This window comes from Cohnella sp. SGD-V74 (genome assembly GCF_003001675.1).
GTDB lineage: Bacteria > Bacillota > Bacilli > Paenibacillales > Paenibacillaceae > Cohnella.
Genome location: NZ_PVYW01000016.1, coordinates 115,344 through 173,014 on the forward strand (window position 1 = coordinate 115,344; position 57,671 = coordinate 173,014).

The window sequence follows — 57,671 nt, forward strand, 5'->3', positions numbered from 1 at the left end:
TTGTCTATACAATACTACAAAATTGAAATATAATGAACACAAAGTCATCAGATGACCTGACTAATCTTATCGTTCCAAGGGGGATTCCCGAATGTTGGATGCCGCTATAACCCAACGTCTGAGGCAGATCGTAGGGGACCGCAATTTCAAAGACGACCGGCAGTCGCTCGTCGCCCATTCCTATGACGGTACGCCGATGCTGCAAAGCTTGCCCGACGGCGTTATTTATCCCGAGAGCACGGAGCAGGTTTCCGAGATTATGAAAGTGCTGGCCGAGCACCGTATTCCCGTCGTCTCCCGGGGTTCCGGCTCGAACCTGTGCGGAGGCACCGTTCCCGTGCAAGGCGGCATCGTCATGGTGATGCACCGGATGAACCGGATCGTGGAAGTCGATATGGAAAATTTGACGGCGACGGTGCAGACGGGCATTATTACGGCGGAATTCACCGCGCATATCGAATCGCTCGGCCTGTTCTATCCGCCCGATCCGAGCAGCATGAAAATTTCGACGATCGGCGGCAATATCGCCGAATGCTCGGGAGGACTGCGCGGGCTGAAGTACGGAACGACCAAGGACTATGTCATCGGACTGGAAGCGGTGCTGGCGAGCGGCGAGATTGTCCGCACCGGAGGCAAACTGATGAAGGACGTCGCCGGCTACGACTTGACGAAGCTGCTCGTCGGTTCCGAAGGCACGCTGGCGATCATTACGGAAGCGACGCTGAAGCTCGTGCCGCCGCCGAAGAGCAAGAAGACGATGCTGGCGATGTACAAGGATCTGTACGGAGCGGCGAGGACGGTGTCCCGGATCATCGAGGCGAAGATCATTCCCGCGACGCTGGAGTTTATGGACAACCCGACGATCCGCGTCGTTGACGACTTCGCCAATCTGGGGCTGCCGAGGGATATGGAAGCGATCTTGCTGATCGAGCAGGACGGAGATCCGGAGGCGGTGGAACGCGACATCGAGCGGATTCGGGCAATTTGCGAGGCTGAGCAAGCCGACCGGATCGATGTGGCGGAAAACCGGGAGCAGGCGGAGAAGCTGCTGACGGCGCGCCGCAGCGCCTTTACCGCGCTCGCCCGGCTGCGCCCGACGACGATTCTGGAGGATGCGACCGTTCCGCGCTCGCGGATCGCCGACATGGTGCTGCGCATCAACGAGATCGCGCGCAAATACGACGTCTCGATCGCGACGTTCGGCCATGCCGGAGACGGCAATCTTCATCCTACAGCGACGACGGACGCGCGAGATCTTGAAGAGGTGCACCGCGTGGAGCAGGCGTTCGAGGAAATTTTCGAGGCGGCGATCGAGCTCGGAGGCACGATTACGGGAGAGCATGGCGTCGGGCTGGTCAAGGCGCCGTTCCTGGAGTGGAAGGTCGGCAGCGCCGGAATCGGGCTGATGAAGGGGATCAAGCAAGCGTTCGATCCGAACAACCTGCTGAACCCGGGCAAGATTTTCGCCAAAGAAACGAGAAAAAGGGTGGTCATCAACCGTGGCTAACGCGAACGCTCCTGCGGCCATTCAGAAGAAACCGGCCATCGAGCATACGAACCCGATGGCGAAGACGCTGCTGGCCAAGCTGGATTACGACCAATTGACGAACTGCATGCGCTGCGGCTTCTGCCTGCCCGCCTGTCCGACGTTCCGCGAGACCGGACTGGAGCCGGAATCGCCGCGCGGCCGCATCGCGCTCATGAAGGCGGTGGCCGACGGACTGATGGACCCCGATCAGGCGTTCCAGGACCAGATGAACCACTGCCTCGGCTGTCGGGCTTGCGAGCCGGCTTGTCCCGCCGACGTGAAGTACGGTCAACTGATCGAGCAAGCCCGCGACGCGATCGAGGATCATGCGGAGCACAGCGCGCCGATCAGAGGCGTTCGCAAGCTGATGTTCAAGGGCGTGTTCCCGCATCGCAACCGGCTCAAGTGGCTTGGCCGCTCGCTTGCTCTCTATCAGAAGTCCGGTCTTCGGGCAATCGCCAGAGGCGCCGGGATCATGAAGCTGTTTCCGAAGCATTTGCGCGAGATGGAGCAGATTTTGCCCGACGCGTCCGGCAAAGGCGTCGTCGAGCGGCTCGGCGCGGTCTACCCGGCCAAGGGCGAGAAGATCGCCCGTGTCGCGCTGTTCCGCGGCTGCATTATGGACGTCATGTTCGCGGACACGAACGTCAACACGGTGAAGCTGCTGTCCGAAGCCGGCTTCGAAGTCGTTATCCCGGAGACTCAGGTGTGCTGCGGCGCGCTTCACGCCCATAGCGGAGAGATGGACCAGGCGCGGGATCTGGCCCGCGTCAACGTCAAGGCGTTCCGCGATGCGGGTATCGAGTACATCGTCTCCAACGCCGGCGGCTGCGGCGCGCTGCTCGTCGAGTACGATCATCTGCTGCACGGGGACCCGGAATACCGCGAGCTCGGCGAATGGTTCGCCCCGCGCGTCGTGGACGTCAGCAAGCTGCTCGTGGAGAAGGGGCGCATCCCCGATTTCGCGGAGCCGGCTGCCGCCGCGGCCTCCGAACCGGTCACGATCACTTACCAGGATTCGTGCCACCTTCGCAACGTGATGAAAAGCTCGACCGCGCCGAGGGAATTGATGAACCAGGTGTCGGGAGCCCATTTCTGCGAAATGAAGGATTCGGATCGCTGCTGCGGCTCGGCGGGCATCTATAACGTCACCCAGCCCGAGATGGCGGGACAGATTCTCGAGCACAAGATGGAGCACGCCAACGCGACGAACGCTCGCTACCTGCTGACGAGCAATCCGGGCTGCCTGCTGCAGATGAAGCACGGGATCGAGAAGCACGGCGCGAAAGACAGGATGGAAGCGATGCATATCGTGGACTATTTGTATGAGAGGATTGGGGAAAAGGACGGCCGTTAGGCCGCACCCGATACGAAGCTAATCATGACCGACGCCTATTTCATTTTCGGAATCATTGTGGGGCGTGACTAGTACGAGGACTTGCGGAACAGCGCCGAACCGAATCTTCGCACAGCTCCCGGCGCACGATGCTTGGCGTCATGAGAACGATTCGAAGGATGCGGCCCCTAGCGGTATGAACGTCTGAATTCCGAAGGAGTCATTCCGAACTGGCAGGCGAACAGTCTGCCGAAATACGTGTTGCTGCCGTATCCGACCCGCTCGGCGATGCTTTCTATCGAGCCGTCGGTTACCATTAACAGCCTTTTGGCATGGCGAAGCCTGACCTGCTTGACGTAGTCGAGAGGGGTCAGGCCGTACGTCGTTTTCATGCATCTGGCAATGTAGGCGGGGTGAAAATTAAGCGCCTTGCCGATCTCGTCGGCGGTCAGCGGGAGCGCGTAATGCTCTTCGATCCAATGCGCGGCGTCGGCGGCAACCCGGTGCGGCTGCAGCGCGGCCCCGTCCTCGGCTTCGGCCGCTCCCATGGACGTCAGCATTTCCTGGAACGCATGCTGTCTTCGCAAAGCTCTGCGCAGCCGCTCCCCCCGATTTTGCAATCCGTCGATTTCGGTCAGCGCTTCGAGACTTTGCTGAACGCCGCGAATCGCTCCGCATTGGGGAAGGCCCAGCACGCTGCCGCCATCGGCGGGCAGCGTCTTCGGCATTCCGTCGTGCCACTGTCCGGTTGCGGCTCTTCTTCGGGAACGGGCATCGGGCTGACCGATGTCAAGGAGCGGTTGCGAATGGCATACCCGGCTGGGGAGTTCACCGTTTATTCCGGCAAGGGCAGAGGCACGACGGTCGTTCTGACCGTCCCTTGGGAAGGGGATAGAGGATGAAAATCGTCATCGCGACGACGAATATTTGGTACGCAAATCGTTGGAGAGCATGATTGAGGAATTGAACGGAGAATGGACTGGCCGCCAGCTAGTCCAGCTCGTCGAGAAGGTCCGGCCGGACCTCGCGTTCGTGAACATTCAGACGCCGCTATTGAGCGGGCTGGACGGCATTCGCGCGGCCAAGGAAATCGCTCCGTCGACATCATGGGTCGTCTTGACCAGATTTTCGGAAATCGAGTACGCTAAGAAAGCGATCGAACGCGGCATCTCCGATTACATGCTCAAACCGATCAAGCTGAAGGAGACGCTCGCCCGGATCTCCGAGGCCCGCGCGCACGCCTGCTTGCTGGAGAACAAAGCTTTCGAGCGGAATTTGGCGGCGGCGTACCAGGGGGCTCGCGCTTCGATAGGGCTGGACGTCAAGCCCGATGAGGACACGCTGCAGCAATTGAAGAACCACGGTCAAGCACTGCTGAACGCTTCGTCCATGAAGCGAACGATTCCGGAAGAGTACATGAACGTTCTCGGCATCGGCAAGCTGGTGAAACGGCTGGAAGTAACACCGAACTATTTAAGCGCGAAGTTCCTTAAGCAGACGGGCACGACGTTCGTCAAACATTTGACAAGAATTCGGATCATTAAGGCGCAGGAGCTCCTGACGGAGACGGAGCTGCAAATTCATCAGGTCGCGGAGAAGGTCGGGTATTTCAGCGCCCGCCATTTTACGAAGCAGTTCGCGGACCTGGCCGGCGTCAGTCCTTCCGAGTATCGCAAGCGCTACGTGGCCGCCCTGCACGATAACGATGACAAAGGATGAGGTGATTCAGCGATGAGCAACGCAAATTCAGCTGGCCGTTCCGACGCTAATAGACAGCTGATTCGGGAAATCGAGGAGACGAAGGTGCCGTACGGCATGCTGGCCGTGTGGAGTCTCGGACAGGCGAGCTTTATCGTCAAGGGCGGGTCGACGGTCGTCTACGTCGATCCGTTCGCGCTGTCCGACGAGGAGGTGGAGCGCCGGTACGACTTGAAGCGCCTGTTTCCGTCGCCTATGCGGCCGGAGGAGATCGTCAACGCGGATTGCTGCCTGATTACGCACGAACATGCCGACCATCTCGACCCGGATACGATCAGGGCGATGGCCGCCGCCAATCTGCGCACGCTTTTCGCGGCTCCCAACTGCTGTCTGGAAGAGATGCGGCAATGCGGCGTTTCTCCAGATCGGCTGTACCGCGCGGAGACGGACAAGGCCGTCATCGAAGAAGAGCGGCTCTCCGTCAAGCCGATCGCGGCGGCGCACGAGCAGCTGGACAAGGACGACGAAGGTTTCTATCGATATGTGGGATACGTCGTTCGTCTCAACGGGGTGACCTGGTACCACGCCGGCGATACGGTGATCTACGACGGACTGGTCGAGAGGCTGTTGGAAGAACGCATCGATCTGGCGCTGCTGCCGATTAACGGACGCGACGCTTTCCGGACGGGGCGGGGCATCATCGGCAACATGGACTATCGCGAGGCGGCGGAGCTGGCTCATCGGGCCGGTTTCGGACTGACCGTGCCGATGCATTACGACTTGTTCGCCGGCAATACCGAACGCCCCGGCTATTTCGTCGACTACGTCTGCGACAACTTTCCGAAGCTGCGCACGCACGTCATGGCCAGGGGAGAGCGGTTCGTCTTCGTGTCCGACTCCGTGCTGTGATATGGCTTCGAACCGGATGGTCCGATTATTCGGCGAGAACGACTCCGGCTCTGCCAGCTACACGAGCCGGGCGAATCTGCGGTACTGCTGAGCGGACATGCCTTCCCACTTCTAGAATTGACGCCTGAAGCAGTGAATGTCGTCGTAGCGGACCTGCGAGACGATCGCTTCGATCTACTTGGCGGCGAGACATTCCGGGAATGTCGCGGAGCTCTGGCGGTTTCGTATCAGGAAGACGGCCTGCAGTAATGGACTCATTCTCCAGCGAATAACGAATGCAAGCCAGGCGTCCTTGAGGGGGCGTCTTTTTTGGCGTGGAGAGTACCGGGTTCACGAGTATGAACGGGCAAGCGGTCATTTTTTAGGCGAACTTCCCCGGTTATTCTCTTCCATCTGACGGGTTAACGGGCGGCCGCAGCGTTTCTACACTTAGAGTAGATCGCCGAAGCTCGAAGACGAAGGAGAGACTGACATGGACGAGAACCGTCGTTGGACGGCTTGTTGGATATGGGCGGAACCAAGCGGAGAGGCGCTGACGGAGCCGGTGGAAAGCGTCCTGTTCCGCAGAAGCTTTCGAGTCGCCGACCCGGAAGCGGCGAGAGTGCGCGTCTCCGTGTCGGCGGACAGCAGGTACCGGCTGTTCCTGAACGGGCGGCCCGTCTGCGCGGGGCCGTGCAAGGGAGACGCCTTCACACATTATTACGAAACGATCGAGCTCGCGGGGGACACGCTTCAGGAGGGCGTTAACGTGCTGGCCGCACAAGTCGTCCATTATCCGAACCGCCCGATCCGCGGCAAATGGACCGGCCCCGCTTCCGTATGGCGTTCGGATCAGGGCGGATGGCTGCTGGAAGGCAATGTAGAGGACGCCGAGGGACGCGTTCTGGAGACGCTGAACACTGGAAGCTCGTGGAAGTGCCGGCGCGTTCCCGCAGCGGGTTTGACGCTGGCGGGCGAGACGTTCACGCTGTTCGTCGGCGGGGGAGAACGGGCGGACGGAAGCTTCGTCCCCCGGGATTGGGCGAGCCCGGATGCTGAAGACGCCGCGTGGCGCGATGCCGTCGTCGTGTCGGAAGCTTACGATCCGATGTACGGAGGGCTGCCGCGCTGGCTGCTCGCGCCCCGGCCGATTCCGCTCATGCGGGAGGAGCCGGCTGCGTTCGTCCGCGTCGTACGGGGCAGCGATCCCGGCCGCGCGCTCGAGGCGGGCCAAGCCCGCCCGATTACGGTGCGCCCCGGCGAACGGCTCTGGCTGGAATATGATGCCGGGGAACTGGTCGCCGGGCATCCGAGGCTGGAATTGCGCGGGGGCAAGGGGGCCGTCGTTCGCCTGCTTCATTCCGAGTGCTATGAATATCCGCCCGGCCCTGGCGGCAAGCGCAATAAAGGCGTGCGGGACGATCCGGAAGGGAAGTCTCTGTACGGCTTGGAGGACGAGTACAGGGTGCGGGGAGACGGCAGCGAAGCGGATGCGGAAGTCTATGAGCCGTTTCACCGCCGGGCGTTTCGCTTCGTGCAGCTGACCGTAGAAGCCGCCGAGGAACCGCTGACGATCGTCCGGTTCGATTACCGCAGGACGGGCTACCCGCTGGACGCTCTGGCCGAATTCGCCTGTTCTGACGACTCGTTAAACCCGCTGTGGAAGATCAGCTTGAATACGCTGCGCAACTGCATGCACGAAACTTACGAAGACACGCCTTACTACGAGCAGATGGGCTACGAGATGGACAGTCGGCTGCAGGCTTTGTTCACATACAGCGTAAGCGGGGACGATCGTCTGGCGAGAAAAATCATGTACGACTTCCACGGCTCGCTGATGCCGACCGGCATGCTGCAAAGCCGCTACCCGTCCGTCGACCGGCAGATCATTCCCGGCTTCGCGCTTTACTGGATTCAAATGGTGCACGATCATTACGTCTACTTCGCGGACGAACGGCTCGTCAGGACGTACCTGCCGACGATGGACGCGATTCTCGGCTGGTTCGACCGGAAGCGGGACGAGACCGGCCTGGTAGGAGCGATGCCGGAAGCGTACTGGTCGTTCGTCGACTGGACCGAGGAATGGAGAGCGAGCGCGGGCGCGCCGCCCGCCGTCAAGCGGGGGCCGCTCACCGTCTACAATCTCATGTACGCCGACGCTCTGGAGAAAGCCGCGGAGCTGAACGGGGGGCTGGGAAGAAACGATACGGCGGCGGAATACCGGGAACGGGCGGAGCGAATCCGCCAAGCGGCGAGAAGGGAGTGCTGGTCGGAGCGCAGAGGGCTGTTTCGCGACGGTCCGGGCGCGGAGGAGTACAGCCGGCATGCGCAAATCTGGGCGGTGCTCAGCGGGACGGCGACAGGTCCGGATGCCAGGGAGCTCATGGAGCGCATGCTCGAAGAGCCGGATCTGGCCCGAACCTCGTTCGCGATGAGCTACTACCTGTTCCGGGCGCTGGAGGCGACCGGCCTGTATTCCCGCACTTCCGCGCTGTGGCAGCCGTGGAAGGAGCAGGTCGGGCTGCATCTGACCGCGTGGGTGGAAGATCCGGTGTCCGAGCGCAGCGATTGTCACGCCTGGGGGGCGCTGCCGCTGTACGAGTTCACGGCGGAGCTGCTGGGCGTGAAGCCGGGAGCGGCGGGGTATGCCAAGGCGCTCGTCGAGCCCCGTCTCCTCGGGCTCCGGTGGGTTCGCGGGACGGCGGCCACTCCGCGCGGATCGGTTCACGTGGAATGGTTCGCCGAAGGAGACGAATTTACGCTTAAGCTGGACGGCCCGGACGATCTGTCGGCCGTCGTCCAGCTTCCCGACGGCTCTAAGACGGAGCTGGCAGGACTGAGGAACGTTCGGCTGTCATGCAAGATCATCAACGAAACGAGGCGGGAATCATGAAGCTGGGCGTTGCCTACTATCCGGAGCATCACAAGCCGGAGCAATGGCCGATCGACTACAGGAAAATCAAAGAAGCGGGCATCGAGCGAATCCGTATCGCGGAATTCGCCTGGGCTTGCCTGGAGCCGGAAGAAGGCCGCTACGAATGGCGTTGGCTGGACGAGGCGATCGCGCTTGCGACCGACTTCGGCCTTCAGGTTGTGCTGTGCACGCCGACGGCCTGCCCGCCGATCTGGCTGGTCGAGCAACATCCGGAGGTGCTTCCGGTTCATCGATCGGGGAAGACGGTCGGCTTCGGCGCGAGGCAGCACCGCTCCTACTCTTCTCCGAAATATATCGAATATTCCATGCGCATCGTCGAGCGGATGGCCGAGAGATACGGGCAGCATCCGAACGTCGTCGCCTGGCAGCTCGACAACGAATTCGGCGGGGAGACGAAGTTCGATTACGGGGAGTGCTCCCGCAGGGCGTTTCATCTCTATCTGGAACAAAAATACGGCACGATCGACGAGCTTAACGAGCGATGGGGCACCGTATTCTGGTCGCAGACGTACCGCCGCTTCGAGCAAATTCCGCTTCCGGCGCCGATCGAGAGCGACGTGATGATGTGGCAGCACCCGAGCCTGGAGCTGGAGTTCGCCCGCTTCTCGTCCGACGTCATCGTCCGTTACGCCAATAGGCAGACAGATGCTCTGCGCCGGCATATCGGAGACAGGCCGATCACGACGAACGCGTTTATGTTCAAGTACGGCGACAGCGTCGACTGGATCCGTCTGTTCGAGAAGCTCGACGTAGTCGGCATGGACATCTACAGCGATCGTCCCCATGAGATCGCGTTCTATTGCGACGCCAGCCGCGGTGTTCTCGCCAAGCCGTTCTGGATGATGGAGTACGGGGCGGGAACGTCCGAGCTGGAGCGGGATATCGGCATCGTCCGGGAACGCGGCTGCGAGCATTTCTACTTGTTCAAAATGAAGCCGTTCCCCTGGGGGCAGGAGCAAGGCGCCGGAGGCGACGAGATGCTCACCTTGACCGGGGAGCCTTCGGCCAACTACGGCGTCGTTCAGCGCTATTCCCGGGAGGGCGCGGCTCTGCCGGCGAGCTCTGGGCAAGCGCGCGTCGCGCTCTTCTATCATTTCGAGAGCTCGTGGAGCTATCGCATCTCCGTGGCGGATCGTCTGCCATATCCGGAAAAGATCGTCGATAACGTCTACCGTGCGCTGTACGAGAGCGGGGAACCGGTCGACGTGCTCTATACCCCTGGGCAGATCGCCGATCACGAAGCGCTCCTCGTCCCTTATCACGTGCTGTACGATCCGGAGCTGGAGGAGCGTCTGATCGCCTACGTCAGAGCCGGAGGCAAGCTGATCGTCACGTCGGATCTGTTCCGCAAGAACGCGGACAACGTCTTCCTGACGGAAGTTCCCCGCCTGTTTGCGGAGCTGCTGGATTGGCAAGAAAACAACTTCGTTCAGGGCCGCGGCCATGCGGAGTTCGTCATTCGCTCGCATGGCGGAGAGCGCGGGGGACGCGCCTGGATCGTCGCGAGGGACGGCGGGCTTGAGGATTGGCGGATGCTGTTGAGCGAAGTTCTGGCGGTTGAATAGGAAGGAGAGAGACGCATGCTGTTCGGAGCTTGTTATTATCCCGAGCATTGGCCCAGAGAGAGATGGGATGCCGACGCGAAAATGATGCGGGAAGCGAACTTCAACGTCGTTCGCATGGCGGAGTTCGCCTGGATCAAGATGGAGCCGGAGGAAGGGAGGTTCGATTTCGCCTGGCTGGACGACGCCGTTGCGCTGTTCGCGAGCCGCGGCATCCAGACGATACTGGGAACCCCTACGGCAGGGCCGCCCAAGTGGCTGCTGGACAAATACCCGGACATCTACCAACGGGATTTCCAGGGTCACGCGCTCGGCTTCGGCACGCGGCGCAGCTACTGCGCCAACAACCCGGTCTATCGCGAATATACGCGCCGCATCGTCGCGGAGATGGCCGGGCGCTACGCCTCCCGTCCGGAGGTGATCGGCTGGCAGATCGACAACGAGCTTGGCGCGATCGATACGGCGCGGTGCTATTGCGAGCACTGCCGGAAGGCGTTCATCGCGTGGCTGCAGGAGAAGTACGCTTCGCTCGGCCGTCTGAACGAAGAGTGGGGGACAATCTTCTCCAGCCAGCTCTATACCGATTGGGAGCAGCTGCATCTGCCGGCCTACTCGGTCCATCAAGGGCATAATCCGGGCATGGCGCTTGACTTCAGGCGCTTCTCTTCGGATTCGTTCGTCGGCTATCAGAAGCTGCAGATCGACGTTCTGCGCGAGCATGGCGTCGACCGGCCGATCACCTCGAACCTGATGGGCAGCTTTAACGATCTCGACTATTACGATCTCGCCCAAGACATGGATCTCGTCTCGCTCGACATCTATCCGATCATGAAGAAGGTTCCGGAGGAGCGGCCGTTCCGAACCGGGCTGAATCACGACTCGATGCGCGGCTTGAAGGGCCGCAACTACTGGGTGCTGGAGCATCAGAGCGGCACTCCGTGCACCCACGCGTTCTCCCAGACGCCGAAGCCGGGGGAGCTGCGGCGCTGGACGTACCAATCGGTCGCGCGCGGAGCGGACGCGATCGTCTATTTCCGCTGGCGCACGCTCCCCTACGGGCTGGAGGAATTTTGGCACGGCATCCTGCAGCATCATGGCAAGCCCGGCAGGAAGTACGCGGAAGTCCGGCAAGTCGGAGCCGAGCTGGCGCGTCTGGCGGACAAGCTGCGGGGAACAACCGTCAAGGCGAAGGCTGCGATCGTCAAATGCTTCCACAACGAGTGGGCGTTCGAGCTGCAGCCCCACGCTCCCGGCTTCGTCTACAAGGATCATCTTGCCGACTACTATCGCTATTTCTTCGATCGCCATATTCCCGTCGACATCGTCTCGCCGGATACGGACGATTTTTCCGGTTACGACCTGGTCGTTCTCCCGAACCTGATGATGGCCCGAGATTCCGTTATTCGGCGCATTCACGAATACGTCCGCAAGGGCGGCACCGTCGTCATGGATTTCCGCGCCGGGGCCAAGGAGTGGAACAACCGGATGCGGGAGGAGCTGCTTCCCGGGCCTTATGCGGAGCTGCTGGGCATCGAGATTGACGACTACGGCATCATCGAAGAGGAGAACCCGAACGGCCTTGCCTGGAACGACGCGCCGCCTTCCGGCCGGGCCCGCACTTGGTACGAAGTCATCGAGCCGAAGGGAGCGGAGACGGTCGTCCGGTTTACAGACGATTATTTCGCCGGCGGCCCGGCCGTCACGCGTCATCGTTACGGGGCGGGCAGCGCCTACTATATCGGCACGGAGCCCGATGCCGCGACGTTGAATGCGCTATTCGGCCGCATCGCCGGGGAGATCGGCCTAAGCCCCGCGCTGCCCGAACTGCCCCAAGGCGTCGAAGCGGTCGTCCGCTCCGGAGAAGCGGAAGACGGGCGCGTCAGGGAGTTCGTGTTCCTGATCAACCACCTGAACGGTCCGGTCTCGTTCCGGCTGTCCGGTCGACATGTCGATCTTCTGTCCGGAGAGGCGGTCGAAGGTGCGGCGAGTCTCGAGCCGAACGGAGTCATGGTACTGGAGAAGTTGGGTTAAGGCCGGAAGGCCGGCGCCGCAGAGCAGCATCAACAGCACCTTTTTCTAAGGTGACGAGGTGGAGTTTGTCGGGTGGCCGGTCTCCGTCTGGCCTACCATAATGGAAGTATAGCCGGACGCGCAAAACTCGGAATTTAAGAACCTGCACTAACAGAAAGGTGTGTACCGCATCATGGCAGAGACCGTACTCGGGAGAGAAACTGTACCCGTGAAGCGAAGAGGAAAGTTCTTCGGCAAGCTGGCCAAGCAATGGCAGCTCGCGCTCATGTCCGTGCCGTTCGTGCTGATCGGCATGCTGTTCTCGTACGGTCCGCTCTGGGGATGGATTATGGCGTTCCAGGACTACTCGATCGCCAAGGGAGTGACGGGAAGTCCGTTCGTCGGCTTCGACAACTTCGCCCGGATCTTCGAGGACGATCAGTTTTTCCGCGTGTTGCGCAATACGCTTGCCATGAGCTTGATGAACATGGCGACGGGGTTCGTCGGAGCGATCGTGCTCGCGCTGCTGCTGAACGAAGTGAGGAAGACGTTGTTCAAACGCGCGATTCAGACGATCACCTACATTCCCCACTTCGTATCCTGGGTCGTCATCGCGAACATCTTCTCGTTTCTGCTGTCTCCGGACGGGGGCATCGTGAACGTTGTGCTGATGAAGCTGAATCTGATCAGCGAACCGATCTACTTCCAAGGGAAGCCGGAATGGTTCTGGTACATTCAGACGCTCGCGAATCTCTGGAAGGAGATCGGATGGAGCACCATCATCTACTTGGCTGTACTCGTGGGACTCAATCCGGAGCACTACGAGGCGGCAGAGGTAGACGGGGCGAGCCGATTTCAGAAAATGTGGCATATCTCCGTCCCCGGCTTGATGCCGACCGCGATTTTGCTGCTGACGATGTCGATCGGCTGGCTGATCAACAGCGGCTTCGAATCCCAGTTCGTGCTCGGCAACGACGTCGTCGTGGAATACTCGGACGTCATCGACTTGTACGCGCTGCGGTATTCCATCCAATTAAGCGATTACGCCTACGGCATGGCCATCAACATGTTCAAGACGGTCGTCAGCATCGTTCTCGTGCTTGGGGTTACGTTCCTGGCCAAGAAAACGAATCAAAGCCGGCTGTTCTAACGAATATCGGGCCATAGGGCGGAAAGGAACCGAAGATGAGAACGACAACCTGGAAAGACCGCTTGTTCAGTACCTTCAACTATACGTTACTGTCCTTGCTCGGGTTCGCGACGCTGTACCCGTTCGTTAATCTGATGGCCATCTCGTTGAACGACGCGCTGGATTCGCTCAGGGGGGGGATCTACTTCTGGCCGCGAAAATTTACGCTGCTGAACTACGAGATTATTTTCGAGCAGGACAGTCTGCTGAGGGCGGCGATCATGTCCGTCGTCAGAACGGCGGTCGGAACCGTGCTCGGCGTCGCCGTCACGATTATGATCGCTTTCGCCTTGAGCCGCAGAGAGTTTCTGCTGCGTAAGCCGCTGAACGTCATTCTCGTGTTCACGCTGTTCGTCAACGCAGGGCTGCTGCCCGCGTACCTGCTGAACGTCAACCTGAACCTGATGAACAGCTTTGCGGTTTACATTTTGCCGATGCTCGTCAGCGCGTACAACGTCATCATCGTTCGAAGCTACTTCGAGCAGCTGCCGGAAGGTCTGACCGAATCGGCGAAAATCGACGGAGCGACCGACTTCCAGGTGCTGCTGCGGATCGTCGCGCCGGTCAGCCTGCCGGTGCTCGCCACGGTGACGCTGTTCGTCGCCGTCGTCCACTGGAATTCCTGGTACGACAACTATTTGTACACGAGCGGGACCCCCAGCCTTAACCTGCTGCAATTCGAGCTGATGAAAATATTGATCAATACGGTGAACGAGGTAGCCAACTCGAGCGGTTCCTCCTCGAACAGCAACGCGCTTAACACGAATCCGGACGCGATCCGCGCCGCCATGACGATCATCGTCACGCTGCCGATTCTGTTCGTCTATCCGTTCCTGCAAAAATATTTCGTCAAAGGCATCATGGTCGCTTCGATGAAAGAGTAGGACGAATCGGAAACTTTTTGCACCGGTATCAATCGGAACTCGCGTTCCGATGATATAATAACTTTACTGAATGAGAGGGAGTCCAGAATGAGCATTCGCAAATTCAAGCAAGGTTGGATTGCAAGCTTGGCTTTGATCATGATCGCAGTCTTGTTCGTCGGATGCAGCAACAACGAAGGAAACGGAACTCCGGAGGCTTCTGCCCCGCCTTCGGCGTCTGCCTCTGAAAGCGCCTCCGCGCCGGAAGCTTCCGCGCCGGATCTGTCCCCGATCGAATTTTCGATCAACACGAGCGATGACAAGCTGAAGTGGGATACGCCAATTAATAAAGTCATTACGGAGAAAACCGGAGTGTCGCTGAAATACGATCTGACGGTGGGCGACCAGTTCCAGAGATGGGATCTGTGGCTGGCCAGCAAAGATTATCCGGACATCGTCGTGCTCGACGCGAAGTATACGCTGCGCTACAAAGAAGCCGGCGCGATCGTTCCGCTTAACGATCTCATCGATCAGTACGGTCCGAACATTAAAGAGAAATACGGCGAATACTACAATCTGCTGAAGGACGAGAACGGAGACATCTATTCTCTCTATTCCGTCCAGAAGAGCAAAGAAGCTTCCCCGGATACGATGGCCAATTTCATCGTGCAGTACGACGTGCTGAAGGAGGCCGGCTATCCGGAAATCAAGACGTTGGACCAACTGTACGAAGTCATTAAAGCGTACAAGGACAAGCATCCGCAGATCGACGGCAAGGATACGATCGGATTCGGCGCCTACATGGCCGGCTGGACGATGAAGCATGCGTTCAACAATCCCATCATTTTCGGCAACGGCTGGGCCGACCACGGCAACTTCCAAATCTCGGACGCTGACGACGTGACTTACAATCCGATCTCCGAGCAGACGAAAACGTATTATCAATTCCTGAACCGTTTGCTGAACGAGGGGCTGTTCGATAAAGAAGCGTTCTCGATGGACGAGAAGGCGTTCCAGGCGAAAGTTGCCCAAGGCCGCGTTCTCGCCGCTTACGCGCCGGGCTGGCTCGTAGGGGATTCGGAGAAGGCGCTGCGGGCGGCCGGCATGCCGGAACGCGCGTACGCTCATATCCCGATCTACTTCGACGCGAACGTCGTCGACCATTCCAACGCGACGACGCCGACGAGCGCCGGCAACTATCAATGGAACATTTCCAGCAAAGCCAAAAATCCGGAAAGAATTATCCAGTTCATCGACTACCTGTTCTCCGACGAGGCGCAAGTGCTGACCCAGTGGGGAATCGAAGGCGAGGATTATACGATCGAAGGCGGCAACCGGACGATCAATCCCGATCTCGTGGCCAAGCGCATGACGGACATCAACATTGACTACGACCGCGGCTTCAAGAGCGTCGGCACAGGCAATACGTACTGGTTCGGCATCGGCAACGGAGCCAAGCTGGCGGACGGCGACTACGCGACTCCGCTCACGAAGGACGTCATCAGCAGCGGATACGACGACATGACCAAAGAGGTGCTGGCGAAATACGGCAAGCAAGTATGGGCGGATTTCCTCGCTCCGGTCGAGTATATTCCGGGTTTCCTGTGGCAGCTCACGCCTCCCGAAGAGACAAAGGCCGAAGAGCAGAAGATCGACGATACTTGGAGGAAGAACATTCCGAAGGTGATTATGGCCAAGGATGCCGACGGCTTCGAGAAAGCATGGAATACGATGAAGAGCGAGATCGAGAAGGCGGGCGTGGAGAAGGTCAACGCTGCTTACACGTCGCTGTGGAAAAACTTCTCCGACAATTACGACAAGATGTTGGGACAATAAAGCCGGCTTGCCGGCAAACGAATAACGAACCTTGTTGCCCTACTCCATGCCTGAGCGATCAGGCACGGAGTATTGGCGTATTCGGGCAAGCTCGGCAAGGCGACTACGATAATGACGGCGGGGTATGGTCATGAAGATCCGAACGAAGCTCATCCTGGCGAATTTGTTCATCGTGCTGTTTCTGCTCGGGTCGCTGACCTACGTGTTCATGAAGAGAAGCACCGACATCGTCTTCGAGGCGATAACGGAGAACAACCGACTTTCTCTCTCGCAGGTGAGCTCCAATCTGGACAACAAGCTGACCTCGTACGAGGAAATCGCCAATACGCTTTTTTTAAATCGTTCCCTGGACGAGATTACGGAGAAGAGATTCGATGATCCGCTCGCAGCTTACGAGGAATATTTCGACTACTATCAGCCCTTCGTGTCTGCGGTGCAGACGACGAAGGACATTCATTATTTTTATTTGTACAGCGACAATCCGACGTTCTTGTTTTCCAACGTCTTTCTGATTACGGACGAAATCCGCCAATCGGGCTGGTACCAAGAAGCCTACGGCAGCCAGATCGGCGGCTACTGGACAGAGCCCTACTTGTCCCGAGTCGACAACCAGATGCTCTTCAGCTACAAGAAGAGGCTGAACAACTTCGTGGCCGAGTCTCCCAAAGTCGTCTCGATCGAGATCAAGCAGAAGGTGCTGTACGATCTGGTCAGCGAGGAGAGCAAGAGTCGCCGGTACTTGTTCACGCTCGCCGACGGGGACGTGCTTGTCGATACCGACAAGGCGAACGCGGCAGGCAATCTGCGAGATTTGCCGTTCGGAGACAGGGTGCTTCGGGAGGAGAGCGGCAGCTTCATCCATCATGACGAGAGCAGCGGGGAATCGTTCCAAATTTTGTTCAAGACGCTCGATTCGCACAACTCGGTCAGAGGCATGAAGGTCGTATCCTACACTCCGATTGACGATCTGATGCCGAAGGTCGAGCAGTTGCAGACGCTGGCCGTCGTCCTGTTCGTATTGGCGTTCGCGATCTCCGGGCTGCTCATCTTCACGATCACCGTAGGCATGACAAGGAGGCTGTCGGAATTGTCCGCGAAGATGAAACGGGTTCACAAGGACAATTTTCAGAGCTTCGTCGTTGTAAAAGGCAAGGACGAGGTTGCCCAGCTCGGAGAGATGTTTAATGTGATGGTGCGGCGTTTGGGCCAACTGATCAGCGAAGTGTATCAATCCGAGATCGACCGCCGCGAGCAGGCTTATCGGACGAAGGAAGTGGAGCTGTACGCCCTTCAGACGCAGATCAATCCGCATTTCCTGTTCAACGTGCTGAACATGATCCGCGGCAAGCTGCTCGTCGCCGGAGAGCGGGAGACGGCGAAGGTGGTCGGCTTGCTCGCCAAGTCGTTCCGGACGATGCTGAGAAGCGGCGGGCAGATGATCCGGCTCAACGAGGAGATCGAATTCGTCGACAATTATTTGCAGATCCAGCAGTACCGGTTCGGACACAAATTCACGTACGAGATCGACCTGCCGCCGCAGAGCTTGGACGTGTTCATTCCGAAGCTGCTGATCCAGCCGCTCGTGGAAAACGCGATTTCCCATGCGATCGAGCTGAATCCGGACCCGTCGCGAATATGGATTGCGGGGGAGCTGTTGCCGGAAAAGCTCGTGCTGACCGTCGGCGACGACGGATTGGGCATGTCCGCGGACAGATTGTCCGAAGTCGAGAGGCGGATGAGCGAGGATACGCTGTCCGCGGACGCGAACATCGGGCTGCGCAACGTGAATGCGAGGCTCAGAAATCTGTATGGAGAAACGTTCGGCCTGCGAATCGACAGCGCCGAAGGGCAAGGGACGACGGTGACGATAAGAATTCCCTTGGGACAGCGCGATGCTAACGAGGACAACGGAGGGGATGGCGATGTATAACGCGTTGATCGTCGACGACGAGCCGTCGGCCAGAGATTCGCTGAAATATTTGATCGATTGGGAGGAGCACGGCTTTCGCATCGCGGCGGAGGCCGAAGACGGCAAGCAGGCTTTGGAGCTGGCGCGTAGCCGGCACTTCGCGCTCATTCTGACCGATATCCGCATGCCGAAGATGAACGGGCTTGAACTGATCGAGAAGCTGAAGGAGTTTTCCGAGGCGCATGTCGTTATCCTGAGCGGCTACGAGGATTTCGAATACGCGAGGCAGGGCATGAAGCTCGGGGTGAACGACTACTTGCTGAAACCCGCGGACGAGGACGATCTGATCGGCGTGCTGCATCGCATCCGTACCGCGATCGAAGAGGAGCGGCTGCATCGGAGGCAGCAGCAGCTCGGCTTGTCCGCGCTGCAAGACCAGTTCCTGCGCAAGCTGGCGCACGGACAGGCGGGACGCGGGGACATCGAAGAGCACGAGCGGCTGCTCGGCCTGCCGCTGGGCGACGATTACTACGCGCTGCTGCTCGTGGAGCCGGACTACCTTCATGAAGACGATGGGCATCTGACGGAGAGGGATATCGAGCTCATCGGGTATGCCGTGCGCAACGTTCTCGAAGAGCTGTGCGGCGACCGTGGCCGCGTGTTCGCGGAATCGGAGGAGCGCTTCGGCGTTCTTCTGCGCGGACGGGCCGACGAAGTCGAGACGAACGCGGTGCGCGAGCTGGCGTGCAGCATGGTCAGCGCGATCGCCAAGCATGTCGGGAAGACGGTCAGCATCGGAATCGGAGAGCGTTGCGTCCGCGGCCCGTCCGACGTCCCGGAGGCGTTCGCGGCGGCGGAGAAGTCGCTCGACGGCAAGTTCCTCCGCGGGGGCAATACGGTGCTCAGTCTGACGGAGCTGTCGGATGGCTCGGACAATGACGAAGAGATTCAGCAGCTTCGGGCGAGCGTGCTGGAAGCGGTCGGAAGCTGCGAGGAAACGTCGGTGCGCGAAGCGATCGGCCGTCTGCGCATGCGGTTCAAGGCAGGAATCGCTGCGGAGAAGCGCATCCGGGCGGCGGTCGTCGAACTGCTCGTCGAATTGCTTCAGCTTGCCAAGTCGAGCGGGGCCGGCACGGAGGACCTGTTCCACTCCGGTCACGGCGAATACGAGCGAATCTTGACGATGAAGACGGCCGACGAACTGTGCGCGTTCGCGGAGAAGAAGTGCTTCGAGGTGATGTCTCTGCTGCTTCGCATGCGCGACGTGCAGCCGCATTCGGTCGTCGGTACGGTCAAGAGCATCGTTCAGGAGCGGTACCGAACGAATCTGAGCCTGCGCAGCGTCGCGCAGGAAGTATTCTTGAACCCGAATTATTTGGGCAAGCTGTTCAAGGCGAAAACGGGAATGTCCTTTAACGACTACTTGCTGCAGACGAGGATGGAGAAAGCGAAGCGGCTGCTGCTGGAGACGGATATGCGGGTGTACGAAATCGCGCAGGAAGTCGGCTACGGGGAGCTGGACTGGTTTTACAAACGGTTCAAAGCCTATGCGGGCATCAGCGCGGGGGATTACCGGGCCAGGCTGGGCAGCGGCGGCGGTGCTACTTAGCGGGCGGAGTGTGGGAGCAATCGGTGCTGTGTATCGTAGGGGGCGGAGTCCAGGGGCAATCGGTGAGGTGTATCGTAGCGGGCGGAGTGCAGAGGGAGCGCTGTGGGTGCATAGCAGGATGCGGAGTGGTGGGAGCAGGCCTGAGGTGCCGCCAGCGAGGGAAGGGCGGTTGTTCCGGCGCTTTTGCGTGAATCCGGGCGTGGACGGAGGCGGGGATTTCTGCTATCGTAAATTCCGTGTTGAATCGAAAAAACGAGGGAGGCATCCGAAATGATCCTGGAAGTTATTGCAACAAGCGTATTGGACGCCAAGCTCGCGCAGGAGTACGGAGCCGACCGGATCGAGCTGATCTCGGGCATCGTCGAAGGCGGCGTGACGCCCAGCGTTGGCTTGATTGAGCAGGTCGTGAAGGCGGTCGATATCCCCGTGAACGTCATGCTGCGGCCGCACGCGAACAGCTTCCGTTATGACGAGGACGACCTGGCGGTCATGCAGCGCGACGCGAGGGTCATTCGCGAGAGCGGCGCGGCGGGCATCGTTATGGGCATGCTGGACGAGCGGGGCGAGATCGATACGGCCGCGCTGGAACTGCTGCTCGGCGAGACGGGAGAACTGGCCGTCACGTTCCATCGCGCGTTCGACGAGCTGGCGGACCGGCGCGCGGCGCTGGAGCTGCTGAGCCGGTATCCGGCGATCCGCAAAATATTGACCTCCGGCGGCAAGCCGAGCGCACTGGACGCCAAGGAGGAGATCGCGGAGCTTGCCAGGCTGAGCGAAGGACGTTCTCTGGACATTCTCGCCGGGAGCGGGCTCGGTCTGGTGTCCTTGGACGAGTTCATTCGGCTGACGGGAGTCAGGGAGGTCCATATGGGCACCGGCGTAAGGCGGAACGGCCGAGCACTGGAGCCGATCGACCCCGACAAGCTGAGGGCGGCGGCGGAAATCGTACGGCGCTACAAATAAACGGCAGCATGGCGAAGGCGCCGATGCCGCTGAATAACGGGGCGTTTCCCTGAGCGATGCGACAGGGCGACGGCCCTGTTTTTTTTGCACAATTGACCTATTCGCACACATCAATAAACGAAACGCCCGCTGGAAGGGCTTTTACAAGGCGAACGGAGGACGATGTTCTCTCGCTAAACGGCCTCAATCCCTGGATACCGCATTTCGCAGTAATAGTTCTTGTCTTATCTCTAAGGTAGAAAAGTCTGGTTCTTACGGTGTTTGGCCAGAAGTAACCGGTGCTATAATGAGTCGGTGCAAGAATCATTAGCCGAAAGGAGCGAATTTGACATGCCTGCCATAGCCTATCGCAAAATTGCTTCAGGAATGATTTGTTTAGCCATGCTGCTAGTGCTTGTGGTGCCTGCTGCCTCATGGGCAGCGTCTTCGCCAACAAATGAAAGCGATTACTATCCATTCGCTGACGTGACGCTGAACACAAACTTGCCTGCGCAATACGGCAAGCTGGAGGTTAGCTTCAATCTCACGACGAATTATGACAATCCGTTCGACCCGGAGGAAGTCGACGTACAGGCGGTCGTTGTTCGTCCAGACGGGCAGATTGAGGCGATGCCGGGGTTCTATCGATCCGACATGTCGCCGAATTGGGCAGTGCGTTATTCGCCTCGACAATTAGGCGAACATGCTGTCATGCTGACGGTGAGCGATAGTTCCGGGTACGCGGAGACTGGCTTCTACGCCTTCGAAGCGGTGGAGCCCGATCCTGCGAGTCGGGGTTTTCTCGGCGTCTCCGGTGATCGTTTCGGCGACAGCTACGGTAACCAGTTGACGCTGCTCGGGACGAACTTTGCCTGGGGTGCACCGGATGAGATCAAGGCGGCGATGCCCGAATACAGAGACAGCGGCATGAATCTGATGCGCATCTGGCTCAGCTGCTGGTGGTCCAATTATTCCCCGGAATACGGAGCCGGCATCAGTACGGAGCAGAACGGGATTGAAATGATTTATGACGGTGTCGGTCGTTATCATCTCGGAAATATGGAACGAATGGACGGGCTGATGGATAAGGCCCGCGAAAGCGGCATTTACCTTATGCTGACGATGAACAGTTTCGGCGATTTCTACTATGATTGGCCTTATCATGCCTATAACATTGCGAACGGCGGACCATCGAACTGGGAGGAGAACAACACAGATTTCTGGTTCAATCCGGAGGCAATCAATTATCAGAAGAAGCTGCTCCGATACATGTTCGCAAGATGGGGATACAGTACGTCGCTTGGCATGCTGGAGTACTGGAACGAAGCGGACAACCGAGTTAACGTCAATCCGGATGTGCGAGACGCCTGGCATGAAACGGTCGACACATATTGGAAAAGTCTGGATTTCTATAACCACCCGACGACGACAAGTTTCGCCTGGCAGGATCATGCGGAGCAGCATGCGACGCAGCGTTCCTGGCAAGGGCTGCATACACTGGATGTTGTCAACATGCATACGTATTACGACGGAGCGGATGTAATCGAGCATTGGGAGAAAAGTTTGAACGCGCTTAGAACGTTCGGCAATCGCCCGATTTTTCTTGGTGAGACCGGCAAGACGCATTCGGATCATTCACAAGACGCCGATCTGCTGAACTACGCGCATGATGGCGTATGGGCGCCGATCTTCCGCGCAGGCGCGGCGGCTGCGAATTCATGGTGGATTTTTGAGCACGGCTTCCACATGCCAGAGGCGTTCAGGACGCACTACAAACTGTTGGCCGATTTTATTCGTCCGCTTGAACGGCATCTGCTGCATATGCCGTTCGTTGATTATGGTGAGCAAGAGATGGATACCGTCGCCGGCGGCTTTCAGACCGCTGACCGGATGATCGGTTGGATTCACGATAAGCAATCGCCGTACAACGTTGCAGACCCTCGCACAGTGGAAGGACTGACGTTGACCATCCCTAATATGCCGGAAGGAGAGCATTACACGGTAGCCTTCTACGATACATACACCGGGCAATGGTTGCAGCGTGCCAGCGTGACAGCTGATGCCAATGGTCTGACGCTGCAGGTGCCGATCTTCTCGCGGGACATTGCCATGCAGGCGATTCGTCAAGGCAGTGAGTGGAACTCGGCCAATGAACGGCCAGTCGCCGTTTATGTTGATCAGACTGCTCCTTCCGCCCCCACGGGTGTTACGGCAAACCGACGGACAGAAGCTTCCGTATGGCTCAGTTGGACAGCGTCGGCGGATGATACGCTTGTGAGCGGCTACAATATCTATCGCAACGGTGTGCAGATTTCAACGACGACCGGATCGGCTGCCGCATACCGAGACTATGGGCTGGAGCCAGCGAGTTCCTATACGTACGTGATTAGAGCGAGGGACGCCGCAGGCCATCTGTCGGCTGCAAGCGTACCGTTGGCCGTATCGACGATGACACAGGACGTCGAAGTCCCTTCGGCGCCAATGGCGCTGACGGCGCCTGTCGCGACAGTCAATACAATCGATCTGGCATGGGAAGCTGCTTCCGACAATACGGGCGTCGTCGGTTATTTCATCTATCGCAACGGCCAGTTGGTTGGCACGACGCAGCATACGACCTATCAGGACAGCGGTTTGAGGCGCGGTACGGCATACAGTTATCGCGTTGCCGCGCGTGACGCTTCGTGGAATGTGTCGAGCCTGTCCGAGCTGATAGAAGCGCAGACGGTCCAGCCCGAACTGTCGGACAATCTGCTGCCGAATCCGTCCTTCGAGACGACTTCGGGCACGATGCCGACAGATTGGTACTGCGAACAAGCTCAATATTGTATCAGCGATGAGTCAAATCCGCGTTCAGGCGACCGCTCCTTCAAAATTGAAGGCTTCACCGGCGCTTGGTTCGAGGCTTATTCCGCAACGGCCAATGCAGTGCCGGGCAAGATGTACGCGCTTGACGGCTTTATCGACATTCCGGTGAACAATGGCGGTACAACGCATGTTCGCCTGCAGTTTTTCAACGCCGGCGGCAGCCTGCTCCAGACACATGCTTTAAAAGCATACAGCGGCACGACAAGCGGTTACGATGCCGTGTACGGCGAGTTTGAGGCACCGCCGCTGGCGACCAAGGTTGGAGTGAATGTTCGAATCGAAGGGCTCAATGCGGAAATTTATTTGGACGATTTCACAATTGTCTCTTACGGCGAGGGCGATGAGACTATCGAGCAGCCAGAGGATCCAGATCGCAATCTGTTGTTGAACCCAGCCTTCGATGAACGTAATGAGGCTTGGAAAACCGCCATTTGGAATTGCGAGAAGAATTGGCTCTGTTCGTGGACCGATCAGGTCACCCGCTCCGGTGCGACCGGCACGGCCGATGCGTCGATGAGAATTTACACGGAGGAACAGGATTGGTTCTCCATCTCGCAGGCGGTGGAAGGGGAAGCGGGCGCTGTGTATACGCTGGAGGGTTATGTACTCGCTTCTGAAGTGCTGAACGGCGAGATTCAGGCGAAGCTGCGCTTCCTGCGCGCGTTGAGCGGTGAAGACGCCCTCATTCGCGAGGATTGGATCGCCAACTACAGCTCGGCCTCCAGTCAATTCGTCCGCTTTGAAGGCTCTTTCTCGGCACCGACCGATACGGAGTTCGTGCAAGTGTGGATTTACGCCAACGGCTTCGAGGGAGAAGCTTATCTGGAAGATTTCGCACTGAAGCAAGTGTCGGCGGAAGGGACGCCGTGATGGGATTATCATTCGGAGGGCGGGATAGCAGGATGAACGAAACATCATACAAGATTCGAATAAAAGGTATGCTGCTCTCGGCGCTGGCCGCGCTGCTTATTGCGGCGGCGATGTCGCCGGCTGCGGCGGCCGCGCCGGGAGAAGAACCGCGACATGCGGTGTCGGGTCAAGTAAGAACGCTGGGCGGCACCGGTGTTCCGGCATTGATTTATGTCTATCAATCAACACTTGAGGCTGTAACCGAAGCGGCGACGAACGAGTACGGTGAATTTAGCGTCGAGCTGCCAGACGGCGATTATATTCTCGACGTTCGGGCCACGACCGGCTCGTACGCGCTATCGCTGCGGCATGAGGTTGCCGTCGATGGGGCGGCTGTGTCGCTGCCTGCGATTGAGCTAAGCGCCGGAACGGTCATATCCGGGGTTGCGCGCTTTGACGGTGTTCCTGCCAGCTCGGTTCGCGTACAGTTGCAGACGGTCGGAGCTTCGCCGAAGCTTGTCGATTACGCGACGACCGACGCGAACGGACGCTATCGCATTGTGCTGCCCAACGCTGCAGCCGCGTATCATTTGCTCGTGCCAAATCCCGATCCGAACGGAAGGCCCGCCTGGGAGACTGTGAATGTCGGTTACCACGGCGGCGCAGGAGGAGGGGGGACAGGCGGAACGGGTGGTGCCGGTGGTACGGATGATGCCGGAACCGCCGTACTGAACAGGCCTGCTTTGACAATCGAACTGAAGGACGGACAGGCGAGCGCCAGCTTGGGCGGCATAGCTTGGACGAGCTATATTGAACAATTGCAGGGTGATCTGTCCGTGCAAGCGCCAGCTGATGCGATGTCGTTCGCGCTGTCTGTCAGCCCGGAAGTGTTGGCTGCACTGTTCGAGAAGTCGGAGAGCAGCGCATTCGCCGTGACGCTCGGCGATGTCGTCTATCGATTGCCGGCGGTCTTGTTCGCGCCGGACCGTCTTCGCCAGCTCAAGGAGAAGGTACAGGATGGCGTGGAAGGACAATGGACACTCGAAATTGTCGTGCAAAAGGCAACAGCAGCTGAACTGGCATTGCTGCGCGAGTCCGCGGAGCAGCTCGGCGCCGAATTGATCGCCGACCCATCGCCTGCCGCTTTCTCTATCCGGGCGGTCTATGGGGAAAATAGATATGAATGGGAGGATTTCGGTTCCGTCTTCGTAAGCCGAACGTTCCAGCTGTCGAGCGGCCAATCGACTGCAGGCTATGCCGGCGTAGTGGCGACGGAAGGCGGGGGACTGCGTCCCGTGCCGACCCTTGTGCGCGAAGCTTCGGACGGAAGCGCATTCGTCGAACTGAGACGAAATGGCAATAGTTTGTATGCTTTGCTGCGAATGGAGGCAGCCTTTGAAGACGTGACGGAGGACCACTGGGCGCACGACTCAATTGGACGACTTGCCGCCAGGTTAATTGTACAAGGCGACGGTGACGGACGTTTCCGTCCGAACGTCACCGTTACGCGCGCGGAATTCGCGGCCATGCTCGTGCGGTCCCTTGGGCTGACACCGAAGCGCAGCGAAGGACTGTTCAAGGACGTGACGGAAGCGTATTGGGCGGCAGGCGAGGTGCAGGCCGCATATGACGCTGGTATCGTCCGCGGTCTGGCCGACGGAAGGTTCGAGCCGGAAGCGATGGTTAGTCGCGAGGACGCTGCTGTCATGCTCGCGCGCGCGTCGGCTTTCGCAGGCAAGCAAGACGAACTGTTGGCCGAAGCAATCGCGACTGCGGTCGGTCGCTACAAGGACGCGTCGGCTATTGCCGAATATGCGCGGGAGGGGGTTGCTTACGGCATCGTGAACGGCGTCATTACCGGTAAGCCAGGGGCGCTCATCGATCCGGACGGCAACGCTACACGCGCCGAAGCGGCGACGTTCATCTTGCGTATGCTGCGCAGCGTGGAACTCGGGCAGTAACTAGTAGAGCGCCCCCGAAGTAACGTAACCAAGATGTTGAAGAATCCAGGCTGACTCAGCCTTGCTGAGTCGGGCTGGAGCATCGAATGGGACGTCAGAGTAGCTGCAACCACGCTGAGTCGGGTTGGAGCATCGAATGGGGCGTCAAAGTAGCTGCAACCGCGCTGAGTCGGGTTGGAGCATCGAATGAGCTGGTAGAGTAGCTGCAACCGCGCTGAGTCGGGTTGGAGCATCGAATGAGCTGGTAGAGTAGCTGCAACCGCGCTGAGTCGGGTTGGAGCGGCGAAAGGGCCGGTAGAGTAGCTGCAACCACGCTGAGTCGGGTTGGAGCATCGAATGGGACGTCAGAGTAGCTGCAACCACGCTGAGTCGGGTTGGAGTATCGAATGGGGCGTCAGAGTAGCTGCAACCGCGCTGAGTCGGGTTGGCGCATCGAATGAGCTGGTAGAGAAGCTGCAACCGTGCTGAGTCGGGTTGGAGCATCGAATGGGGCGTCAGAGTCGCTGTAACCACGTTGAGTCGGGTTGGAGCATCGAATGAGCTGGTAGAGTAGCTGCAACCGCGCTGAGTCAGGTTGGAGTATCGAATGGGGCGTCAGAGTAGCTGCAACCGCGCTGAGTCGGGTTGGAGAGTAAGATTGCATCGGCTTCGAGCGCAATCGCATTTACTTCTGGAATGCTCTACTAGGCTGTCAGCCGTCGTCAGCGGGCTGCCCTCTGCTGGCGACGCGCCGAGTCGCGCAACTGTCTGATCATCCAGAGTCGTGAATTGACTGTGAAGTGGGAGCCAGCCCCCTGAATTCTACTCCCCCTCATTTTTTTCTGTCCAACTTAGTGTGAACGATTCAAGGGGGGAGAGCGAAGGGGGATACGAGAGGGCTGCAAAGACCCATTCAGGCACATGAACACTTGGCTCTCGTAAACCTCTCTTGGACGAAGAGAGTTGTGTCTAACAAATAAGCTAACTCCTCTCGACAATCCTCTGTCCTGTCCGGGATGCTCTAAGAAACCTGTTAAAGCCTCGCAGAAAACCTCCAAATTGCTGGCGATGTTCTAAGGAACCTGCTAACGCCTCGCAAAAAGCGTCCGAATTGCCCACGATGTTCTAAGAAACCCGCTAACGCTGCTATCCCCCCGCGCAGAAGGCCACCGTCCTGCCCGAGATCCTCGGCAAAACTTTTAAGCGGCCTCAATCCCGCATGCGGCACTCGCAATATGATACGTTGGCTCTCGGAGACATCGTTTTTTTCCTGTGTTCGCTCCAACGGGAGATCTCAGGGATCGATGTATTAGACCTAACTTCCTACGAAAAGATATATGACTGCTTTGAATACGGGCGATTAACTCGAAATAAGATATACCATATTGATATTTCATAGATAAAAAACGCGAAAAACGACGATTTTAGCGTTTTCATAATAAAAAGATATAATCACTATTTACAAAAAACGAATCAGAATATAAAATGAAAACGTAATCATCTGGGTATCAGCATAAAAACGGAGAATTTAGGTATACCAAATCATTGGAAAAGGGGCGAGGGGAGGTCGCGCGGGGCGATCGGCAGTTTAGCTAAGGCAGTTTCGAAGTTGCAGTGTCATTAACTTTGAGATTCAAGGGGAGGACTCATCTACATGCAGTTCTACAATCCACGCAAATTCATGGCCGCCGCCGTGGCGGCGCTGCTTGCCGTATCGTTGGTCGGCTGCTCGGGCTCCAAATCCAATTCAAGTTCTTCGCCGAGCGCGTCTCCGTCCGCCAGTCCGAGTCCGTCGGCATCGGAATCGCCGAGCGCGTCTCCGTCCGAATCGGCCGAGCCGGCTCCGGATCTGCAAGGCGCAACGGTCAAGATCGGCCTCTGGTGGGACGGCGCCGATCCGCGGGGCATCGCGGAAGCCGATCGCACGCCGGCGGACGACGAGAAAGTCGCGCTGATCGAAGCGGCCGAGAAGAAATACAACGGCAAGCTCGAATTCGTCAAGTTCGGCGATTACGGCAAGTACGTCGAGAACTTCACGACGACGTCGCTCGCCGGAGAGCCGTTCGCCGATATCGTCGTTCTGGAGCTGTTCTGGGCGTTCCCGCAGCTCGTGAACAAAGGCTTCGTCGCTCCGATCGACGATCTGCTGGATACGAGCGATCCGAAATACATCGCCTGGATGAAAAACGGAGGAACGTTCGACGGCAAGCAGTACGGATTTATCGATTCCCCTCCGTCGCCTTACGGCCTTTTCTACAATAAGAAGCTCGTTCAGGAGCTCGGTCTGGACGATCCGTTCCAGCTGCAGCAAAGCGGGGAGTGGACGTGGGACAAATTCCGCGAGCTGGCGAAGAAGGCGACGCAGGATACGAACGGCGACGGCAAAACCGACGTGTTCGGCTTCATCGGGGATATGAAAACGAGCCTCGAACAGTTCGTCTACGGCAACAAAGGCGCGTTCGACAAGGATGAAAGCGGCAACATGAAGTTCTCGATGGACAGCGCCAATTCGATCCAAGGCTTGCAGCTCATGTACGACATGTACAACGTCGACAAGTCGATCGTGCAGCCGGCGCCGGAGGAAGGCAACGACAAGGCGTTCATCGCCGGCAGAAGCATTATGTACGGCGGCTTTAACTGGGAGTATTCCGGCCTGAAGGACAATATGCCGGGCGTGGAGCTCGGGTACGTCTTCTTCCCGAAGGCGCCGAACGCGACCGACTACACCTCGTTCACGCCGTACGGCAACATGTATATGCTCTCGAAGTATTCCAAGCATCCGGAGATCGCGGTCAAGATCATGGACGAAATCAGCCTGCACGGCAAAAACAAAGAGCTGGCGATGGAAGCCTGGAAAAACTCCTGGCCGCCGGAAGCGTACGAGACGCGCGTGCAGATGTACGACAAGATCGATTACAGCGGCAGCTTCATCGCCGTGCCGGAAGGCGACCAACTGGTCGACCAGGTCGTCAAGGACATTACCGAAGGCAAGGTAGCGCCGGCCACGGCCGCGGAGAAAGTGAAAAATCAGTTCGACGCCAACATTCAGAAGATGCTGGGCGAGTAAGAGTACACCGGCATAAAAGGCTTTTATTCTGAACGGGTACCCCTATTTCGGGATTGGTGATTACCGGCCATGACGAGTAGGGGTACGTCTTGTGAGGGGAACTATGCGGAGAGAACAACTTAAATGGATAGCGTATTCGGCCCTTGCCGCCGCGGCGGTCATCTCGCTCGTCGTCCTGTTCTCGGGCGGGTCCCGCGGCAGCGCGGCCGCGGAGGATCGTCCGTTCGACGTGTCAAGTCTCGCAAGCTATGTCTCCTATAAGCAGGGCGGTTACGACGAGTATTTGGCCAAGCACGCCGACGCTGATCGGCCGCTCGCGGAAATTCGCATCGACGGCGGCAGCTTCAGCCGAACCGAAGGCATGTCCGCCACGGCGCTCAGCGAGTTCGAGGGCGTGAGCGGCAAGCTGGCGCAGACCAGGGACGCGGGCTCGATTACGTGGGAGGTCGACGTCGAACAGCCCGGCTTGTATCAGATCGGCATCAAGTATTATACGGTCAAGGGCAAAGATTCCGACATCGAAAGAGAGCTGGAGATCGACGGAGCATCTCCGTTCAGGGAAGCGAAAAGCCTCATTTTCAACCGGGTATGGAAAGACGCGGACGGCGGGCTCGAGCGCGACGGCCGGGGCAACGACCTGACGCCGAAGCAGGAGGAAGCGCCGATGTGGCGCGAAGCTTGGCTTAAAGACGCGACGGGGTATTACGAGGAGCCTTATTTGTTTTATTTTACCGCCGGCAAGCACGAGCTGACGCTCGCTTCCATTAAAGAGCCGCTCGTCATCGCCGAATTGAAGCTGACGAATCCGGATACTGCGCCGTCTTACGAAGAGCTGGCGAATCGATATAAGGAACTGGGCTACCGCAGCGCCGAAGGAACGCTGATTACCGTGCAGGGCGAAACGGCGGCCTACAAATCGGACTCGATGCTGGCGCCGTACAACGATCGCTCCAGTCCGGCGGTCGAGCCGTACCATACGTCCAAGCTGCGCATCAACGCGGCGGGCGGCTGGGCGTGGCGGATGCCCGGACAGTGGATCGAATGGGAGTTCGAGGCGCCCGAGGACGGGCTCTATCAGATCGCGGTGAAAAACCGGCAAAACTACTTGACCGGCATGTCGTCGCTGCGAACGCTGTATGTCGACGGCGAAATTCCGTTTCGCGAGGCGAAGCGGATCGGGTTCGCCTATGACAGCGCCTGGCAGACGAAGGTGCTGGGGAACGGCCAGGACGATCCGTATCTGTTCTATCTGACCAAGGGACGCCATTCGGTGCGCCTCGAGGTGACGCTCGGCGAGATCGCGCCCATCGTTCGCGCGGCGGAGTCCAGCATTCTCGAGCTGAACGCGATCTACCGCAAAATCATCAGCTACACCGGCGTCGTGCCGGACGCGTTCCGCGATTACGCGCTGGAGAAGCGCATTCCCGAGATGTCGGACGCCTTCCGCGAGCAGAGCGAACGCCTGAAGACGATCGCCGCCATCATCGAAGGGCCGGACGGCGGCAGCAACGACCGCTCCGCCTTGCTGAACACGCTGGCCTACCAGCTCAGCGACATGGCCGACCGGCCGGATACGGTGCCGGGGCGGCTCGATTCGTTCAAGAACAACGTCGGCGCGCTCGGCGCATGGCTGCTGATGATGACCGAGCAGCCGCTGGCGATCGATTATTTGCTCGTCTCGACGCCAGGCGCGGAGCTGCCGGACCCGGACGCGACGAGATGGGAGAAGCTGCGGTCGGAGACGGCTTCGTTCGCGGCCTCGTTCTATGAAAATTACGACGACTTTGGCGGAGAGGACGGCGCCGGACGCTCGGTGTCGGTGTGGATCACGTCGGCGCGAGACCAGGCGCAGATCGTCAAGCGGCTGATCGACGATTCGTTCACGAGGCAGACGGGCATCTCCGTGAATCTGAAGCTCGTCTCCGCGGACATTCTGCTGCCGTCGACCGTGTCCGGGGAAGGACCCGACATCGCGCTGCAAGTCGGCAACGAGGTGCCGGTCAACTTCGCGACGCGCAACGCGCTTCAGGACTTGTCCGTCTTCCCGGATTTCGACGAAGTGCGGACGCGCTTCGAGGACAGCGCGATGGTGCCGTTCGCCTATAACGGCGGCTATTACGGGCTGCCGGAGCAGCTCAACTTCCCGGTGCTGTTCTACCGGAAGGATATTATCGAGGACGAGCTGAAGCTGAAGGTGCCGCAGACGTGGGAGGATGTGTACGCGCTTGTGCCGGAGCTGCAGAAGCGCAACCTGCAATTCGGGCTGCCGCAGAAGGGGCTGAACGCGCAGGGCAACGATCTGGTGACGACGGACATCATTACGCTGCCGCCAAGCCCGACGTACGCGATGCTGCTGTACCAGCACGACGGGCGGTTCTACACGGACGGAGACATGGCCAGCGGCTTGGACGAGGAGGTCGCCATCGAGCAGTTCAAGAAGTGGACTGATCTGTACGTCAACTACAAGCTGCCGATCCAGGTCGACTTCGCCAACCGCTTCCGCACCGGCGAGATGCCGATCGGCATTATCGACTACACGATGTACAACAAGCTCGTCGTCTTCGCGCCCGAGATCAAGGGACTGTGGGATTTCGCGCCCGTTCCCGGAACGACGCTGCCGGACGGCACGATCAGGCGTGACGTCGGAGGAGGCGGCTCGGCAGTCGTCATGTTCGAGCATACCGAAGACAAGGACGCGGCCTGGCAGTTCCTGAAGTGGTGGACAAGCGAAGAAACCCAGCTCGCCTTCGGGCGCGAGATGGAAGTGCGGCTCGGCGCTTCGGCCCGCTATCCGACGGCGAACGTAGCGGCGCTGACGAAGCTGCCGTGGCCGACCGCCGATCTGGCCAAGCTGATGGAGCAGATGCGCTGGGTACGGGGCGTTCCCGAGGTGCCGGGCGGCTACTTGACCGGACGGCACATCGACAACGCCTTCCGCAGAGTCGTCGTTCAGGGCGATGATCCGCGCGAGACGATGGAGTATTACGTTCGTTACATGAACGAAGAAATCACCGCCAAGCGGAAAGAATTTAATCTTCCCTAGGGCGTGTATGCAAACCCGCTGTCCTCGGAGTATGCAGACACGCCCAATGAGAAATGAGGGTTGACCCATCTATCCGATCATTCGCAAAAAGCTAGGCTACATGGCGGCGGAAGTCCGAAAGAACCGGCATGCCTTCGTCTTGATGGCGCCCTATTTCCTGATCTTCTTTACGTTCACCGTCGTTCCGGTCCTCATGTCGCTGGCGCTCAGCTTCACTTACTTCAACATGCTGGAGCCGCCGCGCTGGGTCGGCTGGGACAATTACGCCAGGCTGTTCGTCCAGGACGACGTCTTCCTGATCGCGCTCAAGAACACGTTCCTGTTCGCCTTCATCACCGGGCCGATCAGCTACGTCGCCTGCTTCCTGTTCGCCTGGCTCATCAACGAGCTGCCGCCCAAGCTGCGCGCGCTGCTGACGCTCATTCTGTACGCGCCGTCGATCGCCGGCAACACGTATTTGATCTGGCAGACGCTGTTTTCCAGCGACTCGTACGGCTATATGAACTCGTTCCTGATGCGCTGGGGCTTCATTATGGAGCCGATCCAGTGGCTGCAGGACCCGCGCTATATGCTTGGCATTTTGATTATGGTGCAGCTGTGGCTCAGTCTCGGAACCTCGTTCCTGGCGTTCATCGCCGGACTGCAGAACGTCGACCGCACCTTGTACGAAGCCGGCGCGCTCGACGGCGTCCGCAACCGCTGGCAGGAGCTGTGGTTCATTACGCTGCCGACGATGCGTCCGCAGCTCATGTTCGGAGCCGTCATCCAGATCACGACGGCGTTCGCGGTCGCGGAAATCTCCATCTACATGATCGGGTTCCCGAGCGTCGACTACGCGGCGCATACGATCGTCACGCACCTGGTCGACTATGGCACGATCCGCTTCCAGATGGGCTACGCCTCGGCGATCGCGACGATTCTGTTCGCGATTATGCTCGGAACGAATTTGATGACGCAGAAACTGCTCAAAAAAGTGGGTGAGTAAAGCGGAGATGAGACTGAAGCAGCTTTTGCGCAGACGGCTTAACCGTTCATGGTCCGTCGATATTTTACTGTTCCTGCTGCTGGCGGGGGTAGCCGTCTTCATGGCGGCCCCGCTCGTCTACACGGTGAACAGGGCGTTCATGCCGCTGGACGAAATATTCGCGTTCCCGCCCCGTTTTATCGTGCGCAATCCGACGGTGCAGAACTTCAAGGACTTGCTTAACATTTTCTCGGACTCATGGGTGCCGTTCTCGCGGTACGTGTTCAATACGTTTTTCATCGCGATCATCGGAACGGCCGGACATGTCGTCATCGCTTCGGCGGCGGCGTACCCGCTGGCCAAGGTCAAGTTCCCTTTCCGCGGCGCGCTGTTCCACATCGTCGTGCTGTCGCTCATGTTCACCCCGTACATTACGCAGGTGCCGAACTATATGACGATCTCGTGGCTCGGCATGATCAACTCGTATTGGGCGATTCTCATTCCCGCCTTCGGAACGACGCTCGGGCTGTATCTGATGAAGCAGTTCATGGAGCAGATTCCCGACGCGCTGATCGAGGCGGCGAAGATCGACGGGGCCAGCGAGTACCGGATTTTCTGGAAAATCGTCATGCCGATCGTTAAGCCCGCGTGGCTGACGCTCATTATTTTCTCGCTCCAGAACCTGTGGACGAACGGCTCGGTGACGAGCCATAAATACATTTACAGCGAGCAGCTTCGGACGGTGGACGCGGTGTTCGGGCAGATCGCCAACGGCGGCATCGCCAGAACGGGACCGGTCGCGGCCGTCACGCTGCTGATGATGCTCGTGCCGATCACCGTATTCATCGTGACGCAGAGCAACGTCATTCAGACGATGTCCTCGTCGGGGCTGAAGGATTAAGGGGGGCAGGATGGTGAACGTCAAACGGATTTCGGCTTGTCTGCGCGTCCCCGGTCTGCTCGTCCTGGCTCTGCTCGCGCTTGCGGTTCCCTCCGCGGCTTCGGCCGAAGGGTACAACTATTCCTATTGGGGAGACGCCGTCCCGGCGCCGGACGCTTACGTCCCGGAGCGGATTCTGTACGGGAACGATCTGGGGGTCGGTCCTCTGTCTTCGCCGCAGGACGTATTCGTAGGTCCGGAAAACAAAGTGTACATCGCCGACACGGGCAACAACCGGATCGTCGTGCTCAGCGGCGAATTGGAAGTGGAAAAGGTGATCGCGGAGTTCGACAACGGCGGCAGGCAGGACGGATTCAACCAGCCCGAGGGCGTGTTCGCCAGCGCGGAAGGCGGCATCTATGTCGCCGATACGCGCAACCGCAGGCTGGTCGAGCTGAGCGCGGAAGGCGCGTTCGTGCGCGAGATCGGCGAGCCGAAGTCGTCGCTTATCCGCGACGGCTTCCAATACGCGCCGAGCAAGGTCGTCGTCGACCGGACGCAGCGGATCTACGTTATCGGGCGCGGCTCGTACGAAGGCATTATGGAGTTTTCGTCCGACGGCGAGTTTACCGGTTTTCTTGGGACGAACCGGGTCAAGTTCAAGCCGATCGATCTGATCTGGAAGCAGATTTCCACGAAGAAGCAGCGCGATCAGATGCAGCAGTTCATTCCGCTGGAGTTCAACAATATCGATCTGAACGAGGACGGCTTCCTGTTCACGACGACGTCGGAGGAGGGCTCGGACAGTCCGATCAAGAAGCTGAATCCGTCCGGCGCCGACATTTTGCGCAGCAAGGGCTATTTTCCGCCCAAGGGGGACATCGGCACGACGGAGACGGGGAGCGTGCGCGGCAGCTCGATCTTCGTCGATATCGCCTCCGACCGCGGGGGCATGTACAGCGCGCTCGATTCCAAGCGCGGGCGCGTGTTCGCCTACGACAAGGACGGCAACCTGCTGTACGTCTTCGGCGGGCTCGGCAGCCGTCAGGACCGCTTCCGCAATCCTTCGGCGATCGGCCTGCTCGGCGAGCGGACGCTCGTGCTCGACCAGGACTACAACCGGCTGACCGTGTTCGCGCCGACCACGTACGGAAGCTTGATCCGCGAGGCGGTAACCGCTTTGTACGACGGCCGGGTGGAGGAGTCGACCGCGGCCTGGCGCAAGGTGCTGCAGCTGAGCGGCAACTTCGAGGTGGCGTACATCGGCATCGGCAAATCGCTGATGAAGCAGGGCGACAACCGCGAGGCAATGAACTACTTCAAGCTCGGCAGCACCCGGGAATATTATTCGGAAGCGTTCAAGCAGTACCGCAAAGAGATTGTCATGGCGCATTTCGGCAAAATCGTGCTGGCGATCGCGCTGGTCGTCGGTCTGATCGTCTGGGCGATGAAGCGGGCCGGCCGACGCGCCGCAGGCGTCCAGTACAAGGACACCGGAGTGCTGAAGCACCCGCTGCACACGATGCTCCATCCGTTCAACGGTTTCTGGGAGCTGAAATTCGAGCGCAAGGGCCGGGTGTCGATCGCCGTCGCGATCATGCTGCTGTTCGTGCTGCTGACGATCGTGAAGCGGCAGTTCAGCGGCTTCGTCGTCAACTTCAACAATCCGGCCGAGCTGAACAGCCTCGACGAGCTGAAGTTCATCGTGCTGCCGCTGCTGCTCTGGTGCGTGGCCAACTGGTCGCTGACGACGCTGATGGACGGCGTCGGCAAGTTCAAGGACATCGTCACGGCGACCGGCTACTCGCTGATTCCGTTCGTGATCCTGTACGTGCCGCAGGTACTCTACAGCAACGTCATCACGGCGGACGAAAGCGCGTTCTACTACTTGCTCGACACGGTGGCGTATCTGTGGTTCGTCTGGCTGCTGTTCGTCGGCACGATGACGATCCATCAATACTCGGCCGGCAAGACGATCGCCACGATGCTGCTGACGCTCGTCGTAATCGGCATCATTTTGTTCATCGGTGTGCTGCTGTTCAGCATGGTCCAGCAGATGGTCAGCTTCGCCGAGTCGCTGATCCGGGAAATTTCTTTCAGATGGTAGGGAAGGGGGAACGGGCATGAACGGGAACAAAAAAGCGCTGGCGATCGCGCTCTGCGCCGTCTTGGCGGCGGGCGGCGTTCTCGTCGGCCGGGGAGGCGAACGGATCGGCGAGGCGGCGCAAGTCGGCGTTATGGCGAAGGGCGGCGTCCCGGCGCAGAGCGGCGCGGCGAGCGGAACGGCGGCCTCGGGCGCTCAGCTGGCGGTTGCCGGCGGGAAGAGCGCTCCGGCCACGATGGCAGCCGCGAGCCTGGCGCCGAGCGCGGCCAACAGCGCGGCGGAGCGCTCCGCTCTGGCCGGGATGGAGCGAGTCGCGGAGAACGAGGCGCTCGTTCTGTACGTGCATCGGGCCAGCGCCGGCATCGCCGTTCAGCGGAAGCAGGGCGGCTACGTCTGGTTTTCCAATCCTGCCGAGGGAGCGAACGATCCGGTCGCGTCTCCGCTGTACAAGGCCGAGCTGCAATCCCAGCTTATTCTGACGTATTACAACGGCAAGGGCCAACTGTCGCGCTATAACAGCTATACCGACAGCGTGCAGAAAGGGCAGTTCGACATCGCCGCGGCCGATCGCGGCGTGCGCATCGTCTACCGGTTCGGGAACCAGCCCGACGCGTCCTGGCGCAACATTCCGTCTGTCATCGGCAAGGAGCGCTTCGAGCAGGCGATTCTAAGCAAGCTGGCGGACGACGATGCGCGCAAGCAGGTTACCTACAAGTACCGGTTCAACGATGAGAAGCAAGTCTATGAAGTGCGCAAGCTGCAGGACAACGTCGCCGCCGAGCTGTCGGCGCTGCTCGATTCCGCCGGCTACACGGCGGAGGACGCGGAGCGGGACAACGCCGAGAACGGGGCGGGCCGGGAGGAGGCGGAGGATCAGGCGCAGTTCTCCATCCCCGTCGAATACGCGCTTGACGGCGAGTTTCTGACCGTCGCCGTCAAAGGCGGAGAGGTGGAGAGCAATCCGTCGTTTCCGCTGGCCAGTCTGCAGGTGCTGCCGTATTTTGGCGCGGCGGACGGCGATCAGCAGGGTTACATGCTCGTCCCCGACGGCTCCGGAGCGCTCATCCGGCTGAACAACGGGAAGCTGAGCGCCGAGCCTTATCAGATGCCGGTGTACGGGGAGGACGGCACGTTCGACGTGAAGGAGCGGTTTCTGACCAACGAGAAAGCTCGGCTTCCCGTATTCGGACTCAAGACGGGCGACCAGGCGTTCATCGGCATTCTGGAGGACGGGGCGGCGATGGGCAGCGTCCTGGCCGATATCGGCGGCCGCTATACGTCCTACAACAGCGTCAATGGCAGCTTCCGGTTTACGGCGATGGATTTCTACACGTTAAGCTCGGGCAGCAAGAGCAGCTCGGTGCCGATGTTTCAGACGCCGTCGTATCAGGGCGACATTCGCCTGCGGTACGCCTTCCTGTCCGGAGACCGGGCCGATTACGCCGGTATGGCGGGGGCTTACCGCGACTACTTCGTCGCCAAGCACCGGCTGGAGCCGCTTGCTGCGGGAGAGAACGCGCCGTTCGTGCTCGAGCTGGAAGGCGCGTTCCAGCGCCGCAATTCCTTCCTCGGCATTCCGTACGACTCGACGGAGGCGCTGACGACGTACGAGCAGGCGATCGAGCTGCTGGAGCTGCTCAAGGCGGGCGGGGTCGAAGACGTCGCGCTCCGATATGTCGGCTGGTTTAACGGCGGCATCCGCCACAGCTCTCCGGACGACATCGGGTTCGTCGGCGCGCTCGGAGGGAAGCAAGGCTTCCGCAAGCTGGCCGAATACGCGGCGGCCGGCGGAGTCCGGCTGTATCCCGACGTCGCCTTCCTGCGGAAGTACAAGGGCTCGGGCGGCAGCGCCGATTTCCTCGACCGGCGCAAAGCGGCGATCTACGAATACGACCCGGTCACGTACCGCAAGCTCGGCTCGCGCTTCTCGCATTACGTGCTGTCCGCATCCCGGCTTCCGGACGTCGTCGGCGATTTTCTGTCCGACTACGCCAAGCTGGGCGCAACCGGCGTATCGCTGCGGGATATGGGCGAAGAGGTCAATTCCGATTTCGATCCGTCCGCACCGATCGCGCGGGAGCAGGCGCTGGAGACGATCGCGGCGGAGACCGGCAAGCTGAAGGAACGGATCGGCTCCGTCATGGTCAGCGGAGGCAACGCGTATGCGCTGCCCTACGCCGACATCGTCGTGAACGCGCCGACGTCCTCCAGCGGGATGAACTTGACCGACGAGGACGTTCCTTTCTACCAGATCGCCTTGCACGGATATGTGGAGCTGGCTGGCTCGCCGTTTAACGCAGACCAGGGACAAAACCCGCGCAGATCGATGCTCAAAGCGCTGGAGACCGGTTCCAATGTGTTCTATCAATGGTTCTACAGCCCGTCGTCGGCGGTGAAGGATACGCGGTATAACGGTTTGTACGCGCTCCATTACCGCGATTGGCTGGACGAGGCGATTGCGCTGTACAAGGAAGCGGACGAAGTGCTGAAGCAGGTTCGCGGCCAGCCGATTACCGGACACCGCAAGCTGTCCGCGGACGTGACGGAGACGACGTTCGGCGACGGAACGACCGTAATCGTCAACTACGGCGTTACCGACGCGCAAGCCGGCGGGCTGACGATCCCGGCCGAAAGCTACCGGATAGGCGGTGAAGCTTCCAGATGAAAATAACGTTCAAACGCAAAAAGAAGCTGACCTTGAAGCAGAAGAACGCCTGGTTCGGCGTCCTGTTCGCTTCGCCGCTTATTTTCGGCATGATCATGCTGTTTATTTTGCCCTTGATTCAATCGCTGCGGTACAGTCTAAGCTCGATCCAGCTCGTCGAGGGCGGTTTTTCGGTCGATTACGAAGGGTTTTCCAACTACACGAGCCTGTTCACGTCGAATCCGGACTATCCGCGCAGCTTGGCGGAGTCGATCGCGGCCATGGCCGTCAACGTGCCGCTCATTCTCGTTTTCGGCTTGTTCGCGGCGGTGCTGCTCAACCAGAAGTTCAGGGGGAGGCCGTTCGCCAGGGCGGTATTTTTCCTGCCGGTCATTCTCGCTTCCAGCGTCATCGCCAATCTCGACATCGGCAGCTTCGTCGGCAGCGGGACGCTCTCGTCCGGCGGCGGGGAGGCGGAATCGAACTTGCTGCAAAGCTTCGAGCTGAAGCGGATGATGCTCGAATCCGGAATCTCGCCGATTTTCGTCGACTATCTGACCGGGGCGGTAGATCGGATCTACGAGATTATCAGTTCGTCGGGCGTGCAGATCTTGATTTTCCTGGCCGGGCTGCAGTCGATTCCGCCGTCGCTCTACGAAGCGGCCAAAATCGAAGGAGCGACCGGGTACGAGAGCTTCTGGAAGGTGACGTTCCCGATGATGTCGCCGCTCATTCTGACGAATACGGTGTATTCGATCATCGATTCGTTCAGCAACAGCCCGATCAACAAGCTCGTGTCGGAGACGGCGTTCAAGGTGTTCGACTTCGGTCTCAGCGCCGCCATGTCCTGGGTGTACTTCCTGTCCGTCGCGCTTATTCTCGCCGTGTCCGTCGGCCTGATCTCGCGCAAGGTGTTCTACTACGATTAGTATGGAAGGAGGCGAAGCGATGAGCTCGAAGACCGCATATACGGATCTGTTCGTCAGCCGATACCAGCCCTTGGAGAAGGGCAAGCGCTGGGCATGGGTGCTGATTCGCACCGTCCTCGTCGTCGGCTTCTGCTTCATTATATTGTTCCCGCTGTTCCAGCGGCTGTCGATCGCCTTCCGGAGCAAGGCCGACATCTATGACCCGACCGTGCTCTGGATTCCGCGCAACTTCACGCTCGACAACTTACGGATCGCCATCGAGACGACGAATTATTTCGAGGCGCTGAGCAACACGGCGCTCATCTCGGCCAGCACGACGCTGATCCAGCTCGTCTCGTGCGCGCTGGCGGCCTACGCCTTCGCGAGGCTGCAATTCAGAGGCAGCGGATTGCTGTTCGGGCTTGTCATCTTCACGATTATCGTTCCGCCTCAGACGATCATGATTCCGCTGTACCTGACGTACCGCTACTTCGATTTGTTCGGCCTTGTGGGTCTGTTCACGGGCAAGGACAGCCTGAATCTGATCGACACGTTCTGGCCGTTCATTCTGTCGTCCAGCACGGCGATGGGGCTGAAGAACGGGCTGTATATTTATATTTTCAGGCAGTTTTTCCGCGGCATTCCGAAGGAGATCGGGGAAGCCGCCCTCGTGGACGGCGCCGGCGTGTTCCGGACGTTCCTGCGCATCGTCGTGCCGAACGCGGTGCCCGCGATCGTCACCGTGCTGCTGTTCTCGTTCGTCTGGCAGTGGAACGACAGCTATTACGTCAGCCTGTTCCTGAAGCAGGTCAAGGTGCTGTCGACCAGCCTGATGGACATGGGCATGGGGCTGCGCGAGCCCGATCCGGTCTACACGTCGATGCTGCTGAACACCGGCGTGCTGCTGGCGATCGCGCCGCTTATCCTGATGTACCTGTTCGTGCAGCGTTATTTCGTCGAGAGCGTGGAGCGCACCGGCATCGTCGGGTAACGGCGCGTAACGCCTTGCGTAACAAACTATTGGATATACCAATAAACAAGGCTATAATTGTAACAGATTCGAGAATTCGGGGTGTGAGTCCATTTGTTGAGCGGAGATAAGCCGTTATACAGTCAAATCATTGAAATTCTGCGAGGGCGCATCGAACGCGGTGAATACGTTCCCGACCAGCAGCTTCCGACCGAGGTGGAATTGGCCGAGCAGTTCGGCGTCAGCCGGATTACGTCCAAGCGCGCCTTGATCGAGCTGGAACGGGAAGGCTTGATCTACCGCCGGCGCGGCAGCGGCAGCTTCGTGAAGAAGAAGGAAGGAAGCCGCAGGCCGGCCGAGGATCCGTCCGGGATGTCCGCGAATCGTATCGTATCGATGATTATTCCTTACGTCGCTTCCAACAACACGCTGGGCCACATTCCCGGAATCGCCGCGTACCTGGAGTCGCGCGGCTATTATTTGACCATTCACAACAGCGACTGGAGCAGCGGGCAGGAGCGGGAGCTGCTGCGTTCCCTGCCGAAGCGGGGAACGTCCGGCATCATCCTGTATCCGGTCAGCACCCAGCGCAATCTGGACATCGTTCACGCGCTGCACGCCAGCGGTTATCCGATCGTGACGATCGACCAATATTACAGCCTGCTGTCGATGGGCAGCGTCGTCTCCGACAACTTCGGCGGCGGCTATACGAGCGCGGCGCAGCTCATCGAGCTCGGACATACGCGCATCGCCTTCCTGTCGACGATCGACATCCAGTATCGCAGCACGGTCCGCGACCGCTTCTTCGGCTATTGCAAGGCGCTCAGCGACAACGGTCTTCCGGTGGACATCGATCTGGTGTACAGCGGGATGACCGATCAGGCCGAGAGCGATCCGCCCAGCCGCAGGCAGTTCTACAAGTCGCTGCTCGGGCAGATGTTGGAGCAGCAGGTGACGGCCGTTCAGGCGGAGCACGACCTGGTCGCCTTCGAGATCGCCAAGGCGGCGGCGGACATGGGCGTGCGCGTGCCCGAGGAGCTGTCGGTCGTCGGCTTCGACAACAACCTCGATTTCGCGCTGCATTCCGACGTGCCGCCGATTACGACGGTGGAGCAGGATTACCGGGAAATCGGCAAGCGGGCGGCGGCGATGATCGTCGATCAGCTCGAGGGCGGCGAGAGGATGACGGCCCGCGTCGAGGTGCCGATCCGCTGGATCGCGCGCCAGTCGACGGGAGCGGGGCCGGAGGCGATCGCCGACGAAGAGGAGGAGCAGGATCTGGAGGTGCGGTAGGCGGGAGCCGGGCCGCGCATTTTGAAAACCATTTTACGATTGCGCATATCGTAGAATGGTTTTTCTTTCTTTTGGTATACCAAACTTTTATGATTCGAGGATAAAAAGGTATATCTAATATTTACCGATCTATGATTAAGATATATAATAATAGAGAGAAAACAGCGTGGGGAGGACACGAGATGACCGGAACGAGAAGCAGGAAAACGGCCCATGTCATATCCCACTCGCACTGGGACCGGGAATGGTACTTGCCGTTCGAGAAGCATCGCTACCATCTGATCAAGCTGATGGACCGCTTGCTGGAGACGATGGAGCGCGACCCGGCGTACAGAAGCTTTCATCTGGACGGACAGACGATCCTCCTTGAAGATTATTTGAGCGTGCGGCCGGAGCGAAGGGAGAAGCTCAAGGAGCTGATCCGGGAAGGGCGTCTCCATATCGGCCCCTGGTACGTGCTGCAGGACGAGTTTCTGACGAGCGGCGAAGCCAACATCCGCAATTTGCTGGCCGGACTGCGGGACGCCCGGGAATTCGGAGCCGTCTCCATGCTCGGTTATTTTCCGGATTCGTTCGGTCACATCGGCCAGGCTCCGCAAATTTTGCAGCAGGCGGGCATCGAGGTCGCCGCGTTCGGCCGGGGGGTGAAGCCGACCGGGTTCAACAACGAGGTGGGCGAGCAGGCAGCGTACGAATCCCCTTATTCGGAGCTGCTCTGGGAAGCGCCGGACGGCTCGCGGGTGCTCGGCATTCTGTTCGCGAACTGGTACAGCAACGGCAACGAGGTGCCGACGGACCCTGAGCGGGCCAAAGCGTTCTGGGACGACCGGCTGGCTGCCGCGGAGAAGTACGCTTCAACGCCGCATCTGCTGTTCATGAACGGCTGCGACCATCAGCCGGTGCAGACCGATCTGCCGGAGGCATTGCGGCTGGCCGCCGAGCTGTACCCGGATACGGAGTTCGTCCATTCCGATTTCGATACGTATGCGCAAGCGCTTAAACGGCATTTGCCGGACGATCTCAGCGTCGTCCGCGGCGAGCTGCGCAGCCAGCGCACGGACGGCTGGGGCACACTCGTGAATACGGCTTCCGCGCGCGTGTATCTGAAGCAGATGAACGAACGCGGCCAGACGCTGCTGGAGAAGGGCGCCGAACCGCTCGCGGCATACGCGAGCCTGCTCGGACTCGACTATCCTCACCACCAGCTGCAGCACGCCTGGAAGACGCTGATGCAGAACCATCCGCACGACAGCATCTGCGGCTGCAGCGTCGACGAGGTGCACCGCGAGATGGTGACGCGCTTCGAGAAGAGCGGCCAGACCGCGGAGTGCATTATCGCCGACAGCATCGCGCACATCGCGCAGAGGGTGGATACGTCCGCGTTCGCGGACTGCGGAGAGCGGGCGCAGCCGTTCGTCGTATTCAACACGACCGGATGGACGCGCGGCGGGATCGTGTCGGTGGATGTGGATATCAGCCGCATCTACTTCCGGGAAGGCGTCGATTTCGGCGAAATGAAGATGCGTTTGAAAACGCTGCCAGTCAGCGGAGGAGAGGTTTTGGACTCGGAGGGACGACGCTTGGCATGCAGCGTGACCGATCTGGGTCTTCGCTTCGGCTACGATTTGCCGGACGACCGTTTCCGCCAGCCGTACTTCGCCCGCACGCTGCGCGTCGAGTTCGAGGCGGCCGACGTTCCGGGCTGCGGTCACCGGGCATTTGCCTTTATCCCTTCCGGTCAGGAAGGGGAGAAGGAGCAACTGCCGGAGCCGCGACTCTCCGGAGGAGACGCTCGTTCCTTGCTCTCCGAAGACGGCCGGACGCTGGAAAACGACCGAATCCGGGCGACCGTCGAGGAGAACGGCTCGATAACGCTGATCGACAAAGCCGGCGGCCGGACGTTCCGGGGGCTGTGCGTCTACGAAAATACCGGAGACGTCGGCAACGAGTATATGTACCGGCAGCCAAATGGGGAGACGACTCTGACGACCGAGCTTCTGAAGGCGGAAGTGAGCGTTCTGGCCGATACGCCGTACGAGGCGGCGCTGGAAATCGTGCACGAATGGCAGGTGCCGGCGGAGGCCGAGGCTTCGCTCGAGCGGGAACGGGAGGAGCTGATCTGGTTCACCGGACGCCGCTCCGTCCGCGCGGAGCGGACGGTGACGCTGCGCCTTCGCACGATCGTCCGGCTGGAGAGAGGCGGCCGCGGACTGCGCGTGCGCTCCGAGTTCGACAATACGGCCCGCGACCATCGCGTCCGCATGCTGTTCCCGACCGATCTGAACACCGGCGTCCATTATGCCGATTCGATCTTCGAGGCGGCGCGGCGGGACAACGAGCCGGCCGCGGAATGGCGCAATCCGAGCTATTGCCATCATCAGCAGGCTTTCGTCAGCCTGCACGACGAAGAGGCGGGTCTTACGATCGCGAGCAAAGGACTGAATGAGTACGAGGTGCTGCGCGACGGCCGCAATACGATTGCCGTGACGCTGCTGCGGTCGGTCGGCGAGTTGGGCGACTGGGGCTTATTCCCGACGCCGGAAGCCCAATGTCCCGGCCCTCATGCCGCGGAGCTGATGATTGTTCCTCATGGAGGAGGCGGGCAACGTACGGACGCTTACGCCGAGTCTTATCTTTTCCAGACGCCGCTGTATGTCGGAACGACGGACGTTCACGGCGGAGAGGTTCCGCCTTGCCACAGCTGGCTGGAGTGGAGCGGGCGCGATCTGGCGCTGTCGGCGTGTAAAGTCGCCGAGGATACGGGGGACGTCGTCGTCAGATGGTATAACTGGAGCGACAAGCAAACGGAGCTTGCCGTCGAGCCCGTCTTCGCGCATGAGCGTTTGGCGATGAGCGACGTGCTGGAGCGGCGCGGGGAGACGCTCGATTCCGGCTCGGCCATCCCGATCGCCCCCTATCGCATCGTCACGCTGGCGATTACACCTAAGGTATAGAAAGGAACGTGAAACGCGATGAAGCGACAGTGGATTTTGGCCGGTTATGCCGGAGACGAGGCGCTGCCCTCGGTCACGGACGAGGACGCGAGAAAGCTGACCCATCTGAACATAGCGTTCGGTCATGTGCGGGACGACGAAATCCGGGTCGATCACTTGCGGCATTTGAACCGTCTGCCGGAGCTAAAGGCCGCCAACCCGGATTTGCTTATTCTGCTGTCCGTCGGCGGCTGGAGCGCGGGAGGGTTCTCCGAGGCGGCTGCCACCGCCGAAGGACGGGCGAGCATGGCGCAGTCGGCGGCGAACCTGCTGCGCAGCTTGCCGCTGGACGGCATCGACCTGGACTGGGAGTATCCGTGCTACGGCGAGGCGGGCATCGCCGCGTCTCCCGATGACAAGACGAATTTTACGCTGCTGCTGCGCGAGATGAGAGAAGCGCTCGACCGGGAAGGAGCCGCCTCCGGGCGGCATTACCTGCTGACGATCGCCGCCGGCGCGGACCGCTATTATATCGACGGCACCGAGATGGACCAAGTGCATCCATACCTGGATTTCATTCAGCTCATGACGTACGACATGCGCGGCGGGTTCCAGACGCTGACAGGCCACCATACGAACCTGTACACGCCGACCGGCGATCTGTTCCGGATCAGCGTGGACGCTTCCGTCCGCCTGTTCCGCGAAGCCGGCGTGCCGCCAGAGAAGATCGTCATCGGGGCGGCATTCTACTCGCGTATGTGGCAGGGGGTGCCCGACCGCAACGCCGGGCTGCACCAGATGACTGCTTCGTCGGGCGGCTACGGTCCCGATTACACCCGGCTCCACGCCGACTACATCGGGCGCGGCGGCTTTGTCCGCTACTGGGACGACGAAGCGAAAGCTCCGTACCTGTTCGACGGAAACAGCTTCATCACGTACGACGATGAGGAGTCGCTCCGCCACAAGTGCGGTTACATCCGCAGCGAAGGACTGGCCGGCATCATGTTCTGGGAATATAGCTGCGACAAAACGCACCTGCTGCTGGACGCGCTGCACGACGGTCTGAACAGGCCTGCCGCCGCACAGCCTTAAACCGGTAAAGCAAGCTGCTAGCAGACGGCTTCCGCTTCCTTCGATGGAGGGCGGGGGCCGTTTTTGCGTGCTCCCTCAAAATCCCGTACCTTTTCCTGAATGCAAGGGATATCTTTTCTTCCGTTCGCAGTTATAATAGAATACTCCGGGCACCTCTTTATGTAAGCGCATACAAAAATAGAAATCAGCGATAAGGGGCAGACGACATGGTTCAGCGGACGACGGGGTTTTCCAGAGATTTGAATTTGCGCACGAAGCTGCTGCTCCTGTTCACGGTGCTCATTTTGCTTCCGTTAAGCCTTCAGGGAGTCGTTACCTATCGGAAATTCTCGGACACGGTCGATCAGAAGACGGAGCAGTTTACCGTCGATATCGTGCGGCAGATCAACGCGAATCTCGATCGGCTGCTGAAAGATTTCGAGAGACTGTCGATGATGCCGCTGTACGACCAGGCGGTGCTGTCTATTTTAAGCAAATATGACGGAGAAATGGGCTCGGCCACATGGGCTTCGTCGGACGACTATTTGAAAATGAAGCTGTACACGTCGGCCAACGCTTACGACAGAACGGAAATCCGCGGTATTCATCTGGTCAGCAACAGCGGCATTTTTTTCTCCAACGTCGATTCGATGGCCGTCGATTCGGTGTGGGACGGTCGGCAGGACGAATGGTTCGACGAGGTTGTTCGATCGGACGGAGCCTGGGTGCTGATTCCGCCGCATCACCCGTCCTACTATAGCGCCAAGCCTACCGACCCGTACATCTCGGTCGGGCGGATGATCCGCGATCCCGACACGCTGCGTCAGCTCGGCTATATTCTCATCGATATTAAGCTGGACGCTTTTCGCGACATTTTGTCCACGCTGAACTTCGAGCAGGACGCCAATCTGATCGTGATTGACAATCAGAAGAGGCTGCTGTTCGAGCGCAAATCCGACAGCGATCCGTCCGTCTACGACGAACTGCTCCGGATCAACCCGCCGCAGCCGTACGGAAGCAATCAGAAAATCGAGCTGGGCGGCCGGATCTACTTGTACGTCCAGCACCATTCCGGCTTTTCCGGCTTGTCGGTCATCGGCCTGACGCCGATCAACGTGATCCAGAAGGAGTCGCGCGAGCTGCGGACGTTTACGTTATGGTTCGCGCTGCTGTGCGTCGCTGTCGTTACCGTGCTCGCGGTTATCGTGTCCTACCGGGTGACCCGGCCTTTGATCGAGCTGAAGAAGAATATGATCCGCGTCGAGCAGGGCAATTTCGACCGCAGAATCGAGGTCTACGGCAAGGACGAGTTCGGCCAGCTGGGACGCGGCTTCAACAAGATGACGGAGGAAATCAATCGGCTGTTCAACGAGGTGTTCATTGTCGGGCTGCGGGAGAAGGAGGCGGAGCTGTCCGCCCTGCAAAGCCAGATCAATCCCCACTTCATCTACAATACGCTGGAATCGATCAGCATGATGGCGATTCGCGGCAACAACGCGGAAGTGTCCGACATGGTGTCCGCGCTCGGCAAGCTGCTCAGATATACAATCGACAAAGTCGACCGGCTCGTGCCGCTGTACGAGGAAATCCGTTTCGTGCAGTCTTACGTTCGCATTCAGCAGCTCCGATACGGGGAGAGGCTGAAGGTGGAGTACGACATCGACGAAGAGGCCAACCTGATCGTCGTCCCGAAGCTGATTTTGCAGCCGCTCGTGGAGAACGCGGTGTACCACGGAATCGACGGGGCGGAGCGCGGAGGAACGGTCTGGATTTCCGCGCTGCGGATCGGGGACGTTCTGCTGATTACGGTCAGAGACGACGGGAAAGGGCTGCCGGAGCAAGAGATCGCGGAGCTGAACGAGCAGTTGCGCACGCCTCCTTCCTATCAAGGGTGGCAGCGGGAAGACGGGGGCGGCCTCGGGCTGTCCAATATCGCGCAGCGGATTATGCTGATCTACGGGGATAAAGGAGAGCTGACGGTAGACGGAAGCCCCGGCACGGGGCTGGCCGTCACGATCGCGATACGGCTTGAGGAGACGGGGGGAGAAGCGAATGTATAAGGTGCTGCTCGTGGAGGACGAAACCGTCATCCGCCAAGGGCTCAGGGAGCTGATCGGGCGGTCGACGGGCCATTTCGAAGTGACCGGCGAAGCGGCCAGCGGGGTGGAAGCGCTGGATTATCTCAAATGCGAGCTGCCGGACTTGCTCATTACGGACATCCGCATGAGGGAGATGGACGGGCTGACGATGGTGGCGCAGGTCAGGGAGATGTATCCGAGCCTGCCCGTCGTCATCATTAGCGGATACGGCGAGTTCGAGTACGCCAAGAAGGCGATCTCTTACGGCGTATGCAGCTATTTGCTCAAGCCGATCGAACGGCTGGAGCTGGTCGCCGCGCTGGACAAGATCAAGCTGGCGCTCGATCGGGAGCGCGGCATATCGGTCCCGCCGCAGCCGGGGACGGAGCGTAGCGAGGCGCCCGCGCCGGGCGGCGACGCGAGGAAAATCATCCGCGACGTCAAGGAGTACGTCAAGCTGCACATCGACGGCGACTTGCGCCTGCAGACCGTTGCGGGCAATGTTCATCTGAACGCGACCTATCTCAGCCAACTGTTCAAGGCGGAGACGGGGACGAATTATTCGGAATACGTATCGGAGGCCCGCATGGAGCGCGCCAAATGGCTGCTGGCCCATACGCGTCTGAAAATCTACGACGTGGCGCGCCTGTCCGGACATCAAAGCCCGAAGCATTTTATGCTCGTATTCAAGCAGCAGGTCGGAGCGACGGCGGGGGAATACCGGGATCGCTACGGTCAGCCCGGCCCGGACGGGACGATAGACGACAAGGCATAAAAAAACCGTACTATTTCTTGAACCGGCGTGATTTAGGCAGGCCCCGCTCCCCCGCTATACTCAATGGTGAAGGGCGATTCATTACTTACTTAGGGGGATGGACATGAAAAAAGCAAAGCTGGCGATACCGCTGACGCTAATGGTTGCGTTTACAATCGGCTGCAGCAATTCCGGCTCCTCCGGAAGCGCCGGAACCGGCGCGGAAGCGAGCAACGGTTCGGGACAAAAGGGAGAAGTCGAACTGAAGTTCATGATGTGGGGCAATCAGGCTCATATGGACGTGTACAACAAACTGATCGACGGCTTCCATCAGGAAAATCCGGGCATCCGCGTGACGATGGAGTCCGTTCCGTTCGCCGACTACCAGCAGAAAATTTCCGTTCTGGCCGCGGGCAAATCGCTTCCGGACATCGCTTGGGTGGCGGAGCGGATGGTGCCGCAATTTATGGACAACGGCATTCTTGCCGACGTATCGGAATTCAAGGACGACGCGGAATTTAATCTGGCCGACTTCATTCCGAGCACGCTCGATTTGTTCCGCGAAGGCGACAAGCTGCTCGGGCTGCCGTTCTCCACGCCGCCGGTCGTCATGTTCTACAACAAGACGCTGTTCGACAAGACGGGCCTGACCGATCCGAATACGCTGGCCAAGGAAGGGAAATGGACTTGGGCGGAGTTCGAGAAGTCCGCTCAAGCGATCGCCAGCAAGGACGCGCAAAACCGCGTGTACGGGGCGAACTTCTTCCGCGACTGGAAGAACTGGGTGACGCTGTCCTCCTACTCCTGGTCCAACGGCAGCGGTCCGTTCAATAAAGAGATTACGGAATTCACCTGGAACGACCAGTACGGGGTGGAGACGTTCCAGATGCTCGAGCGGATGATGTTCACGGACGAATCGCATCCGAAGGCGGGCGAGCAGGTCAGCTTCGACGCCGGCAACGTGGCCATGTTCTTCGATGTGTACAGCTACGTATCCAAAGCCAGGGAGATCAAAGATTTCGAATGGAGCATCGCGCCGACGCCGTCCGGCTCGCAAGGAAGCGTGCCGATGCTCGGCCAGGCCGGTTACGCGCTGTTCAACGACAGCAAGCACCCGGAGGAAGCGAAGAAGCTGCTGAAGTACTTCGCGAGCCAGGAAGGCGTCCAGGCGACTTCGACGTACTTCGTGCCGCCGCGCACGACGGTGCTGAACTCCGACGAATTCATTAACCAGCCGAACAACCCGAGCAAGGAACATATTCTTCAAGCGGTTATCGACGAGATGCCGAAGGCGCGCATTCTTCCGGGCCACGTCCGCTGGCAGAACATCGACAACGCGATCCTCCAGGGCTTCGATCGTCTGTTCGGCAAGGTGGCGCCGGCGGAGGACAACCTGAAGAAGATTGCCGAAGAAGTGAACGCCATCATGCAGGCGCAATAATTCGAGAACGGGGCGACGGTTCGAAGATTCTGGGTCGAACCGTTTCCTTTTGCCGGGAGGAACGATTATGGCAAGACTGCAAAACATTCTGAATTCGCGGAAACTGACGCTGATCGTCAGCCTGCCCGCCAACGACGCGGCATTGGCCCGCGCGGCGCTCGAGGAAGGCGCGGACGGGCTCAAGGTGCACATGAACGTCGGGCATCGGGCGAGCGGCAATCGGTTCGGGGACCTTGACGAGTATGAGATGACGTTTCGCGACATTCGGGGGCTGTTCGAAGGACCGCTCGGGATCGTTCCGGCCGGAAGCGCCGAAGAGGCGAAACCCGAAGAGATTCGGCGGCTCGCGCCGCTCGGCTTCGACTTCTATTCGATCTACGCGCATCATCTGCCTTCCTTCATGCTGCACGGCACCGGCCTGGACCGGACGTTCGCGGTGAACGAGCACTCCGATCTGTCGCTGCTGTCCTCGGCAAGCCATTACGGCTTCGCTGCGGTCGAAGCTTCGACCGTCCCCGGAGCCGAGTACGGGACGCCGCTGACCTTCGCGGACGTGCTGAAATACCGGCGCATCGTCGAGCAGGCGGGAATTCCGGTTCTGCTGCCTTCGCAGCGCAAGCTCGTGCCGGACGACGTCCGCGTGCTTGGCGACACCGGCATCAAGGCGATCATGCTGGGAGCGATCGTCGTCGGCAAGACGGAGGAGACGATGCGCAGAGCGGTGGCCGACATTCGCAACGCGATCGACAGATGGAACTAAGGCGGTGAACCGATGAGCGACAATAGAAAAAAGAGAATGAAGGGGCCGCTGGCCCGCGAAGCGCAAATTACCGGATGGCTGTTTATTTCTCCCATGGTGCTCGGCTTTACGCTGCTGCTGCTGTTCCCGATGGGGCTGGCGCTGTACATGAGCTTCACGGATTGGCCTCTGCTGGGCAGCCATCGCTATATCGGCCTCGACAACTATCAGCACATTATGAACGATTCTCTGTTCTGGAAGGTGCTTGGCAATACGGTCTATTTTACGGTCGGACTCGTGCCGCTGAACATCGTGCTGGCGCTCCTGCTCGCGCTGCTGCTGGCCAGAAGCATGCGGGGCATCGGGCTGTTCCGCACCGCGATCTTCGTGCCGGTCATGACTTCGCTGATCGTCTGGTCGATCGTGTGGAAATACATGTTCGCGACCGACTCGGGACTGATCAACCAGCTTCTGACCGCCTTGAACATTCAAGGCCCTGCCTGGCTGTACGATACGAAGCTGGCGATGCCGGCCGTCATCGTGACGAGCGTGCTGAAAAACGTCGGCCTGAACATGGTGCTGTTCATCGCCGCGCTCCAGCAGGTGCCCGCATCGCTGTACGAAGCGGCCAAGCTGGACGGCGCGAGCCGGACGAAGTCCTTTTTCAACGTGACGCTTCCGATGATTACGCCGACGATTTTCCTTACGGTCGTCATGACCGTGATCGGATCGCTGAAGGTGTTCGGGCAAATTTTCGTCATGACGCAGGGCGGACCCAGCAACAGCACGAAAGTGCTCGTCTACTACATTTGGGAGAAGGCATTTAAGCTGTTCCAGCTCGGCTACGCTTCGGCGCTCGCTTTCGTCCTGTTCTTCGTCGTGCTCGTGCTGACATTGGTGCAGTGGCAGCTTAGAAAGAGGTGGGTGTTCAATGAAAGCGACGCATAAGAGCGCAGGCTCCTGGCGCAAATCGTTCGGCACGGCGGGCACCTACGCGGCGCTTGGCGCGATCTCGCTCGTGATGATGGTTCCTTTTCTATGGATGATCTCGACGTCCTTCAAGGAGCCGCAGGAAGTGTTCAAGTACCCGCCGCAGCTCATTCCTACGACCTTCCGGTTTCAAAACTACGCGGATGTGTTCGATCTGATCCCGTTCGAATGGTTCTACTTCAACAGCGTCTACATCGCCGCGCTCGTCGTGGGCGGGACGGTGCTGTTCGCTTCTCTGGCCGGCTACGCCTTCGCCAGAATTCCGTTCACGGGCAGGAACGCCGTGTTCCTCGTGCTGCTCAGCGCGATGATGATCCCGCACGAGGTGACGGCGATCCCGATGTTCTTGTTCATGCGCGAGATCGGGTGGATCGATACGCATTTGCCCTTGATTTTGCTGCCGATTTTCGGTGCGGGCGGGGTATTCGGCATTTTCGTCATGCGGCAGTTTTTCATCACGGTTCCGAAGGAGCTGGAGGAAGCGGCGATGATCGACGGATGCAGCCGGCTGCGGATTTACGCCCAGATTATGCTGCCGATCGCGAAGCCGGGCCTGGCGACGCTGACGATTTTCACTTTCGTGACCAACTGGAACGAATTTTTCGATCCGCTGATCTTTATCAATACGCGCAGTCTGATGACGCTGCCGCTTGGCTTGTCGCTGTTTACGGACGAGGTCGGGACGGCATGGCATCATCTGATGAGCGCGACGGTGATGGCGACGGTGCCGTTGCTGGTTATCTTCTTCCTGGCGCAGCGGCAGTTTATCCAGGGCGTGGCGATGACGGGGTTAAAAGAATAGAGAAGACGGGAGTGGCTTGCTGATGAAAAAGATAGAGGCGGACGTTGTCGTCGTCGGGGGAGGACCTGCGGGGGTAGTCGCGGCAATCGCGGCGGGACGGCAAGGAGCGAAGACGATTCTTGCGGAGAGATACGGATTCGTCGGCGGGATGTCCACGGCGGCGATGGTGTATCCGTGGATGACGTTCCATGCGGACAGTGGCGAGCAGGTCATTCGGGGCATCGCGCAGGAGATTGTCGACCGCCTGATCGAGCAGGGAGGCTCTCCCGGCCATCTGCGGGATACGGTCGGATTCGTGCATACGGTGACGCCATACCATCCCGAAATCTATCAGGTCGTGGCGATGGACATGCTGCGTGAAGCGGGCGTAAAGCTGTATCTTCACAGCTTCGTGGACGAGGTGGACGCTGCGGATGGCACGATCCGCTCGGTGCGGATTACGACGAAGTCCGGGAAAATCGAGCTGGCGGGACGGGTATTCGTGGATGCGAGCGGAGACGCGGACGTCGCTTACTTATCCGGTACGCCGACACTGCAAGGGCGCGACGGCGACCTGCAATCGCAGCCGATGACGATGAAGTTCCGGATGCGCGGCGTCGATCTGGAGCAGGTCAAAGCGTATATGATCGCGAATCCCGACAATTTCTACAAGAAGACGCCGATCGCGGAGCTGCCGGATTTGCCGCTGACGGGCGTATGCGGTTTCTATTCCCAGTGGAAGGAGTCCGGCGTGCCGATCAACCGCGATCAGGTGCTGTTCTTCACCGGTCCGGCGCACGACGAGGTGCTGATCAACTGCACGAGGGTGCAAGGGCTCGACGGCACGAACGTGGAGGATCTGACCCGCGCCGAGGAGGAAGGGCGCAAGCAGGTGCTGATGATGGCGGAGTTTCTGAAGCAGGACGTGCCGGGCTTCGCGCGCGCTTCGGTGTCGGCCGTAGGCACGCAGATCGGCATTCGCGAGACGCGGCGCATCGTCGGCCTGTATTCGCTGACGAAAGAGGATGTCGTCGACGGCCGGAAGTTCGAGGATGCGATTGCCCGCAGCGGTTATCCGATCGACATCCACGATCCGTCGGGCAAAGGCGTGACCGCCTCCTGGATCGCGGGCGACGGTACGTACGATATTCCGTACCGCTGCCTGGTTCCGCAAGGCACCCGCAATTTGCTGGCGGCGGGCAGATGCATCTCCACGACGCACGAAGCGCTCGCCACGACGCGGCTTACGCCAAGCTGTATGGCGACCGGGCAGGCCGCCGGCACCGCCGCCGCTTTGGCGGCTCTCGGAGGCGTGACCCCGGGAGAAGTGGATGTTGCGCGGCTGCGCGAGGCTTTGATCGCAGATAAGGCGTATCTTTGAGCGACTCCGCATTCATGGCGGCATGGCTCTGAAATCGTTGAACGAGCCGCAGCGATCGCGGCAGCGCTCTGAACACGGCAAATCCCGCAAGGCGCAGCGATGCGCTCGGCGGGATTTTTTTCGTGCTGGGGCAGTTGTTCCATTAGTTCGTTGTAGAGCTTCATTAATGCGGCTTCGTCGCTCCCTGCTGCTTGTATGCGCTCTTTGAAGCCAGAGACGACGTCGCAGCCTTCTTCATGACGCTGTAAGGCTTCCAATCTTACAAGTTCAGCAAGCGGCTCCCGCCGCTCGTTGTCGCTTGTCAGGTTATCCCCGACATTCTTTATTATCGATTTTCAAAAAAACTTACAATATAGAACAAAATTAGAAAGGTAAATAATTCCAATTGTCGAAATTTTATACTATATAAATGGTCCTAATGGAGAGCGAAGGAGTCCTGAAAATGAGTGTACTAAGATTAAAATGGAATTATTTGATTGTTTTTGGGCTGATAGCAGGTCTCTTTTTGCCTAGTCACTCCATGGCGCAAGAGGCGGAAGTGAGTCCCCACACGATAATCGTGACGATTAATCAAATTCCTGTGTATGTTCAACAAAAAGACCCGTCCTTGATTCGGAATAAATTGTTTTTCGAAGAGAAGCATGGTTTTCTTGTGCAGCTACCCGGAACAAATGCTACAGGGACAGTAACCTTCTATGGAAAGAAGGGTTTTATTCACGAGGTTTTTTTCTGGTAAAAGGAAATCGTTAAGGAGAGGATTTGCGCGCATTACAAGAAAGCCCGTATTTCCCAAAGGGAGTACGGGCTTTCGCTTTTCACCCCACCGCTTCCCGTTTCCGGAAAAACGTCTTCAGAGCGTTGTAGATTTCACCTTTTTCCTTGATGACGTAGTAGAGAAATTGCTGGTGCTCCAGATGCTTGTAAGCCGACATCAGCGTGCTGCTCCGGTTGTACTGATTCACTTCCCCGTAGCCGAAAATGTTCGACCGCTCCAACAGCTCCTTGATCAGCCGCACGCACCGCTCGTTGTCGCTCGTCAGGTTATCCCCGTCCGAGAAATGGAACGGATAAATGTTGTACAGCGACGGAGGATAGCGGCTGTCGATAATCTCCAGCGCCTTGACGTATGCGGATGAGCAGATCGTGCCGCCGCTCTCGCCGCGGGTGAAGAACTCCTCTTCGGTGACTTCCTTCGCCTCCGTATGATGGGCGATAAAGACGATGTCTACTTTTTCATATTGCCGCCTTAAAAACCTGCTCATCCAGAAGAAGAACGACCTCGCGCAATATTTCTCGAACGAGCCCATCGATCCGGATGTATCCATCATCGCCAGAATGACCGCGTTGTTTTGCGGCTTAACGATTTCCTCCCACGTCTTGAAGCGCAGATCGTCGGGGGAGATGCCTCCGATCTCGGCGCGGCCATCCCGCGAGTTGCGGCGCAGGTTTTCGAGAATCGTCCGCTTTTTGTCGATGTTGGACATGATGCCTTTGCGCCTGACGTCGGTAAAACGCACGTCTTTGACTTCAATCTGCTGTTTGTCTTTTTTCTTCAAATAAGGAAGCTCCAGCTCCTCGAACAGCATCGACTCCAGCTCGGCGATGGAGATTTCCGCTTCGACGACGTCGTCGCCCGGATCGGAGCCAGCGCCTTCCCCTTTGCCGCCGGCCGGCTTCGGATCGACGCCCAGCACGTCTCCGACTTGACTGTCTCCGTTTCCTTGTCCGACATGCTTCTTCTTGTTCGTGTTGAAGACGAATCGGTATTCGTCCAGGCTGCGGATCGGAATTTTAATGATTTGTCGCCCATCGGACATGACGATGTTCTCTTCGGAGACGAGATCGGGCAGGTTCTGCTTGATCGCCTCCCGGACTTTCTGCTGATGCCGCGCCTGATCCTGATAACCTTTACGATGCAGAGACCAGTCTTCCCGGGATAAAATAAACGAGGGATGATTCATGGGCAACCCCCTATCGCTTCGTTGTGAATGGATGTATTACTCAATATATTCAAGTTCGGCCAAACGATGTGTGCGTAATGACGGGACAAGTGGTGAACAGTCTTCTCGTTTGATAGAATAACAAGTAATACTAAGATGGAGTGGAAGAGAAGTGGGGATCAGAGGGAAGAAAGATGAATTATGGAAAGAAGCGAAGTCAGGTGCAAATTGAAGGACGAAGAAATTCGGATGGCTAAGGAGATGGGGCTTAACCCGTTGAGCTTGATTAAGAACATACCTGCTCCGAATCAGCTCTGGAAAGCCCCGGTGAAGCAATGGATTCGCGAAATGTACGAAGAGCGGCTCGAGAAAAGCGCCAGGAGAGCATTGTTGAAGAAAAATGCCGCTAATCCAACGAGCGCCGAATAGCCTCAAGGATATGCGAAAGTGAAGCCAAGCGCCTACTCTTGTTGAAAACTTCGTTTAAGCGCCGCAGCACTTTTTAAATTTTTTACCGCTTCCGCAATGGCAAGGGTCGTTGCGTCCGACTTTTGTAGATTTAACTTGCGAGGCTTGAAGTCCGAGTTTGAGCTGTCTGATTCGCTCCGCTTCCCGGTCGAAGTCCGCCGCCCATTCGGCCAACTCAGGCAAATCGACTCCATTCATGACGCAGTTTACGTACAAATACTGTCTCAGATCCAAATATCCCGAGTCATAACCGTCGTCGATCCGTTTCCTCACGATTGGAATCGCGTCGGTCGATCCCAGCTCGCACAATCCGGCTGCCAGCTTGGTCGCGATCGTAAGATCGTCTTCTTGCTCAAGAAGGCGGAATAAAGCTTGTTCCGACGAAGGCCGTTTGATTTTGCCGAAAATATCCGAAGCGAATAGGCGGTAATCCCCTTCCGAATCTGCTTCGAAACGTTGAGCGGCTTGCCGGACGACTTCGTCCGTTCCGACTTTGACCAACGCTTTGACGGCAACGTCCGGACTCACATCATCGTCCAAAGCCGCCATTTCGATTAAAAACGAAATAGCGGAAGCCAGCTTCAACTCTCCTGCAAGTTTGGCGTAAAAAATCTGCGAATAACTCTCGCTCGGTTTAAGGGCCTCCAACACTTCTTCTTCCGCAATCGCAGCTCTCACGGCTAAAAGTTTGGCAAGTTCTTCTCCGTACCGAACATCGATCTCGTTGTAGTATTTTCCTTCGGTCGACTCGATAAATTCGTTAAACTGCTGAATCAGCTGTTTATCGGAGAACTGCGCAAGCTCGATTCGCGCTTGGATCGCTTTGGCCAGGTTGTTCGAATAGGCAGAGATTTCCGGCATGACGGCAAGCAGTAGGGGGACATCCGCATTCATTAACGTGAGCGATAGATGAATTTGGGTTTGCGCGTCGGTCGCGGTCGAATTCAGAAGCTCGAGCACTTCCTCGATCGTCTTCTGCGTATGCGGAAAAGAATAGCCGTGATGAAGATAATAGGTTTCATCCTTCTTGACTCTTCTTAACCTCTGGAGAAATAACGGCATCAGCTCTTCGTCAAGCAAGTACGAATCAGCAAAGTACTCCGTAGCGAAGTTGGCGACCCGAACGTCATCGTGAAGGATGAACGGCTTTACTTGTTTAGGGGCTAACATGCTTCAACAACCTTTCTGGGGGAAATGGCGATTACCATAAATTATTGTAGCAGAAAACGTCGGTAATGAACTGCAATTGCGCATTCAACAGAT

38 protein-coding genes are annotated in these 57,671 nt (G+C 58.9%); 35 read left to right on the forward strand and 3 right to left on the reverse strand.

The annotated features are described in order from the left end of the window. Positions 1 to 91: 91 nt before the first annotated feature. Both B0G52_RS23000 and B0G52_RS23005 read left to right on the forward strand, forming a co-directional pair. Positions 92 to 1,507 carry an FAD-binding oxidoreductase gene (locus B0G52_RS23000; protein ID WP_094047744.1) on the forward strand — a complete coding sequence of 472 codons (1,416 nt, stop codon included), beginning with the start codon at positions 92 to 94 and terminating at the stop codon, positions 1,505 to 1,507. Then, positions 1,500 to 2,885 carry a (Fe-S)-binding protein gene (locus B0G52_RS23005; RefSeq protein ID WP_094047745.1) on the forward strand — a complete coding sequence of 462 codons (1,386 nt, stop codon included), beginning with the start codon at positions 1,500 to 1,502 and terminating at the stop codon, positions 2,883 to 2,885. Before B0G52_RS23000 ends, B0G52_RS23005 begins: the two co-directional genes overlap by 8 nt. A 167-nt stretch (positions 2,886 to 3,052) precedes the next feature. Here B0G52_RS23005 and B0G52_RS23010 read toward each other — a convergent pair whose 3' ends face one another. Continuing rightward, positions 3,053 to 3,592: a helix-turn-helix transcriptional regulator gene (locus tag B0G52_RS23010; RefSeq protein ID WP_094047746.1), complete on the reverse strand. Its 540-nt coding sequence runs from the start codon at positions 3,590 to 3,592 to the stop codon at positions 3,053 to 3,055. Between the two features lie 199 nt (positions 3,593 to 3,791). Between B0G52_RS23010 and B0G52_RS23015 the strand changes: the two genes are divergently transcribed. The 32 genes from B0G52_RS23015 to B0G52_RS23170 all read left to right on the forward strand — a co-directional run bounded on the left by B0G52_RS23015 (position 3,792) and on the right by B0G52_RS23170 (position 54,736). Continuing rightward, positions 3,792 to 4,583, forward strand: coding sequence for a response regulator transcription factor (locus tag B0G52_RS23015; protein ID WP_255407505.1), 792 nt, complete (start codon positions 3,792 to 3,794; stop codon positions 4,581 to 4,583). A 12-nt stretch (positions 4,584 to 4,595) separates the two neighbouring features. Continuing rightward, positions 4,596 to 5,471, forward strand: a complete 876-nt coding sequence (locus B0G52_RS23020) for an MBL fold metallo-hydrolase (protein WP_094047748.1) — start codon at positions 4,596 to 4,598, stop codon at positions 5,469 to 5,471. A 472-nt stretch (positions 5,472 to 5,943) separates the two neighbouring features. Further along, positions 5,944 to 8,343, forward strand: coding sequence for an alpha-L-rhamnosidase-related protein (locus B0G52_RS23025; protein ID WP_094047749.1), 2,400 nt, complete (start codon positions 5,944 to 5,946; stop codon positions 8,341 to 8,343). Further along, entirely contained in the window at positions 8,340 to 9,950 is a 1,611-nt protein-coding gene (locus B0G52_RS23030) for a beta-galactosidase (RefSeq protein WP_158223832.1), read from the forward strand. The genes B0G52_RS23025 and B0G52_RS23030 overlap by 4 nt, the downstream gene beginning before the upstream one ends. 15 nt (positions 9,951 to 9,965) lie before the next feature. After that, positions 9,966 to 11,978: a beta-galactosidase gene (locus tag B0G52_RS23035; protein WP_094047751.1), complete on the forward strand. Its 2,013-nt coding sequence runs from the start codon at positions 9,966 to 9,968 to the stop codon at positions 11,976 to 11,978. A gap of 208 nt (positions 11,979 to 12,186) precedes the next feature. Beyond that, the gene (locus B0G52_RS23040) at positions 12,187 to 13,107 is read left to right on the forward strand and encodes an ABC transporter permease (RefSeq protein WP_233162950.1); all 921 of its coding nucleotides are present in this window, start codon (positions 12,187 to 12,189) and stop codon (positions 13,105 to 13,107) included. Positions 13,108 to 13,142: 35 nt separating this feature from the next. Beyond that, entirely contained in the window at positions 13,143 to 14,030 is an 888-nt protein-coding gene (locus tag B0G52_RS23045; protein WP_094047753.1) for a carbohydrate ABC transporter permease, read from the forward strand. An 87-nt stretch (positions 14,031 to 14,117) separates the two neighbouring features. Beyond that, complete coding sequence (locus B0G52_RS23050) at positions 14,118 to 15,845, forward strand: extracellular solute-binding protein (protein ID WP_094047754.1); 1,728 nt, start codon at positions 14,118 to 14,120, stop codon at positions 15,843 to 15,845. 130 nt (positions 15,846 to 15,975) lie between these two features. Then, a complete protein-coding gene (locus tag B0G52_RS23055; RefSeq protein WP_158223833.1) occupies positions 15,976 to 17,775 on the forward strand; it encodes a sensor histidine kinase in 1,800 nt (599 codons plus the stop codon). Continuing rightward, the gene (locus B0G52_RS23060; protein ID WP_158223834.1) at positions 17,768 to 19,363 is read left to right on the forward strand and encodes a response regulator; all 1,596 of its coding nucleotides are present in this window, start codon (positions 17,768 to 17,770) and stop codon (positions 19,361 to 19,363) included. Before B0G52_RS23055 ends, B0G52_RS23060 begins: the two co-directional genes overlap by 8 nt. A 270-nt stretch (positions 19,364 to 19,633) precedes the next feature. Then, positions 19,634 to 20,326, forward strand: a complete 693-nt coding sequence (locus B0G52_RS23065; protein WP_094047756.1) for a copper homeostasis protein CutC — start codon at positions 19,634 to 19,636, stop codon at positions 20,324 to 20,326. Positions 20,327 to 20,656: 330 nt separating this feature from the next. Then, on the forward strand, positions 20,657 to 24,040 hold the full coding sequence (locus B0G52_RS23070) for a fibronectin type III domain-containing protein (protein ID WP_094047757.1): 3,384 nt from the start codon (positions 20,657 to 20,659) through the stop codon (positions 24,038 to 24,040). 32 nt (positions 24,041 to 24,072) lie between these two features. Further along, positions 24,073 to 25,980 (forward strand): S-layer homology domain-containing protein, encoded by a 1,908-nt coding sequence (locus tag B0G52_RS35655; protein ID WP_158223835.1) that lies wholly within the window; start codon positions 24,073 to 24,075, stop codon positions 25,978 to 25,980. A gap of 1,633 nt (positions 25,981 to 27,613) precedes the next feature. After that, on the forward strand, positions 27,614 to 29,026 hold the full coding sequence (locus B0G52_RS23080) for an ABC transporter substrate-binding protein (RefSeq protein WP_094047759.1): 1,413 nt from the start codon (positions 27,614 to 27,616) through the stop codon (positions 29,024 to 29,026). A 103-nt stretch (positions 29,027 to 29,129) separates the two neighbouring features. After that, positions 29,130 to 32,069: an extracellular solute-binding protein gene (locus tag B0G52_RS23085; protein WP_094047760.1), complete on the forward strand. Its 2,940-nt coding sequence runs from the start codon at positions 29,130 to 29,132 to the stop codon at positions 32,067 to 32,069. 100 nt (positions 32,070 to 32,169) lie between these two features. Next, positions 32,170 to 33,054: a carbohydrate ABC transporter permease gene (locus B0G52_RS23090; RefSeq protein WP_369827114.1), complete on the forward strand. Its 885-nt coding sequence runs from the start codon at positions 32,170 to 32,172 to the stop codon at positions 33,052 to 33,054. Between the two features lie 7 nt (positions 33,055 to 33,061). After that, positions 33,062 to 33,934, forward strand: coding sequence for a carbohydrate ABC transporter permease (locus B0G52_RS23095; protein WP_094047762.1), 873 nt, complete (start codon positions 33,062 to 33,064; stop codon positions 33,932 to 33,934). Positions 33,935 to 33,944: 10 nt separating this feature from the next. Continuing rightward, the gene (locus B0G52_RS23100) at positions 33,945 to 36,020 is read left to right on the forward strand and encodes a YIP1 family protein (protein ID WP_094047763.1); all 2,076 of its coding nucleotides are present in this window, start codon (positions 33,945 to 33,947) and stop codon (positions 36,018 to 36,020) included. A gap of 16 nt (positions 36,021 to 36,036) precedes the next feature. After that, positions 36,037 to 38,682, forward strand: a complete 2,646-nt coding sequence (locus B0G52_RS23105) for a DUF5696 domain-containing protein (protein ID WP_094047764.1) — start codon at positions 36,037 to 36,039, stop codon at positions 38,680 to 38,682. Continuing rightward, the gene (locus B0G52_RS23110) at positions 38,679 to 39,590 is read left to right on the forward strand and encodes a carbohydrate ABC transporter permease (RefSeq protein WP_094047765.1); all 912 of its coding nucleotides are present in this window, start codon (positions 38,679 to 38,681) and stop codon (positions 39,588 to 39,590) included. The genes B0G52_RS23105 and B0G52_RS23110 overlap by 4 nt, the downstream gene beginning before the upstream one ends. Before the next feature lie 19 nt (positions 39,591 to 39,609). Beyond that, the gene (locus B0G52_RS23115) at positions 39,610 to 40,560 is read left to right on the forward strand and encodes a carbohydrate ABC transporter permease (RefSeq protein WP_094047766.1); all 951 of its coding nucleotides are present in this window, start codon (positions 39,610 to 39,612) and stop codon (positions 40,558 to 40,560) included. Positions 40,561 to 40,656: 96 nt separating this feature from the next. Continuing rightward, complete coding sequence (locus B0G52_RS23120; protein ID WP_158223836.1) at positions 40,657 to 41,832, forward strand: GntR family transcriptional regulator; 1,176 nt, start codon at positions 40,657 to 40,659, stop codon at positions 41,830 to 41,832. Positions 41,833 to 42,014: 182 nt separating this feature from the next. Continuing rightward, positions 42,015 to 44,786 (forward strand): alpha-mannosidase, encoded by a 2,772-nt coding sequence (locus B0G52_RS23125; protein ID WP_094047768.1) that lies wholly within the window; start codon positions 42,015 to 42,017, stop codon positions 44,784 to 44,786. An 18-nt stretch (positions 44,787 to 44,804) separates the two neighbouring features. Further along, a complete protein-coding gene (locus B0G52_RS23130) occupies positions 44,805 to 45,857 on the forward strand; it encodes a glycoside hydrolase family 18 protein (RefSeq protein ID WP_094047769.1) in 1,053 nt (350 codons plus the stop codon). Positions 45,858 to 46,063: 206 nt separating this feature from the next. Continuing rightward, on the forward strand, positions 46,064 to 47,896 hold the full coding sequence (locus tag B0G52_RS23135; RefSeq protein WP_094047770.1) for a cache domain-containing sensor histidine kinase: 1,833 nt from the start codon (positions 46,064 to 46,066) through the stop codon (positions 47,894 to 47,896). Then, on the forward strand, positions 47,889 to 48,689 hold the full coding sequence (locus B0G52_RS23140) for a response regulator transcription factor (RefSeq protein WP_094047771.1): 801 nt from the start codon (positions 47,889 to 47,891) through the stop codon (positions 48,687 to 48,689). The genes B0G52_RS23135 and B0G52_RS23140 overlap by 8 nt, the downstream gene beginning before the upstream one ends. 103 nt (positions 48,690 to 48,792) lie before the next feature. After that, complete coding sequence (locus tag B0G52_RS23145) at positions 48,793 to 50,109, forward strand: ABC transporter substrate-binding protein (protein ID WP_094047772.1); 1,317 nt, start codon at positions 48,793 to 48,795, stop codon at positions 50,107 to 50,109. A gap of 67 nt (positions 50,110 to 50,176) precedes the next feature. Further along, positions 50,177 to 50,869, forward strand: a complete 693-nt coding sequence (locus B0G52_RS23150) for a hypothetical protein (protein ID WP_094047773.1) — start codon at positions 50,177 to 50,179, stop codon at positions 50,867 to 50,869. A 12-nt stretch (positions 50,870 to 50,881) separates the two neighbouring features. Continuing rightward, positions 50,882 to 51,796: a carbohydrate ABC transporter permease gene (locus tag B0G52_RS23155; protein WP_094047774.1), complete on the forward strand. Its 915-nt coding sequence runs from the start codon at positions 50,882 to 50,884 to the stop codon at positions 51,794 to 51,796. After that, complete coding sequence (locus B0G52_RS23160; protein WP_094047775.1) at positions 51,780 to 52,640, forward strand: carbohydrate ABC transporter permease; 861 nt, start codon at positions 51,780 to 51,782, stop codon at positions 52,638 to 52,640. Before B0G52_RS23155 ends, B0G52_RS23160 begins: the two co-directional genes overlap by 17 nt. Before the next feature lie 22 nt (positions 52,641 to 52,662). After that, a complete protein-coding gene (locus tag B0G52_RS23165) occupies positions 52,663 to 54,000 on the forward strand; it encodes an FAD-dependent oxidoreductase (RefSeq protein WP_198960709.1) in 1,338 nt (445 codons plus the stop codon). Between the two features lie 442 nt (positions 54,001 to 54,442). Further along, a complete protein-coding gene (locus tag B0G52_RS23170) occupies positions 54,443 to 54,736 on the forward strand; it encodes a hypothetical protein (protein ID WP_094047776.1) in 294 nt (97 codons plus the stop codon). 79 nt (positions 54,737 to 54,815) lie between these two features. Here the strand turns inward: B0G52_RS23170 and yhbH are convergent, their stop codons facing one another. Continuing rightward, positions 54,816 to 55,961, reverse strand: coding sequence for a sporulation protein YhbH (yhbH, locus tag B0G52_RS23175; RefSeq protein ID WP_094047777.1), 1,146 nt, complete (start codon positions 55,959 to 55,961; stop codon positions 54,816 to 54,818). 228 nt (positions 55,962 to 56,189) lie between these two features. Here yhbH and B0G52_RS23180 point away from each other — a divergent pair, with 228 nt between their 5' ends. Then, positions 56,190 to 56,369 carry a hypothetical protein gene (locus tag B0G52_RS23180; RefSeq protein ID WP_198960710.1) on the forward strand — a complete coding sequence of 60 codons (180 nt, stop codon included), beginning with the start codon at positions 56,190 to 56,192 and terminating at the stop codon, positions 56,367 to 56,369. A gap of 54 nt (positions 56,370 to 56,423) precedes the next feature. Here the strand turns inward: B0G52_RS23180 and B0G52_RS35975 are convergent, their stop codons facing one another. Continuing rightward, entirely contained in the window at positions 56,424 to 57,578 is a 1,155-nt protein-coding gene (locus tag B0G52_RS35975; protein WP_094047778.1) for an SEC-C metal-binding domain-containing protein, read from the reverse strand. Between the last annotated feature and the right edge of the window lie 93 nt (positions 57,579 to 57,671).

What these genes read in the sequence shown, in the direction of transcription:
- yhbH (WP_094047777.1), bottom strand. Translation starts at nt 55,961, where the DNA reads ATGAATCATCCCTCGTTTATTTTATCCCGGGAAGACTGGTCTCTGCAT.
- B0G52_RS23125 (WP_094047768.1), top strand. Translation starts at nt 42,015, where the DNA reads ATGACCGGAACGAGAAGCAGGAAAACGGCCCATGTCATATCCCACTCG.
- B0G52_RS23045 (WP_094047753.1), top strand. Translation starts at nt 13,143, where the DNA reads ATGAGAACGACAACCTGGAAAGACCGCTTGTTCAGTACCTTCAACTAT.
- B0G52_RS23095 (WP_094047762.1), top strand. Translation starts at nt 33,062, where the DNA reads ATGAGACTGAAGCAGCTTTTGCGCAGACGGCTTAACCGTTCATGGTCC.
- B0G52_RS23180 (WP_198960710.1), top strand. Translation starts at nt 56,190, where the DNA reads ATGGCTAAGGAGATGGGGCTTAACCCGTTGAGCTTGATTAAGAACATA.
- B0G52_RS23165 (WP_198960709.1), top strand. Translation starts at nt 52,663, where the DNA reads ATGAAAAAGATAGAGGCGGACGTTGTCGTCGTCGGGGGAGGACCTGCG.
- B0G52_RS23065 (WP_094047756.1), top strand. Translation starts at nt 19,634, where the DNA reads ATGATCCTGGAAGTTATTGCAACAAGCGTATTGGACGCCAAGCTCGCG.
- B0G52_RS23140 (WP_094047771.1), top strand. Translation starts at nt 47,889, where the DNA reads ATGTATAAGGTGCTGCTCGTGGAGGACGAAACCGTCATCCGCCAAGGG.
- B0G52_RS23085 (WP_094047760.1), top strand. Translation starts at nt 29,130, where the DNA reads ATGCGGAGAGAACAACTTAAATGGATAGCGTATTCGGCCCTTGCCGCC.
- B0G52_RS23160 (WP_094047775.1), top strand. Translation starts at nt 51,780, where the DNA reads ATGAAAGCGACGCATAAGAGCGCAGGCTCCTGGCGCAAATCGTTCGGC.
- B0G52_RS23010 (WP_094047746.1), bottom strand. Translation starts at nt 3,592, where the DNA reads ATGCCGAAGACGCTGCCCGCCGATGGCGGCAGCGTGCTGGGCCTTCCC.
- B0G52_RS23050 (WP_094047754.1), top strand. Translation starts at nt 14,118, where the DNA reads ATGAGCATTCGCAAATTCAAGCAAGGTTGGATTGCAAGCTTGGCTTTG.
- B0G52_RS35975 (WP_094047778.1), bottom strand. Translation starts at nt 57,578, where the DNA reads ATGTTAGCCCCTAAACAAGTAAAGCCGTTCATCCTTCACGATGACGTT.
- B0G52_RS23115 (WP_094047766.1), top strand. Translation starts at nt 39,610, where the DNA reads ATGAGCTCGAAGACCGCATATACGGATCTGTTCGTCAGCCGATACCAG.
- B0G52_RS23060 (WP_158223834.1), top strand. Translation starts at nt 17,768, where the DNA reads ATGTATAACGCGTTGATCGTCGACGACGAGCCGTCGGCCAGAGATTCG.
- B0G52_RS23135 (WP_094047770.1), top strand. Translation starts at nt 46,064, where the DNA reads ATGGTTCAGCGGACGACGGGGTTTTCCAGAGATTTGAATTTGCGCACG.
- B0G52_RS23130 (WP_094047769.1), top strand. Translation starts at nt 44,805, where the DNA reads ATGAAGCGACAGTGGATTTTGGCCGGTTATGCCGGAGACGAGGCGCTG.
- B0G52_RS35655 (WP_158223835.1), top strand. Translation starts at nt 24,073, where the DNA reads ATGAACGAAACATCATACAAGATTCGAATAAAAGGTATGCTGCTCTCG.
- B0G52_RS23030 (WP_158223832.1), top strand. Translation starts at nt 8,340, where the DNA reads ATGAAGCTGGGCGTTGCCTACTATCCGGAGCATCACAAGCCGGAGCAA.
- B0G52_RS23025 (WP_094047749.1), top strand. Translation starts at nt 5,944, where the DNA reads ATGGACGAGAACCGTCGTTGGACGGCTTGTTGGATATGGGCGGAACCA.
- B0G52_RS23105 (WP_094047764.1), top strand. Translation starts at nt 36,037, where the DNA reads ATGAACGGGAACAAAAAAGCGCTGGCGATCGCGCTCTGCGCCGTCTTG.
- B0G52_RS23070 (WP_094047757.1), top strand. Translation starts at nt 20,657, where the DNA reads ATGCCTGCCATAGCCTATCGCAAAATTGCTTCAGGAATGATTTGTTTA.
- B0G52_RS23110 (WP_094047765.1), top strand. Translation starts at nt 38,679, where the DNA reads ATGAAAATAACGTTCAAACGCAAAAAGAAGCTGACCTTGAAGCAGAAG.
- B0G52_RS23155 (WP_094047774.1), top strand. Translation starts at nt 50,882, where the DNA reads ATGAGCGACAATAGAAAAAAGAGAATGAAGGGGCCGCTGGCCCGCGAA.
- B0G52_RS23145 (WP_094047772.1), top strand. Translation starts at nt 48,793, where the DNA reads ATGAAAAAAGCAAAGCTGGCGATACCGCTGACGCTAATGGTTGCGTTT.
- B0G52_RS23170 (WP_094047776.1), top strand. Translation starts at nt 54,443, where the DNA reads ATGAGTGTACTAAGATTAAAATGGAATTATTTGATTGTTTTTGGGCTG.
- B0G52_RS23080 (WP_094047759.1), top strand. Translation starts at nt 27,614, where the DNA reads ATGCAGTTCTACAATCCACGCAAATTCATGGCCGCCGCCGTGGCGGCG.
- B0G52_RS23055 (WP_158223833.1), top strand. Translation starts at nt 15,976, where the DNA reads ATGAAGATCCGAACGAAGCTCATCCTGGCGAATTTGTTCATCGTGCTG.
- B0G52_RS23035 (WP_094047751.1), top strand. Translation starts at nt 9,966, where the DNA reads ATGCTGTTCGGAGCTTGTTATTATCCCGAGCATTGGCCCAGAGAGAGA.
- B0G52_RS23100 (WP_094047763.1), top strand. Translation starts at nt 33,945, where the DNA reads ATGGTGAACGTCAAACGGATTTCGGCTTGTCTGCGCGTCCCCGGTCTG.
- B0G52_RS23150 (WP_094047773.1), top strand. Translation starts at nt 50,177, where the DNA reads ATGGCAAGACTGCAAAACATTCTGAATTCGCGGAAACTGACGCTGATC.
- B0G52_RS23090 (WP_369827114.1), top strand. Translation starts at nt 32,170, where the DNA reads ATGGCGGCGGAAGTCCGAAAGAACCGGCATGCCTTCGTCTTGATGGCG.
- B0G52_RS23000 (WP_094047744.1), top strand. Translation starts at nt 92, where the DNA reads ATGTTGGATGCCGCTATAACCCAACGTCTGAGGCAGATCGTAGGGGAC.
- B0G52_RS23020 (WP_094047748.1), top strand. Translation starts at nt 4,596, where the DNA reads ATGAGCAACGCAAATTCAGCTGGCCGTTCCGACGCTAATAGACAGCTG.